General features: G+C 60.5%; 45 protein-coding genes, 3 pseudogenes and 1 riboswitch. Of the genes and pseudogenes, 26 read left to right on the forward strand and 22 right to left on the reverse strand.

Annotation, left to right across the window (positions count from 1 at the left end; genetic code table 11):
• Positions 1 to 236: 236 nt before the first annotated feature.
• Together CAI21_RS19050 and CAI21_RS19055 are read right to left on the reverse strand one after the other, a co-directional pair.
• Positions 237 to 890 carry a lysoplasmalogenase gene (locus tag CAI21_RS19050; RefSeq protein ID WP_181919538.1) on the reverse strand — a complete coding sequence of 218 codons (654 nt, stop codon included), beginning with the start codon at positions 888 to 890 and terminating at the stop codon, positions 237 to 239.
• A gap of 522 nt (positions 891 to 1,412) precedes the next feature.
• On the reverse strand, positions 1,413 to 2,600 hold the full coding sequence (locus CAI21_RS19055) for an iron-containing alcohol dehydrogenase (protein ID WP_258868229.1): 1,188 nt from the start codon (positions 2,598 to 2,600) through the stop codon (positions 1,413 to 1,415).
• A gap of 295 nt (positions 2,601 to 2,895) precedes the next feature.
• On the opposite strand from CAI21_RS19055, the gene CAI21_RS19060 reads away from it, so the two are divergent.
• The 7 genes from CAI21_RS19060 to CAI21_RS19090 all read left to right on the forward strand — a co-directional run bounded on the left by CAI21_RS19060 (position 2,896) and on the right by CAI21_RS19090 (position 11,194).
• Positions 2,896 to 4,047, forward strand: a complete 1,152-nt coding sequence (locus CAI21_RS19060) for an iron-containing alcohol dehydrogenase (RefSeq protein ID WP_116303753.1) — start codon at positions 2,896 to 2,898, stop codon at positions 4,045 to 4,047.
• Between the two features lie 41 nt (positions 4,048 to 4,088).
• Positions 4,089 to 5,756 (forward strand): ATP-binding protein, encoded by a 1,668-nt coding sequence (locus CAI21_RS19065; protein WP_116303754.1) that lies wholly within the window; start codon positions 4,089 to 4,091, stop codon positions 5,754 to 5,756.
• Positions 5,753 to 7,285, forward strand: coding sequence for a sigma-54-dependent transcriptional regulator (locus tag CAI21_RS19070; RefSeq protein ID WP_116303755.1), 1,533 nt, complete (start codon positions 5,753 to 5,755; stop codon positions 7,283 to 7,285). Before CAI21_RS19065 ends, CAI21_RS19070 begins: the two co-directional genes overlap by 4 nt.
• Before the next feature lie 115 nt (positions 7,286 to 7,400).
• Positions 7,401 to 8,375 carry a hypothetical protein gene (locus CAI21_RS19075; protein WP_116303756.1) on the forward strand — a complete coding sequence of 325 codons (975 nt, stop codon included), beginning with the start codon at positions 7,401 to 7,403 and terminating at the stop codon, positions 8,373 to 8,375.
• 295 nt (positions 8,376 to 8,670) lie between these two features.
• The gene (locus CAI21_RS19080) at positions 8,671 to 9,420 is read left to right on the forward strand and encodes an SDR family NAD(P)-dependent oxidoreductase (RefSeq protein ID WP_116303757.1); all 750 of its coding nucleotides are present in this window, start codon (positions 8,671 to 8,673) and stop codon (positions 9,418 to 9,420) included.
• 43 nt (positions 9,421 to 9,463) lie between these two features.
• The gene (locus tag CAI21_RS19085) at positions 9,464 to 10,267 is read left to right on the forward strand and encodes an AraC family transcriptional regulator (protein ID WP_116303758.1); all 804 of its coding nucleotides are present in this window, start codon (positions 9,464 to 9,466) and stop codon (positions 10,265 to 10,267) included.
• A gap of 81 nt (positions 10,268 to 10,348) precedes the next feature.
• Positions 10,349 to 11,194 (forward strand): NAD(P)H-binding protein, encoded by an 846-nt coding sequence (locus tag CAI21_RS19090; protein ID WP_116303759.1) that lies wholly within the window; start codon positions 10,349 to 10,351, stop codon positions 11,192 to 11,194.
• A gap of 120 nt (positions 11,195 to 11,314) precedes the next feature.
• On the opposite strand, the gene CAI21_RS19095 is transcribed toward CAI21_RS19090, so the two are convergent.
• Both CAI21_RS19095 and CAI21_RS19100 read right to left on the reverse strand, forming a co-directional pair.
• The gene (locus CAI21_RS19095; RefSeq protein ID WP_116303760.1) at positions 11,315 to 12,751 is read right to left on the reverse strand and encodes a histidine phosphatase family protein; all 1,437 of its coding nucleotides are present in this window, start codon (positions 12,749 to 12,751) and stop codon (positions 11,315 to 11,317) included.
• A 91-nt stretch (positions 12,752 to 12,842) separates the two neighbouring features.
• The gene (locus tag CAI21_RS19100) at positions 12,843 to 15,248 is read right to left on the reverse strand and encodes a TonB-dependent receptor plug domain-containing protein (protein WP_116303761.1); all 2,406 of its coding nucleotides are present in this window, start codon (positions 15,246 to 15,248) and stop codon (positions 12,843 to 12,845) included.
• Positions 15,249 to 15,518: 270 nt separating this feature from the next.
• Here CAI21_RS19100 and CAI21_RS19105 point away from each other — a divergent pair, with 270 nt between their 5' ends.
• The 3 genes from CAI21_RS19105 to CAI21_RS23385 all read left to right on the forward strand — a co-directional run bounded on the left by CAI21_RS19105 (position 15,519) and on the right by CAI21_RS23385 (position 16,857).
• Entirely contained in the window at positions 15,519 to 16,235 is a 717-nt protein-coding gene (locus tag CAI21_RS19105; protein ID WP_116303762.1) for a hypothetical protein, read from the forward strand.
• Between the two features lie 29 nt (positions 16,236 to 16,264).
• Complete coding sequence (locus CAI21_RS19110; protein ID WP_147305177.1) at positions 16,265 to 16,540, forward strand: hypothetical protein; 276 nt, start codon at positions 16,265 to 16,267, stop codon at positions 16,538 to 16,540.
• Positions 16,541 to 16,716: 176 nt separating this feature from the next.
• The gene (locus CAI21_RS23385) at positions 16,717 to 16,857 is read left to right on the forward strand and encodes a hypothetical protein (RefSeq protein WP_181919539.1); all 141 of its coding nucleotides are present in this window, start codon (positions 16,717 to 16,719) and stop codon (positions 16,855 to 16,857) included.
• A 133-nt stretch (positions 16,858 to 16,990) separates the two neighbouring features.
• Here CAI21_RS23385 and uca read toward each other — a convergent pair.
• From uca to CAI21_RS19140, 6 genes and pseudogenes are all read right to left on the reverse strand, one after another.
• Positions 16,991 to 20,577: pseudogene (gene uca, locus CAI21_RS19115) on the reverse strand (urea carboxylase).
• A gap of 156 nt (positions 20,578 to 20,733) precedes the next feature.
• The gene (locus tag CAI21_RS19120) at positions 20,734 to 21,384 is read right to left on the reverse strand and encodes an urea amidolyase associated protein UAAP2 (RefSeq protein WP_116303764.1); all 651 of its coding nucleotides are present in this window, start codon (positions 21,382 to 21,384) and stop codon (positions 20,734 to 20,736) included.
• A gap of 5 nt (positions 21,385 to 21,389) precedes the next feature.
• A complete protein-coding gene (locus CAI21_RS19125) occupies positions 21,390 to 22,112 on the reverse strand; it encodes an urea amidolyase associated protein UAAP1 (protein ID WP_116303765.1) in 723 nt (240 codons plus the stop codon).
• On the reverse strand, positions 22,109 to 22,927 hold the full coding sequence (locus CAI21_RS19130) for an ABC transporter ATP-binding protein (RefSeq protein ID WP_116303766.1): 819 nt from the start codon (positions 22,925 to 22,927) through the stop codon (positions 22,109 to 22,111). The genes CAI21_RS19125 and CAI21_RS19130 overlap by 4 nt, the downstream gene beginning before the upstream one ends.
• Positions 22,924 to 23,745 (reverse strand): ABC transporter permease, encoded by an 822-nt coding sequence (locus tag CAI21_RS19135; protein WP_116303767.1) that lies wholly within the window; start codon positions 23,743 to 23,745, stop codon positions 22,924 to 22,926. Before CAI21_RS19135 ends, CAI21_RS19130 begins: the two co-directional genes overlap by 4 nt.
• Positions 23,746 to 23,805: 60 nt before the next feature.
• Complete coding sequence (locus CAI21_RS19140) at positions 23,806 to 24,888, reverse strand: putative urea ABC transporter substrate-binding protein (protein ID WP_116303768.1); 1,083 nt, start codon at positions 24,886 to 24,888, stop codon at positions 23,806 to 23,808.
• Positions 24,889 to 24,939: 51 nt separating this feature from the next.
• Positions 24,940 to 25,037: riboswitch (guanidine-I (ykkC/yxkD leader) on the reverse strand.
• Positions 25,038 to 25,533: 496 nt separating this feature from the next.
• Between CAI21_RS19140 and CAI21_RS19145 the strand changes: the two genes are divergently transcribed.
• The 5 genes from CAI21_RS19145 (at position 25,534) to CAI21_RS19165 (ending at position 32,126) form a co-directional block, all read left to right on the forward strand.
• A complete protein-coding gene (locus CAI21_RS19145) occupies positions 25,534 to 27,222 on the forward strand; it encodes a methyl-accepting chemotaxis protein (protein ID WP_116303769.1) in 1,689 nt (562 codons plus the stop codon).
• Between the two features lie 289 nt (positions 27,223 to 27,511).
• Positions 27,512 to 28,669, forward strand: a complete 1,158-nt coding sequence (locus tag CAI21_RS19150) for an ABC transporter substrate-binding protein (protein WP_116303770.1) — start codon at positions 27,512 to 27,514, stop codon at positions 28,667 to 28,669.
• Between the two features lie 216 nt (positions 28,670 to 28,885).
• The gene (locus CAI21_RS19155) at positions 28,886 to 30,112 is read left to right on the forward strand and encodes a HAMP domain-containing protein (protein WP_116303771.1); all 1,227 of its coding nucleotides are present in this window, start codon (positions 28,886 to 28,888) and stop codon (positions 30,110 to 30,112) included.
• Entirely contained in the window at positions 30,109 to 30,822 is a 714-nt protein-coding gene (locus tag CAI21_RS19160) for a methyl-accepting chemotaxis protein (protein WP_116303772.1), read from the forward strand. Before CAI21_RS19155 ends, CAI21_RS19160 begins: the two co-directional genes overlap by 4 nt.
• A gap of 209 nt (positions 30,823 to 31,031) precedes the next feature.
• Positions 31,032 to 32,126: a GGDEF domain-containing protein gene (locus CAI21_RS19165; protein ID WP_116303773.1), complete on the forward strand. Its 1,095-nt coding sequence runs from the start codon at positions 31,032 to 31,034 to the stop codon at positions 32,124 to 32,126.
• A gap of 36 nt (positions 32,127 to 32,162) precedes the next feature.
• On the opposite strand, the gene CAI21_RS19170 is transcribed toward CAI21_RS19165, so the two are convergent.
• The 3 genes from CAI21_RS19170 to CAI21_RS22965 form a co-directional block, all read right to left on the reverse strand.
• A complete protein-coding gene (locus CAI21_RS19170) occupies positions 32,163 to 32,564 on the reverse strand; it encodes a HEPN domain-containing protein (RefSeq protein ID WP_116303774.1) in 402 nt (133 codons plus the stop codon).
• On the reverse strand, positions 32,530 to 33,090 hold the full coding sequence (locus CAI21_RS19175; protein ID WP_116303775.1) for a nucleotidyltransferase domain-containing protein: 561 nt from the start codon (positions 33,088 to 33,090) through the stop codon (positions 32,530 to 32,532). The genes CAI21_RS19170 and CAI21_RS19175 overlap by 35 nt, the downstream gene beginning before the upstream one ends.
• Positions 33,091 to 33,224: 134 nt before the next feature.
• Complete coding sequence (locus CAI21_RS22965; RefSeq protein WP_116348414.1) at positions 33,225 to 33,404, reverse strand: hypothetical protein; 180 nt, start codon at positions 33,402 to 33,404, stop codon at positions 33,225 to 33,227.
• An 869-nt stretch (positions 33,405 to 34,273) separates the two neighbouring features.
• On the opposite strand from CAI21_RS22965, the gene CAI21_RS19185 reads away from it, so the two are divergent.
• Both CAI21_RS19185 and CAI21_RS19190 read left to right on the forward strand, forming a co-directional pair.
• A complete protein-coding gene (locus CAI21_RS19185) occupies positions 34,274 to 34,939 on the forward strand; it encodes an OmpW/AlkL family protein (protein WP_116303777.1) in 666 nt (221 codons plus the stop codon).
• Between the two features lie 504 nt (positions 34,940 to 35,443).
• The gene (locus CAI21_RS19190; RefSeq protein WP_116303778.1) at positions 35,444 to 35,845 is read left to right on the forward strand and encodes a DUF1294 domain-containing protein; all 402 of its coding nucleotides are present in this window, start codon (positions 35,444 to 35,446) and stop codon (positions 35,843 to 35,845) included.
• Here CAI21_RS19190 and CAI21_RS19195 read toward each other — a convergent pair.
• Positions 35,838 to 37,469 (reverse strand): methyl-accepting chemotaxis protein, encoded by a 1,632-nt coding sequence (locus tag CAI21_RS19195; protein WP_116303779.1) that lies wholly within the window; start codon positions 37,467 to 37,469, stop codon positions 35,838 to 35,840. The two genes, CAI21_RS19190 and CAI21_RS19195, sit on opposite strands and share 8 nt — an antisense overlap.
• Before the next feature lie 254 nt (positions 37,470 to 37,723).
• Here CAI21_RS19195 and CAI21_RS19200 point away from each other — a divergent pair, with 254 nt between their 5' ends.
• From CAI21_RS19200 to CAI21_RS19210, 3 genes are all read left to right on the forward strand, one after another.
• A complete protein-coding gene (locus tag CAI21_RS19200) occupies positions 37,724 to 38,095 on the forward strand; it encodes a PadR family transcriptional regulator (RefSeq protein ID WP_220348866.1) in 372 nt (123 codons plus the stop codon).
• Positions 38,096 to 38,218: 123 nt separating this feature from the next.
• Entirely contained in the window at positions 38,219 to 38,971 is a 753-nt protein-coding gene (gene arsH, locus CAI21_RS19205; protein ID WP_116303780.1) for an arsenical resistance protein ArsH, read from the forward strand.
• A 164-nt stretch (positions 38,972 to 39,135) separates the two neighbouring features.
• On the forward strand, positions 39,136 to 40,803 hold the full coding sequence (locus CAI21_RS19210) for a tetratricopeptide repeat protein (protein WP_181919540.1): 1,668 nt from the start codon (positions 39,136 to 39,138) through the stop codon (positions 40,801 to 40,803).
• Positions 40,804 to 40,805: 2 nt separating this feature from the next.
• On the opposite strand, the gene CAI21_RS19215 is transcribed toward CAI21_RS19210, so the two are convergent.
• On the reverse strand, positions 40,806 to 41,294 hold the full coding sequence (locus CAI21_RS19215; protein ID WP_116303781.1) for a winged helix-turn-helix transcriptional regulator: 489 nt from the start codon (positions 41,292 to 41,294) through the stop codon (positions 40,806 to 40,808).
• Positions 41,295 to 41,447: 153 nt separating this feature from the next.
• Between CAI21_RS19215 and CAI21_RS19220 the strand changes: the two genes are divergently transcribed.
• The 4 genes from CAI21_RS19220 (at position 41,448) to bluB (ending at position 46,239) form a co-directional block, all read left to right on the forward strand.
• Positions 41,448 to 42,182 carry an SDR family oxidoreductase gene (locus CAI21_RS19220; protein WP_116303782.1) on the forward strand — a complete coding sequence of 245 codons (735 nt, stop codon included), beginning with the start codon at positions 41,448 to 41,450 and terminating at the stop codon, positions 42,180 to 42,182.
• Between the two features lie 22 nt (positions 42,183 to 42,204).
• Positions 42,205 to 42,882 (forward strand): 2-hydroxychromene-2-carboxylate isomerase, encoded by a 678-nt coding sequence (locus CAI21_RS19225; protein ID WP_220348868.1) that lies wholly within the window; start codon positions 42,205 to 42,207, stop codon positions 42,880 to 42,882.
• A 269-nt stretch (positions 42,883 to 43,151) separates the two neighbouring features.
• The gene (locus CAI21_RS19230) at positions 43,152 to 45,431 is read left to right on the forward strand and encodes an IgaA/UmoB family intracellular growth attenuator (RefSeq protein ID WP_116303783.1); all 2,280 of its coding nucleotides are present in this window, start codon (positions 43,152 to 43,154) and stop codon (positions 45,429 to 45,431) included.
• A gap of 85 nt (positions 45,432 to 45,516) precedes the next feature.
• On the forward strand, positions 45,517 to 46,239 hold the full coding sequence (gene bluB / locus CAI21_RS19235) for a 5,6-dimethylbenzimidazole synthase (protein ID WP_116303784.1): 723 nt from the start codon (positions 45,517 to 45,519) through the stop codon (positions 46,237 to 46,239).
• Between the two features lie 68 nt (positions 46,240 to 46,307).
• Here the strand turns inward: bluB and glpK are convergent, their stop codons facing one another.
• From glpK to CAI21_RS26300, 6 genes and pseudogenes are all read right to left on the reverse strand, one after another.
• Entirely contained in the window at positions 46,308 to 47,810 is a 1,503-nt protein-coding gene (gene glpK, locus CAI21_RS19240) for a glycerol kinase GlpK (protein WP_116303785.1), read from the reverse strand.
• Between the two features lie 111 nt (positions 47,811 to 47,921).
• Entirely contained in the window at positions 47,922 to 48,764 is an 843-nt protein-coding gene (locus CAI21_RS19245) for an MIP/aquaporin family protein (protein WP_116303786.1), read from the reverse strand.
• A 46-nt stretch (positions 48,765 to 48,810) separates the two neighbouring features.
• Positions 48,811 to 49,206, reverse strand: a complete 396-nt coding sequence (locus CAI21_RS25285; RefSeq protein WP_258868230.1) for a glycerol-3-phosphate dehydrogenase C-terminal domain-containing protein — start codon at positions 49,204 to 49,206, stop codon at positions 48,811 to 48,813.
• Between the two features lie 95 nt (positions 49,207 to 49,301).
• Positions 49,302 to 50,660, reverse strand: a pseudogene (gene glpD, locus CAI21_RS19250) (glycerol-3-phosphate dehydrogenase); the annotation flags it as partial.
• Positions 50,572 to 50,907, reverse strand: a complete 336-nt coding sequence (locus CAI21_RS26295) for a hypothetical protein (protein ID WP_472974028.1) — start codon at positions 50,905 to 50,907, stop codon at positions 50,572 to 50,574. The gene CAI21_RS26295 and the pseudogene glpD, both read right to left, overlap by 89 nt.
• A gap of 62 nt (positions 50,908 to 50,969) precedes the next feature.
• Positions 50,970 to 51,410 (reverse strand): annotated as a pseudogene (locus CAI21_RS26300) (DeoR/GlpR family DNA-binding transcription regulator); the annotation flags it as partial.
• Positions 51,411 to 51,719: 309 nt separating this feature from the next.
• On the opposite strand from CAI21_RS26300, the gene CAI21_RS19260 reads away from it, so the two are divergent.
• Positions 51,720 to 52,316, forward strand: a complete 597-nt coding sequence (locus tag CAI21_RS19260) for a flavin reductase family protein (RefSeq protein ID WP_116303787.1) — start codon at positions 51,720 to 51,722, stop codon at positions 52,314 to 52,316.
• 9 nt (positions 52,317 to 52,325) lie between these two features.
• Here the strand turns inward: CAI21_RS19260 and CAI21_RS19265 are convergent, their stop codons facing one another.
• Positions 52,326 to 52,997, reverse strand: a complete 672-nt coding sequence (locus CAI21_RS19265) for a helix-turn-helix transcriptional regulator (RefSeq protein WP_116303788.1) — start codon at positions 52,995 to 52,997, stop codon at positions 52,326 to 52,328.
• 118 nt (positions 52,998 to 53,115) lie between these two features.
• Here CAI21_RS19265 and CAI21_RS19270 point away from each other — a divergent pair, with 118 nt between their 5' ends.
• On the forward strand, positions 53,116 to 53,694 hold the full coding sequence (locus tag CAI21_RS19270; RefSeq protein WP_116303789.1) for a superoxide dismutase: 579 nt from the start codon (positions 53,116 to 53,118) through the stop codon (positions 53,692 to 53,694).
• The last annotated feature ends 166 nt before the right edge of the window (positions 53,695 to 53,860 follow it).

Here is a 53,860-nt window from a genome sequence, read left to right on the forward strand (position 1 = left end):
CTAAGGGTGGCGCGGTTTCCGCCGGGCTTTCATGATTCGGGATGGGGTGATTGCCTCTGCTGCCCGTGTGAGTTACGAAAGCCGTCGCAATTCCGTCGCGAACTCAAGCGATTCTTTGGCCGGCCACCTGGTGAGGAAGTGCGTGAAATGAAAAACACCCTGGAGCTGCTACCGTCTACTCCAGGGGCGGGGTTGGCTCAGTCATACTGACTCGGATTCGGCTCTCGCCCTGACATTCACGACACCGTGGTAGAAACGGTATAAGCAATCAGAAGCTGCGACGCAAAGTACAATGGCAAACCCCACAAACGGTTGACGAAACCCGGCGCCAGGAAGCGATTTCTGGCTACCGCTAGATCCGATGCGGCGAATCCCAAAGCGCCGACCGCCAACGCCCAATGCGCCCCGCCGGCCACCGCCGCGACGGCCATGACCACCATTGCCGAGATCACGGCAATGTAAGCCATGACGGGGATTCTGAGCCGGCCCTCGACCGAGGGCAGCAGCCAATGCAGTATGCCCCAGGCAACCGCGGCCATGATCGCCGCAGCGATCAAACCGGCCGGCAGGGCCAAAGGCAAAGTCGAAAACGCGATTACGTAAGCGACGTGTCCTAGCAGGAATGCGCTAATGCCGGCTAGAAACCACCGGCTCTTGCCCTTGGGAATTAGCAACACATCGCCCGTTGCACTCAAGGCCAAGCCGACCAGTACCCACTGGCCGTAATCGCTCTCCAGCGCTCCCCAACTCCATGCTGCCCAAAGAAATCCAGCAGCGGCAACGGGCTTGGAAATCCATTCCCATCCGCGTCTGCCAGTACGATCGCCAACCAACAGAAAGGCAACCGCTAGCAGGGTCAGCCACACGGGTGCTAACGAAATTTCTTCCACCGCTACTCTCCATGCCCGGTCGCCGAAAAGCCTCTGAACAATGGGCTATCCAATTAGCCGTTTGCAGTACTATAGCCCAGTGGTCCAATAATTCCGGATACTATCAACCTCCTGTGTCCCTGGTGGTAAACGCAGATTTGTTGGTTGATCTTTTGCTTTGGAGTGGTTTCGGTACCCTAGAAGCAGCTTTGACGAGGGCTCGGTAACACCACCAATTGTGCCGAGCTGATGATGCTGGGTTAGCCTCCCGTACTCAGGTGGATGGCACCGTTCCTGCGGCCCTCGAAACTAACTGTCAGTGTAGGATTGCCGGATAGTTGCTGTTGGTAGCGATTAGAGTGCTGTTCGCGAGGGAGCGAGGCCGACGGGGGTATCCCGCTAGTCGACACGCGGCGAGATTTTGCGCGTTTTCTCCGTACCGCTTACCGGCCCGGCCTCGGTGGTGCGGTTTCTGGCGAAATTTTGTGCTGCCTAGCGGGCTGCCGGAGGATGGGGTTTTGGCAGCCCGCTAGCGCAGGGGCCTTACATCGCTGCCTTGAACATGTCGATTACGTTATTCAGGGTCGCGATGCGCGGGTTGGTCAGCATACAGGCGTCTTTCATGGCGTTCTCGGCCATAACGGGTAAGTCGACCTCCTTCACGTCCAGCTCCGTGAGACCGGCAGGGATGCCGATATCTCGGGACAGTTGGCGGATGGTTTGCACGCCTTTTGCCGCCGCGTCCACATCGTTCAAGCCCTCGATATTAGCACCCATGGCCACAGCAATATCGGCATACCGCTTGGGGTTGGCGATGGTGTTGAACTCGCACACGACGGGGAGCAGGATCGCGTTGCAGACGCCATGGGGCAGGTTGTAGAAGCCGCCTAACTGGTGTGCCATGGCATGCACATAGCCCAGGCTGGCGTTATTAAAGGCCATGCCGGCGAGGTATTCGGCGTAGGCCATCTTGTCCCGCGCTTCCAGGTTGTTGCCGTTGGCGACAGCCGGGCGCAGCCATTGCGCGATCAGCTCTATGGCCTTGAGTGCGCAGGCGTCGGTGATCGGCGTGGCGATGGTGGAGACATAAGCCTCAATGGCGTGCGTCAGGGCATCCATGCCGGTTGCGGCGGTCAGTGCGGCCGGCTTGCCCACCATCAGTAGCGGGTCGTTGATGGCGATGTTGGGAGTGCAGCGCCAGTCGACGATAGCCATTTTCACTTTGGTGTCGGTGTTGGTGATGATGCAGAATCGGGTCATCTCGCTGGCGGTGCCGGCGGTGGTGTTGATGGCGATGAACGGCGGCATGGGGCGGCTGGATTGGTTGACCCCTTCCAGGTCGCGGATGTGGCATTCGTTGGTCGCCACCATCCCGATCCCCTTGGCACAGTCGTGGGCGCTACCGCCGCCCAGGGAGATAATGGAGTCACAGGAATTGTCCCGATAGACCGTCAAGCCGTCATGTACGTTCTTGTCGGTAGGGTTGGGCTCGGCGCCGTCGAATATCACCACTTCGACGTCTGCCTCTTCCACCTGTTGTTTAATCCGTTCGGCCATGCCGCTAGCGGCAATCCCCTTGTCGGTTACCAGCAGCGCCTTCCGGGCGCCGAGCTGCTTGACCTGCTCGCCCGCCTCCTTCGATGAACCCAGGCCCATTAGGGAAACGGTGGGAATGTAAAAACCAAAGGTTTGATCTGCTAATGCCATGAGTTCGTTCTCCTCATTGATCATTCTAGTTTTGTCGCCTTGGCGGCCCGCGCACGGCCAAGCCTTGGTAAGGGGGATAGGGCAAAAACGATGCCAGCTGCCATGGCCAACCTGCGAAATGCTCGCAGACCCATGATTGCATTGTGTTCGCCACGGCCAAAGCCCGACTCCGGCCGTATCGGTGCCGGCAGCGGCTGCAACGTTCTGGCTCGAATAGCACCATTTTGGCACACCCCGCCTGTAACGAACTGGCTCACATGACGAACGGCATGGCATGCGTCGATAAGATCGGATAACTTGCTAGGATCACGGAGGCAATATGAACATCAGCAAGTTTGTTTCGCCGGAAATCATCTTCGGCCGAGGCTCTCTGAGCCAGATTGGCGAAAGTGCGGCGCGGCTAGGTGCATCCCGTGTCTTTCTGGTCAGCGACCCTGGTGTGATCGCCGCCGGCTGGGTTGATCGGGCCTTGCATTACTTGAACGCCGCTGGCCTGGCGACCGAAACCTTCTCGGCTATTACTACCAATCCCAAGGACATCGAGGTCACGGAGGGGGTTGAACGCTACCTAGCTTCCGGGTGCGATGCTCTGGTGGCCGTTGGCGGCGGCAGCCCCACGGACGTTGCCAAGGCCGTCGCCATCCTTGCCAGCAACGGCGGCAGGCTTACGGACTACGAGGGGATCAACAAGATCACTCGTCCGCTGCCGCCTATGGTTATTGCACCGACGACGGCGGGGGCCGGTTCTGAAGTGAGTCAGTTTACCGTCGTTGTCGACACGCGACGTAAGCTGAAGATGTCCATCATTTCCAGGTCCTTGGTGCCCGATATCGCCATCGTCGATCCAGAGTTGTTGCAGACCAAGGATCCCCAGCTTGCCGCCGCTACCGGCATTGACGTGCTGACGCACGGTATCGAGTCCTACGTTTCTCTGGCAGCGACCCCGCTGACCGACATCCATGCGCTGCAGGCGATCCGCCTATGCGCGCAGAATCTGCGACGGGTGGTCGTCAACCGCAGCGACATGGAGGCCAACACTCATATGGCCATGGCGAGCATGAGCGCCGGGCTTGCGTTCTCGAATGCAATTCTCGGTGCCACCCACGCTATGACGCACCAGGTAGACGGCCTGCTCCTCGATCAGCATCATGGGGAAACCAACGCCTCGATCCTGCCTCACGTGATGGCGTTTAACATGGCTGCCTGCCCGCAGCGCTTCCGGGAGGTCGCCGCTGCGCTGGGCGAGGAGGTGTCCGGTCTGAGTGCCGAGGAGGCTGCCCTGTTGGCCATTGCAGCAACCCGGCGACTGATCGCAGACATCGGCCTGGACTTGGGGCTGGCGGAGCTGGGCCTGCGGAGTACGGATATTCCGCTTTTGAGCCGCAATGCAATGAAAGACGCCTGCCTGGTGACCAACCCGCGCGACGCCACGCTGGCTGAAATCGAGGATCTGTTCCGGCAAGCTATGTAGGGTCCACCGAGCGGGCGAATACCGTTGACTGGGAAATAAGGGTGAATAGCAAAGAAAAATTGCTGGAGCAGCTGACAGGCGTCGATTCCTCCAAACTCAACTATTACGTCGAGCTGAAGCAGCGCAACCAGGAGGTGCTCAAGCAGAACAGCCGGCTGGAGATTCTGCAGCAGCTGACCCGCGACCTCAATATCGATATGTCTTTCGAGGACATCGTGGAGCGTGCCTTCAGACGCTTGCCCGCCGCTCTTCCCTGCGACTTTCTTGGTCTGGCGAATCTGAGTGGCGAAACCCTGACCCTGACGTCGGTGGCGCCCAAGGACTTTCCCGTCAGCTACCGGATTGCCAGCGACTCCCTGCTCTGGTCCGTGCTGACCGCCGGCAAGGCCACCACCTGCGATCCGTGCCGCGATCCCGCGTTCGCCACCCCACATGCTCCGGATAGTTCCTGCCTGCTGCGCTCGCTGGCAGTCGCCCCTTTGTCCGAGCGGGGCAACCTAACCGGCCTGCTCCTGCTGGGCAGCCGGCAAGCAGGGGCCTATACCCCCGCCGAGCTCAACTTCGTGCAGCACCTGGCCGACCAGTTGGCCATCAGCATGCAGAACGCGCGTCTCTACGAGCAGGTATCCCGTGCTCAGAAGCAGTGGGAGGCGACGTTCAAGGCGGTAACCGATCCGATCTTCCTGATCGACACCGATTATCACGTCTTGCAGCATAACGACCGGTTGCCGGTGGAACTTAGCGATGTTTGGCGCGAGGCGCTGGCGGAGCGTTGCTTTGCCCGGCTGCACGGCGGCGGCGACTGCCCGCTGCAGGCGCTCAAGCGTCATGGTCAACCGCTGTGCAGGCGTTGGCAAACCGACTCCGGGCGTCTGCTGGACCTGTATTACTACCCGGTGCTCGACCGGGAGGGGCAGTTGAACGCGGCCACCATCCTCATGAAAGACGTAACCGAGAGGACTAAGCTACAAGCGCAACTGGTGCAGTCGGCCAAACTGGCGGCCCTGGGCGAGATGGCCGCCGGGGTAGCCCACGAGCTGAACAGCCCCATGACGGTGATCCTAGGAACGGCTCAGCTTCTGGCTCGGGAGCTCGCGCCGGAAGAGGCCGAGCCGCTGGAGGATATCGTCAACTGTAGCCGGCGCTGCAAGGAAATCGTCCAGAATCTGCTCACCTTTTCCCGCCAGGACCGACAACCGGCGGTGGCGATAGATCTCAACGCCGAAGTGGCGCGAGTTCTGAGCCTGATCCGCTATCAGATCAACCGCAGCCAGATCCGCATCGTCGAGCGTTTGCAGCCCGGGTTGCCGACGGTTACTGCCAACGGCTCCCAGATCCAGCAGGTTCTGACCAATCTGCTGGTGAACGCCCGCGACGCGTTGGCCTCGGTCACGCGTGAGGAGAAGTGTATTGAGGTCAGCACAGTCTTGCGAGGCGAGGGCGCTGCAAGTAGCGTGGTGCTCAGCGTGCTGGACAACGGCTGCGGCATTGCCAGCGAAGAGCTGACGAAGATTTTCGCCCCGTTCTACACCAGCAAGGAGGCCGCGAAGGGAACCGGGTTGGGCCTGTCGGTCAGCCTTGGTATCGCTGAGTCCCACGGCGGCACCTTGGAAGTGGAAAGCCGGCTGGGGCGAGGTAGCCGCTTTTCCCTGATCCTGCCGCTGACCGCCGAGGTAGCACCGCGGCGAGACGAGGACAGCCGCCCATGAGCAATGCAGCGCAGCAAGTACTGGTCGTCGACGACGAACCGGAAGTATGCACCTTCTTTCGCCGCCTGCTGTCGCGCAACGGTTACGACGTGACAACGGCGCTCAACCAGATCGAGGCCGAGGAAGCCCTGGAACGCGGCGCTTTCAGCGCTGCCCTAGTCGATCTGAAGCTGCCCGATACCGACGGCATCACCCTGCTGCGCCTGATCAAGGCCCGCCAACCCGATTGCGAAGTGATCCTCATGACGGGTTATAGCACGGTGCGTACCGCCGTCCAGGCGGTCCGGCTGGGCGCCTATGAGTACCTGGAGAAGCCCTTCGACGACATTGGCGAGATCGAAGCACTGGTTGCCAAGGCCGTCCGCCAGACGCAACGCCAGGGTCAGGCGCCCGGCGCCGAGGAGGAATGGGCCGAGGTGGCGCGCTCGGTGGGCTTTCAGGTCGGCGGCGCGCCGGTCATGCGGCGGTTGGCCTCTCTCGCCTACAAGGTCGCCGATAAGAAGATCAACGTACTGATCCAGGGCCAGACCGGGACCGGCAAGGAAGTGCTAGCCCGCTTTGTACACGCCGCCTCCAATCGCAGCGGGCAACCCTTTATTTCGGTGAACTGCGGCGCCTTGCCGGAAACACTGATGGAAAGCGAGCTGTTCGGCCACGAAAAAGGCGCCTTCACCGGCGCCGGACAGGCACGTCGGGGCATCTTCGAATTGGCCGATGGCGGCACCCTGTTTCTGGACGAGATAGGCGATGCCAGCCCGCAGATACAGGTCAAGCTATTACGCGCGCTGGAAACCGGCGAGTTTATCCGGGTCGGGGGCGAGCGGTCGGTGCGCACTGACGTGCGGGTGATCGCCGCTACCAACGTGGACCTTGAAGAAGCCGTCAAAGAGAAAAGCTTTCGCGAGGATCTCTACTACCGGCTCAACGTCGTTCGCCTGGAAATTCCTCCGCTGAGTTCGCGCACGGAAGACATCCCGCAGCTGGGGGAACATTTCCTGCGCCAGTACAACCCCGAGCTGCGCTTCTCCGAAGCTGCCCTGCGGGTTCTGCAGGGCAGCTCATGGCCCGGTAACATCCGCGAGTTGGCGAACGTTATTCGCCGGGCGGCGGTCCTTTGCCCGGATACCACCATTCTGCCAGAGCACCTGGGGCAGCGGCCGCTGGCGCCATCGGGTGCGAGCGGCGAAACGCTAAGTGAGGCCACGGCCGGCAGCGGGTCGGATGCCTCCGCGTGCGATGTCTGGACACGCTACGCGCAGGAAGGGGCGCTGGAGGAAATGAGCGTCGGCGAGCTTAATCAACTGCTGCACGCCCTGCGTGGGTTTGAGACCCGCCTGCTCGAAACCCTGCGGAGCAAGAACGCCGTGCCGCCCGCGCAGGCGAGCCTGAAGGAGCGCGAGGCCGATAATATCCGCCATGCCCTGGAGGCGCATCACTGGAACATCACCCAGGCCGCTAAGGCGCTGGGCATCGCGCGCAACACGCTGCACCGGAAAATCAATAAAATGAAGCTACGCGCATCTCGTTAATCGCGAGACCTGATCGGCCGCTGGCCGGGAATAACAAAAGTTGAAGCAAGGCGGCGAAGACGACTTGGAAGTGGGTTTTCTACAGTCTCGTTATATATCAAAAAAGGAGTGAATTGTGCTCGTGGAGTTGCCCGCAAAATTACCCATTAAACTGGCAAAAGCCGACCGCGAACTCGTGGTGAAAGAGTTATGCGATATCGGTTACACGACGCCCGAGCAATGCAAAAGCTCCTTGTTGCTCGAGTATCATAGATTGAGAGCGTTTTATGCAGAGGAAGAGGGTAGGCGAGGGCGCCCTCCAATGCAGGCGCGTGATTTTTTCGTTCACTTTCAAGCTCGCGGTTTTTTATGTTTTGGTTACATTTATGCACTGATTAAGAACGATCCGAAAATCTTGCTCGATACCATTTATTCTTATAACCGATATAATCAGGTTGTTTATTGGGATACGGGTTATGACCATGGCGGATTCGCCTGGAAAGTATTAATCGGGTACGCGGGAAACGACGATACTTACATCGACTTCATGCTGCCACGGTCTTTGCCCCTAAGCGACGGGCGAGTCGTTTGCCATATCGCGACGGACTGCATACTTGCGCTACGTAACCCTGAGTTACGCGACCGTGCAATTGATTCGGCGGAACGCTTTTTAGGGAACAAGCGAACTAATAATGACCGTGCCACCGTCAGTACGCTGCTCAGCGTGCTAAAAGACGATGGTGCAGCTTTTTCAGAAGGGCTACAGAAAGCGGTGGCGACCCACCGGCAAGCGAAAGGCAGCTACCAGCGTGGCATTGGAAAGCTTATGCCTTTGTTTGGCTATGGCATGTTGGCAGTTGCACAGCGCTACCTGTCGGCCGCTGAGTACGCGCGGGTGGATCAACCCAAACACGCGCTGTGGTGGCCGGATTTTGTTGCCTACAATGAAGCGCAAGGCTATCGGCCCGGCCAGCACTTAATAGAGTTTGCCGGCGAGCTTAGTTTTATGAATGATGCCGAAGCAATGATGGAAGTCAAACATGAGTCGGCAGCCGAGATGCGGGCCGAGGCCAGACGAGCCTATTATGCCTCGCTAAAGAATAGTTCATAAAGAAACATAATAAGGTAAGGCGGCGGCTGCAAGAAACCGCCGCCGCACGCAGCGTGTGCGCCGAGTATGGAATGACGGGCGCGCGCGAGCGGCCGATCGCCTTTCGCTTTGCCGGGTTAGCTCCTCCGTTGCTAGAACCGGTTTTCCGCTCTGGACGGTTTTTGCACGGGCTCGATGCGGGTCCGGCACTCCTATCGCTTGGCTCAAGCGCTGACGACGCTTGTCTGCTACTGACATGATTGGGTCAGCACCATCTTTATACTCTGCGTAAATTGTCAGCCTCGAAGGGGACGGTATGGAGTTCAGAGATAAAGTCGCTTTGGTAACGGGTGCCGGCACTGGCAACGGAGAGGCAATTGCGGAAAGGCTCTGCGCGGGCGGGGCGGCGGTTGCACTGGTTAGTCGTCGCCTTGAGCAGGTGGAATCGGTTGGCAGAAGAATTGACCCGAAGGGCGAGCGGACATTGGCTCTTGAGGCCGACGTGCGTGATCCCGTAGCCCTGGAAGCCGCAGTGACGCAAACCGTTAAGCGATTCGGAAAGCTCGATTTGGCGGTGAACAATGCCGGTGTCACTGGCCCGGCCGGCGTGCCGGTCCAGGACGTGGCAGCAGAGATATGGCGCGAGGTCATCGAGACGGACCTAACCGGTATCTTCTTTTCCATGAAGTATGAGATACCTGCCATGCTTGCTAACGGCGCTGGCGCGATCGTGAATATCTCATCTGCCAACGGTCTAGTCGGCTTACCGGGCATGGCGGCATACACCGCGGCTAAGCATGGGGTCATCGGCTTGACTCGCTCGGCGGCCCTAGAGTTGGCTGCGTCGAATGTCCGCGTATGCGCCGTCGCCCCAGGTTATGTCGCTACCCCGCGGATAATGGATGCGGGTAAAGAGGTCACGGACTGGATGGCTAGCGTACATCCCATGCAGCGGCTTGCCACACGACAAGAAGTTGCTGATTTGGTCGCCTATCTATTAAGCGATCGAGCGGCCTTCATTACCGGGAGCGTTCATTCTATCGACGGCGGCTATACGGCACAGTAACCCATTCGTTGCACGCATCGGCCAAGACAAATCAGAGGCGTTTATGGACTACCAGGTGGCAGCGCCGCCCCAACACTTAAAGGGCTTTGTCCACTCCTTCTGGATGTATCAAGAGAACACGGAGCAGGAAACCCCGGCCGTTGCGTTTCGTATTATTCCGGATGGCCGCCCCGGAATCATAATCGATTGCTCGGATCGGGGAGCGATCCATCGCGACGCCGACGGAACCCGCTTGCCGGACGCTTTCATCTATGGTCAATCTACACGCTCTCTAAACAACTACTCGCAGGGCCGCATAAACACCTTCGGCGTTTGCTTATCGCCGCTTGCTCTGCCTGCTCTTCTCGCAGCACCCGCAGCGGAATTGACCGACCGCCAGATCGACCTAAAGCTTGTTCAACCCGGCATAGCGGAACAAGTACGCTGTGCACCGAACTTTAACAAGCGCATGGAGATCGTCTCGAGCTACTTAAGTCGCCGTTTGTGCTTTGGCGGGGTGAGAGCCGAGCTGATGGCGTTGGTATCGCAGATTCTTGCAGAGCGCGGCCGGTTAGCCCTCTCCTTGGAGTACCGGCGCTTTCATGTTTCCGAGCGGCAACTGGTTCGCAGGTTCATACATCAGGTTGGGTTAACGCCGAAGCACTTTGCTCGGATCGTCAGGTTCCAAGCGGCCTTGGATAGGCTTCGCAATGGCTCGTACACCCTGCTTTCCGACATCGCATTCGATCTTTCCTATTCGGACCAATCTCACTTCATCCGGGACTTCAAGCGGTTCTGCGGTCTCACGCCGGCCGAATACGCTGTGCGTTGCCGAGAAGTGATACAAAACTACCCGAAGCTGCTTTAGCTTGTCGTTTTTGTTCTATTGCTCATCGTAGCCGCCTGTTAGCTTGACCGGCAACTAAGGCGTCGAACAGGAGAGGCGGCTATGATTGGCATAACGGGCGCAAGCGGAAAGCTTGGCAAGGCGACTATCCACCACCTTCTACGGCGTGTACCTCCGGAGAGCGTCGTTGCCATCGTACGCGATCCCGGCCGGCTCGGAGCGCTGGCAGAGAGCGGGATACACGTCCGCGTAGCCGATTATGACGATAAGGCCTCGCTCGCCAAGGCATTGCCGTCGGTCAAAACGCTGCTGCAGATTTCGGCAACGGCGCCCGGCGAGGAGGGCATGCTGCAAGAGCAGGCGGTGGTGGAGGCGGCCGTTTCGAACGGTGTCCGTCGTATCCTTTATACAAGCTCGCTGCTTGCCCGCCCGGATGCCCGTTTCATGGGAACATGCCAAGCCGCGCATACCGAGGCGGCGATTATAAAGTCCGGTCTCGAGTACACCTTCTTCAGAAATAGCCTTTATCTTGAGCTGATACCGGAGCTGGCCGGAGATGCTGATCGTACGGGTGTTCTTCAGTATCCGGCGGGCGATGGCAAGGTCAGCTTCGTATCCAGGCAGGACATCGCCGAGGCGATGGCAATATGCTTGCTCCAGCCCATAAGTGGCCGCCGCGTGCTTGAGATCACCGGCTCGCAGGCCGTTGGGTTTGCGGAAGTCGCGGCCGCCATGTCGAGCAACAGAGGCGTCGTTTTTGCCGACATGGATTCCAATGCCTACCGAGCTATGATTGCCGAGCGGTGGATTCCGGATGCCGTGATTGACTTCCTCGTGAGCATGGCGGAAGCGGTTCGGGCTGGCGAATTTGCCCTAGTCGACGGCACATTGGAATCTTTGCTTGGAAGACCGCTGGTAAGCCTGGATGATTACTTGCGTATGGCATAGCGATAGCGCCGGTGGCCGACGAGCCCTTTCGATTTGCCGGTTTCTGGCTAGGCGCGGCCCGCCGGCCACAATGGCCCTGTTGCCTTTGGCCAGGGCAGGCGCGCGTTCGCCGGTGTAGGTTTATTTTATGAAAACGCGGCAGTGCTCAAGTACCACGGTATTGAGCAGCCTACCTTGTAGGGTGGTAGCGCCTAATATATTGCGCTGAGTGTAGTCGCGGAAGCCGTTATCCGAGGCTCGGATCAGCGCGAGAATATATCGATCTATCTCTTCCTCGGAGGCTGTTTCGAGGTTCGGCTGAGGAAGGTCCAGTTCCAGATCTTGTACGTCGTCCCGGGTGCATAGTACTTCCCCAAACAGGCCGTGCTCGGCGCGATGGGCGCTCATTAGATAGAAGCCGTGGTCGTAGCCGCGCTGTTGGGCACGCTTAATGAAACTGAAATCGAGTAATCCCGTCACTTCCACGACGTTGCCCCAGAGTTCGTTGTCGCCGTCGTCGCTGCTGACCAGGATTTCGTGGATGGTCGGGTGTGGAAAGCGGCCCTCCGCATGAACCGTCTTATTGCCATGAATCCAACGTTTCTCGAATAGCAATTGCTTGGCGTCATCCGCAATGGTCAACGGTGTGGGCGGTCGGGTATCGGTAAGTTCCGCGAGCTGCCGGTGTACCTCGGTGTCGCCGGCGTAGTTAGCCAGGAACTGATAATAATCCTTGAGCGAAAGGCGTACTTGGCTGTCGTCGCGGATGCGTTGTTCCAAGGCTAGACGGCCTTGGTCCCGCACTCGGTTCCTTGCCTCGTTGTTTGCCGCCGCTTGCCAGGCACCCGCGAACTCGCCTTCGACCGCTTGCATGTGCTCATAGATGCGCGCCACCTGCTCGATGGCGTCCGGCTCTTGCCAGCCCCCGGACTCGGGCATTAACGGGGCCGATAAGGCTCGCAGGTCCGCTTTGCCGAAGACCGCGAGGAGTTCGTAACCGCCGGCGTTCGGCTTAAATAAGGCCATTTCGCCTTCCAATATGCGCAAGTCGGTGGCGTACTGTAGATTGACGTTATGCCCGATAAGTAGGCGGTTGCCTCGTGTTGGCGGTGTCGATAGCAGGGTGCGAAGTTCTTGAGTGACACGTTCGCTGAGCTGATGCCCGCCTATTGCCGGCTGATTGAAGAGGGCGCTATCCCGCTCTATAGCGCGGTGTTCGGGGAAGGCGAGCTCAGCGGTTTCCCGGTTGCGGCAGAAGCTACTGGTGTAGACCGTGCCGACCGCAAATTGCAAGGCGTGGAGTAGTTGCCCTATTTCCTCGGCTTGTTTCCTGCCTCGCTCCGATAGATTGCGTTGCCGGCTGCACTCCCTCATCGTGGCGGGTTCGGGTAGCTCGTCGACGATATTAAGTAAGCTGATGCCTCGGTCGTTTTGATCGCGTTCGGTGTGGGCGTGTCGCAAATAGAGCACCAAACCGGTTTGCTGTAGGAGCGAAGTATCAAGGCGAACCTCGGCGCTAACGGGCGCTACTGCCAGCGTGAGCGTCAGAAAAACAAGAGCGATTTGTATCAGCCGCATGGATTCCTCGGATGGAGCGAGTCCCGCAGCCTCAAAGCGGCTGCGGGAGGTTTAAGGAAATAGGGATGGGTTTTCTTAATCCGGCCGCAAGCTAAAAGTGCAGAGTGCTGCTCAGCCAGTACTGCCGGCCAAGCTCGAACGGCGAGTACTGGTCTTCCGGCGCTTGGCGGTTGTTGAATAGGCTGAGCACTTCGGCATCGATCTGTAAGTTGATGCGCTCGCCGAGCGGAGGCCGCCAGGAAACGGCAAGATCGACGGTCGCGACGTCGTTGACGCGTTCCTCTGTGAATACGTCGAGCCCGGTTTCGGGGTCGGCCCCCCACTGACTCACCACGCGGTCGTAACCGGCAACATACTGGAGCACGACGCTGCCGTGCAGATGCAGACTCGGCCAGCGGTGGAGGTAAGCTAAGTTAGCTTCCCAGGGGCGGTTATAGTCCTGGCGCGGCAGTTCGGAGCGATGGATCACGTCGCCGTCGAACACGACGTTCTCGGTTTGCTCGCCGAAGTTGGGGTCGTAGCTGACATCGCCGCTGCGCGTGTCTTGCCAGGTAACGTTGGCCAGAACCGAACGGTTGCCCCAATGTCCGCGCCAGTTCAGACGTACCGATTGGTAGTCGGTTTGACCGTTATTGGTGATTGGGCTGTCCAGACGGTTGTCTTCGCCGATGGAGTCGTCGCGGAGGAATTCGTCGCGATAGCGTCGCGCGACGTACTGGAGGTCGATAAGGCCTGCCCGACCAAGGCGCTGCTCGACCCCGAGCGTGTACTCATCGGAGTAAGGTGTGCGCAAGTTACTGTCGAAACGAAAGTTGGGGAAGGCCTCGCCGGTTCGCGTCCATTCGCCCGGCGTCCCGTTTTCCAGCTCCCGCTCTTCATTATAGATGGGGTTGCGGCCTTCCCGGAGTTTAAAGCCGAGAAAGCTGCGGCCGTAGTAGCGCGCTGCGCCGGCTTTGAGCGTGGTGCGGCGATCGCCAAAGAGGTCGTAGCGCCCGTATAGGCGAGGCGCGAAGTCGTGGTTATCGAGCAGCCCGTTGTAGTCATAACGCAAACCGGCACGAAGTAACCACCGGCCAACGGCTATCTCGTCTTCAAGGAACAGCGCCACGTGCGCTTGCGAAGCGGTGGTGCTGCTGTCCGGCGTGAAAGTGCGTCCTTCTATGAATTGTTCGCCCTCGATACAGGCCGGGTCGTTCGCCGCGCATGCGTCGGGAATATCGCCCGAGCCAACGCTGCTGCGACTGGAGCGGGTGTAGTTGACGGATTCTTCGACGTCGAATCGCGCCTGTGTATAGCCGAGTTCGCTGCCGATGGTTAAGGCGTGATGGGTGTTGCCCCACTCTATGGGGTTCAAGGTGAACGCGCTATGGGATTCGATGCCCTGCTCGTACTTGTCGATGTTGCCGAAGCCGCCTTCCGTACAGAAGCTTCCGGCGGTGCAGTCTGCCTTGCTGTCGACGGCCGCCCAGTTGAAGCGGTTGGAGTCGGAGCGGCGCCTGTTCTCGGAGCGATGAACGCCCACCCGTAACTCTAGTACGCCTTCCGTTGTCGGTAACGTGAGGCGACTGTTGAGCCCGGTACTGATGTTCTGATGGTGCAGTGTGACGTCCGAAGGGTCGTAGTTGTTGGGGGCGGCAAAGTCGGTCGCCTCATACGGCGCGTGTATGGTCGAGAGTTCCAGTAGGCCGTTGTTCGCGAGATCGTACTCGAGCTTGCCGAACAGGCTATCGCTTTGGTTCCGCTCGGTCGCGGTGCGACCGTCTTCCTGGTTGGACGCATAGTCGACGCGCGACTCAAGCCGGCTTAAGGAGATCAGACCGCGCGCGTTATCGCTAAGCGGGCCGGAGTAGAGAAAACTCCCTTCCCACTTGCTGAAACTCGGCTCGTTGGCCGCGGGGCCGGCTTGATTACGGGAAAACTCCGACCAGTCCGGGCGTTGCCCCCCAAAACTAATACGGCCGGTCGGCTCGGCCGCCGCCGGAATCGTTTCCGCGTCCACCACACCGCCGCTAAAGCCGCCCTCGGTGACGCGAATGTTGCTGTCGCGGACAGTGACCGAGTCGATCAGGTGGCTTGGCAGAAATTGCCTGTTTTGGTGGCCCGGCGTGTCATACGGTACCGTCACCCGATCCCAGCCCGGGTCCAGCAGGCTGTCGTTGGCGAAGCCGTCGATTTGGAACCGGTTTTGATAAAAACGGCTACCGGAAATGGAAATCCGCTCCGGATCGATCTCGCCGGCACGATCGGCGCTACCTGCGCGCTGGCCCGTTTGAACGCCGGGCGCTAGCCGGAGCACGCGGCTAAGGCCGCCGTCGCCTCGGGGCAGTCCTTCCAGGTCCGTGCTCGAAAAAATGGTTTCTCCGTCCTTGGCGAGAAAGGGCGTGACCAATATACGCTCAAGCGGTAACGCGGTATCGTTGCCGATCTCTTCGGCCAAGGCCCCAGGGTATGGAAGCGCCAAGGAGGTTGCGGCGACCATAAAGAACCGTCTTATCATTATTCTCACCTGTTATGATATAACATATCGTTTTTCGATTATACATGGACTGTCAAGCGTTGCCTGGGGTTAGCGAAACGGTACCGAAAGCGCAACGCCGGTGTCGGTATGCCTGCCAGGGAGGCGACAGCCGGCGCCTAAGCAGATCTTCCTAGAAGGGCTAGCCCATCCGGGGCATCGTCTCTCACCCGATCAATAATCTAAGGTGTTTCTCACGCTCGATGCGCCCGGGCGGATGCCATAAAAGAAAACTCAATTAGGGAGAGCCTGATGTCAAAAGCAACCATCGCCGCGAGCGGGCTGGTGGCCGTTACGCTGGCAGCCAGCCCGGCGCTCTGGGCGGATAGCGCTGTTCCTCATCATTTTCAGGCAGGCAATACTGCTGTGGCCGCAGAGGTAAATGAGAATTTCGAGGCACTGATCGGCCACATACAGGCCCTGGAGCAGCGTATCGACGAACTGGAAAGCGAACTGAAGCAAGTTCAGAACAGCGATGCCATGGCGCTCAATGACGTCATGGCGATCATTCCCGACCCCCATGCCGCTCAGGGGCAGACGGTGCGTTTTAGCGGCGTCAATCTGCAACTGGTCAATGGCCAAGGCAGTACGGCAACCGCCAATGGGCTCGGCAACTTGATTCTTGGCTACAACGAAGCGCGGCAAGGCGAGCCAACCTGCTCGCTGGGGCGGCGCTTCAATAGCGCGGAAGCGGATGCAGAAAGCCTCTGCATCGGAGCGGGGGGAACCTGGGCGGTTAGCTTCAAGCAGGGGTCGCATAACCTAGTGGGGGGGCAAGGAAATGCCTATTCCGGGTACGGAGGCTTAGTGCTGGGGCAAAACAATGCGGCTACCGGGGCTTTCTCCGCCGTGGCTGGGGGGCGGAATAATATCGTTGCCGCGGAGCACAGCGTCATCGTGGGGGGGGCGATAATAAGATCTCGGGGAAGGCGCGGGGCACGTCCCATACTACCGGCAGCCGGGCGGTGATTGTAGGTGGCTATCACAATGCTGTGCTCGTGGGTAATCGCGTTGCAATTGTGGGGGGCAACCGTAACCGCATCGAGGCCGATACCGGCGGGGGGAGTGCGCGCGGTGCGACAGTACTGGGCGGTGCTTCCAATACAGCTTCGGAGCAGTTCAGCGTAGCGGTTGGCGGCTGGAATAATAGGGCCAGCGGCGACCACTCGGTGGTTGTCGGGGGTGGGCAACATAATGAGGCCAGTGGCCCCCGCAGCGTGGTTCTTGGCGGTGGCGGCACCCACGCCACGGATGCGCAGGAGATCGCACCCTAGCGGCCGATCGATAACACAGCCGTGGGCGCACACAAGCCCGCTCAAACGGAGTGCCCCTTCCGGCCGTGGCCATTGCCGGTCCGCCGTACCTTGCCAGGAACCGGAAGCAGGGCTCTGTACAGGCAAGTCTAAGCGGGAGGGCGTGCCCCTAGCGGCAAGAAAGCAAGGAGACGACCATGTACTTCAAATTGGCGGTTACTCTGCTGTGTCTGTTACTGCTGGTCGGCTGCGATAGAGGCGGCAGTTCCGGCGGCAATACGCCGGAAGCCGGGTCGAACTGGGACGAAATGGAATGGGACCGCGGCGAATGGCAATAACGAGCGTCCGCTTGGTTTTACACTTGATCTATCGACCAGCCGACGGCTTCGCTCAAGCCGATCTCTAACGAGATCGGCTCCAAAGCGGGTAATACTGGGCCGGCCGGTACACGCTACCGCCACTGTTCTCGCTTCACGGCTCGCCGATGACCAGCAAGGTCTGGCCCGGCGTGACCTGGCCGCCCTCGCTGCATAGCACACGCTTGACGATGCCGTCGCGGTCGGCGACTACGCTGATCTCCATCTTCATCGACTCGATAACGATGAGCGGCTGGCCCGCCGTTACCGCCGTGCCCTCTTGCAGCGGAATCTGCCAGACGCTGCCATGGACGTGACTTTCCACCGCGCTCTCCCCAGCGCCGAGCGCCACCGCATCGGCGGCCTCGGGAGCGGCATCGGCCTCGGCGATGTAGTTGGCCTGCCCGGTGGCGATCCAGCGCTGGCGCTCGGCCTCGAACGCGGCCTGCTGGGTTTGCTTGAACTCGCCGATGCTGGCGGCGTTGTCGGCGAGGAACCGGTTGTAACGCTTGAGCGAGAAGGTGGTCTCTTCGATTTCGATGTGGGCGCGGCCGCGCGGGAAGTCCTCGCGCAGGGCGAGCAGCTCCTCTTCGCTCACCTCATAGAAGCGGATTTGGTCGAAGAAGCGCAGCAGCCAGGGCTGTTGGAACTCGGGCGTGGTGTGGTAGCGGCTCCATACTTGTAGCGTGCGGCCGACGAACTGATAACCGCCCGGTCCTTCCATACCGTAGATGCACATGTACGAGCCGCCGATACCCACCGCGTTCTCCGGCGTCCAGGTGCGCGCGGGGTTGTACTTGGTGGTGACCAGGCGGTGGCGCGGGTCCACCGGCGTGGCGAGCGGCGCCGACAGGTAAACATCGCCCAGGCCCATCACCAGATAAGAGGCGTCATAGACGATACGTTTGACTTCCTCCTCGCTCTGCAAGCCGTTAATGCGGCGGATGAACTCGATATTGCGCGGGCACCAGGGGGCGTCCTTGCGCACCGACTGCATGTACTTCTCGGTGGCCAGCCGCGTTTGGCTGTCGTCCCAGGCCAGTGGCAAGTGGACGATGCGGGAGGGCACCTCGGCGTCGGACAGGTCCTTCAGCTCGGCCTCGGCCTGCTCCAGGATGTCGAGCAGCCGCGTCAGCGGCAGCCGGCGCGGCTCGTAGTGGATCTGTAGCGAGCGCACGCCCGGCGTCATCTCGACGATGCCGGCGATGCCTTGCTCGGCCAGCCACTCAAGCAGCGCCTGGACGCGGAAACGCAGGTTCAGATCGAGCACGAGGGGGCCGTACTCGACCAGCAGGTACTTATCGCCCGAGGGGCGATAAGTCACGCCCACCGGATGCTCGCCGGCGGGTTTTTCCTTCAGTACCGGAGTGACGATCTCGACCGGCTCGACGGCGGTGGCGGCCGGGGCCAGCTCGGCGACGGCGCGATCCTGCGCACGCTCAAGCCGGTTGGCGTCGGCCATGCTCACCGGCACGAAGCGCACCATATCGCCCGGGCGCAGCTGGCCGAGTTTCCACAGATCGGCGCTGACGACGGTGGCCGGGCAGACGAAGCCGCCCAGGCTCGGACCGTCGGGGCCGAGGATCACCGGCATATCGCCGGTGAAGTCGATGGTGCCGATGGCGTAGGCATTGTCGTGGATGTTGGAGGGATGTAGCCCCGCCTCGCCGCCGTCCTCGCGCGCCCACTCGGGTTTGGGGCCGATCAGGCGCACGCCGGTGCGGCTGGAGTTGTAGTGAACCTCCCAGTCGGTATCGAAGAAGGTCGCGATGTCCTGCGGCGTGAAGAAATCCGGCGCCCCGTGAGGGCCGTAGAGGGTGCGCAATTCCCAGTGGCTGCCGTAGTCGGGCACGAGCCCCGGCGCCGGCCGTGGCTCGCCGCCGAGTTGCTGCTCGCTCACGTGCAGCACATCGCCGGGGCGCAATACGCGGCCGCCGTGGCCGCCGAACTGGCCGAGGGTGAAGGTCGAGCGGCTGCCCAGATACAGCGGCGCCTCGATGCCGCCTTTTACCAATAGATAGGCGCGGGCGCCGGCGCCGTCGATGGCACCTATCTTCAGCGTCTGCCCGCGCCGCACGGGCACTGGTTGCCAGTAGGGCAGCGGCTCGCCGTCGAGGGTGGCCGGCATAGCGGCACCGGCGAGCGCAATCACGCTGTCGCAGTTGAACTTCAGGGTCGGGCCGTTGACGGTAAGCTCCAGCCCCGCGGCGCCCGCCTCGTTGCCGAGCAGACGGTTGCCGATGCGGAAGGCCAGGCTGTCCATCGGCCCGGACGGCGGCACGCCGATGTCCCAGTAACCGACACGGCCGGGCCAGTCCTGGAGGGTGGTCTGGGTGCCGGCACTGAGCACCTCGACGGTGGCGGCGCGGTAAGAAAAGCCGTTCAGGTAACGGGTGGTCTGGCGGCCGTCGGCGAACACCGAATCGCGGGTGACCTGGCGCAGATAGTCGAGGTTGGTCTCCAACCCCGCGAGGCGGGTGGCGGCCAACGCCTCGTTAAGGCGCGCGATGGCGGCCGCGCGGTTGTCAGCGTGGACGATGAGCTTGGCGATCATCGGGTCGTAGTATGGCGAGATCTCGCTGCCGCGCTCGACCCAGGTGTCGACCCGTACGCCCACGGGGAAGGCGACCTCGGTGAGGGTGCCGGTGGAAGGTTGGAAGTGCTTGCCCGGGTCCTCGGCGTAGAGGCGCACCTGGATCGAGTGCCCGTTCGGCGCCCCCGGGCGTAGGGTGTCGAGATCCGGCAGATCGCCGGCGGCGCCGCGCACCATCCACTCGACCAGATCCACGCCGGTCACCGCTTCCGTCACCCCGTGCTCGACTTGCAGCCGGGTGTTTACCTCAAGAAAGTAGAACGCGCCGCTGGCAGCGTCGAAGATGAACTCGACCGTGCCGGCGGAGCGGTAATTCACGCGCCGCCCGAGCCGCTCGGCGGTGGCTAGCAGCTCAGCGCGAACGCCGTCCGGGATGTTGGGCGCCGGGGTCTCTTCGACTACTTTTTGATTGCGCCGCTGCAGCGAGCAGTCGCGCTCGCCGAGCGCGATCACCTTGCCCGCGCCGTCGCCGAACAACTGCACCTCAATGTGCCGCGCCTGTTCGACGTATTTTTCGAGGAAGATGCCGTTATTGGAGAAGTTGTTCTGCGACAAGCGCTTGACCGAACCGTAGGCATCCTTCAGCGCCCCGGCGTCGTAGCACAGCTGCATGCCGATGCCGCCGCCGCCCGCGGTGCTCTTGAGCATGACCGGGTAGCCGATCGCCGCCGCCGCGGCAAGTGCGGCCTCCACCGAGTCGAGCAACCCGGTGCCCGGCAGCAGCGGCACGCCGCTGTGCTCGGCGAGTTCGCGCGCGGTGTGCTTGAGACCGAAATCGAGCATCTGCTCCGGCGTGGGGCCGATGAAGGCGATGCCGGCGGCCTCGCAGGCGCGGGCGAAGTCGGCATTCTCGGACAGAAAGCCGTAGCCGGGGTGGATGGCATCGGCGCCGGTGGCCTTGGCCGCCTCAAGGATGCGTTCGGCAACAAGGTAAGACTCGCTGGCAGCGGCCTCGCCGATGCAGACCGCCTCGTCGGCTTGAGCGACGTGCAGCGAGTGTTGGTCGGCTTTGGAGTAGACGGCCACCGAGCCGACGCCAAGTTTTTTAACGTGCGGATGATTCGGCAGGCGATGGCGCCGCGGTTGGCGATCAGTACCTTCTTGAACATTCGGCTGTCTCGCGAAATCGGGTGGCGGGTCGTCCCGCCGAAATACGGAGTACGCACGGGGCCGTCCCCGGCGTGGGTTCGTTTCGGGCCGCTGGGCGGCGGCCGTTCGCGGCTTGTGAGGGTGTTCGCAAAGCCCGGTTGGGTGGGCCGTGCGCATCAATCCCAGATCAGCATCTCGACCGGGGTCGGGTTGTAGGCGTTGCAGGGGTTGTTCAGCTGCGGGCAGTTGGAGACCAGCACCAGCACATCCATCTCGGCGCGCAGCTCGACGTACTTACCCGCGCCCGAGATGCCGTCCTCGAAGGTCAGCCCGCCTTCGGGGGTGAGCGGGACATTCATGAAGAAATTGATGTTGCTGGTGAGGTCGCGCTTGCTGATCCCGTAGCGATCGCACTCGCCGATGATGGAAAGAAAATTGTCGCGGCAGCTGTGCATCGATTTCTTGTCCAGCGCGTAGCGCACTTGGTTGGACTCGGCTGCGCAGGCGCCGCCCAGCGTGTCGTGGCGACCGCAGGTGTCGGCAACGATGGTGAGCATTACCCGCCCTTCGTTCGACATGAGCTTGCTGCCAGCAGTGAGGTAGACGTTGCCCTGGGCGTTGATGGTGTCGATTGCCGAGTAGCGCTCCTTCGGGTCGGCTAGGCTGAAGAACAGCGTGTCCACCGCCTGATTGCCCTCCAGGTCGAGGATGCGCAGCGTCTGGCCGGTCTTGAGTTCCTTGAGCCACGGGTCGCCGCCGAGCACGATCTCGCGGCTGACGGCGTTCTTCGGGTCGCGCTTGCTCTCGGTGAGGTTCTGTCCGCTCATGCTGTTTACCCCTGACAGTTGTAGATCGCGGCGTTTTGGTAGGCGCGCTCGTTTTCCGGCCGGAAGTTGCGGCAGTAGTCGTCCTCGGCGACGGGCGCGGCGCGGAGGATGTCGAGCTGCACGGATCGGGGTGCATACTCAGGGCTCGGGTCGAGCGGATGCTGTGCGGTGTTGAGCACCACCAGGGTGTCCATCTCGGCGCGCAGCTCGATCATCGCGCCGGCCTTGGCGTGCGCGGGGTCGAACGTGAGGTTGCCGGCGGCGTCGACGTACACTTTGCTGAAGAGGTTGAGGTTCGGCACCAGATCCCGCTTGCCCAGCCCCCACTTGCCGAGTTCGATCAGAAACAGTTCGCGCCCATTGCGGTAGAAGTCGTTGCGCGCCGTTTGATAGGTGTTCCGGCCCCATTTGCGTGCCACCAGGGCGGCATCGCTCATGCCGCCGATGGTGTCGTGCCAGCCGGCGGTGTCCTCGACGATCGAGAGCATCGCGCGCCCCATGTCCGAGTACAGCATGTTGCCGCGGCCGAGCTTGGCGGTATGCTGCCCCTTTAGGGTGTCGGACATGTTGTAGCGTTCGAGGTGGTTGTGCGGGTTGAACAGCAACATGCCGACGTTCGCGCCGCCGCTGGGGTCGGTCAAGCGCAGGGAAAAACCGCGCTTTATGACCTGCGACCAATAGCGCCCGCCGGGCACCGTCTCGCTATGCACGCATTCGCGCGTCGTCATGGTTTATCTCCTTCGTTCTTAGCCTGCACGGTCTGCGGGCCGGGCTCCGGCGGCAGACCGATGTTGTTGCGAATCTCCCGGTACAGCCGCGGGTCGGTCTGACCGATGGGGATGTCGTAGGTGATGTTGGCGCCGTAGGCGCCGGGGGCCTGCGGGTCGTGGCGGACCTTGTCGAACACCAGCAGGCGGGTGCCCAGATAAAACCCTTCCTTTAGGTCGTGGGTGATCATGAAGATGGTCAGCCCGGTGCGCTCCCACAGCGTTAGGATCAGCGCGTGCATGTCCTTGCGGATGCCCGGGTCGAGGGCGCCGAAGGGCTCGTCGAGCAAGAGGATGCGTGGCTTTTTCATCAATGCCTGGGCGATAGCGAGCCGCTGCTGCATGCCGCCGGAGAGTTCGGCAGGGTATTTGTTGGCCGCGGGCGCCAAACCCACCGCGTCCAGCATCTCCAGCGCCTGCGCGCGCGCTTGGCGCCGCGCCTTGCCGAACAGCTTCCCAAGCAGCGGCGAGCGTTCCAGTTCGGTGCCGAGCATGACGTTGCCGAGCGCGGTCAAGTGCGGCATCACCGAGTAGCGCTGGAACACCACGCCGCGGTCCGGCCCCGGCTCTGCGGCTAGCGGCTCGCCGTCGAGCAACAGTTCGCCGCGGCTGGGGGATTCCTCGCCGAGCAGCATGCGCAGAAAGGTCGTCTTGCCGCAGCCGGAGGCGCCGACGATGGTGACGAACTCGCCCTCCTTGACGTCCAGGTTGATGTTCTCCAGTACCACCTGGTCGTCGTACTGTTTCCACACGTGTTTGAGGCGGATAGCGCTCATCGGGACCTCCCGCTCTGGTACCAGGGGAAGAGTAGGCGCGAGGCCAGCCGCAGCATCAGGTCGAACAGAAACGCGAGCAGGGTGATCCAGAGCACGTACGGCAGGATGGTCTCCATGTCGAGGTAACGCCGGACCAGGAAGATGCGATACCCCAGCCCTTCGGTGGCGGCGATCGCCTCGGAAGCGATCAAAAACAGCCAAGCCGCGCCCAGCGACAGCCGCACCGCATCGAGCAGGCGCGGCAACACCTGCGGTAGCACCACACGCAGCGCGATCTGCCAACTCGATGCGCCCAATGTTTGAGCCTTAGTGAATTGCTCGCGGGGCAGCTCCTCCACCCGCTGCTGCAAATCGCGCATGATGAAGGGAGCGGTGCCGAACACGATCAACACCACCTTGGAGAGTTCGCCGACGCCGAAGGCGATGAACAGAACCGGCAACACAGCAAGCGGCGGGATCATGGAGAGCACGGCGACGAATGGCGAGAAGCTGTGCCGGGCGTAGGGAAGCATGCCGTTGACCATGCCGACCGCTAACCCCAACAAGGCGCTGATCAGCACCCCAAGGCCCAGCCGATAGAGGCTGGCCTGGGTGTCCAGCCAAAGTACGATGTCGCCGGTACGACGATTTTCCTCGGTGGCAAGGCGTTGGAAGTTATCGACCATGGCTGCCAACGAAGGCAGCAGCGGATCGTTGGGATTGTCCGCCAGCCGGGCCGCCGAGGCGGCCATGTAGACCAGCACGACGACCACGAAGGGCAGCAGTCCCAGCACGAAACCCAGCGGTTTGCCTGGCTGAAGGTTGATCAATCGTTTCATCGGGCACTCTCAGCTTGCGCGCGGGATGAGGCCGGGCGAGCGCTGCCGCCCGGGCGTGGCTCAAAGCTCGCCGTCGGCGGCCATGCGCATGTAGCGGTCGGTAAAGCGCAGGCGAACGTTCTGCTCGCTGCCCAGTACCGAACCGTCGGCGAACTCGATGCCGACGAAGTCCGCGCTGCGCGCCCGCTCCCCGAACAGCCCGTTCTCGAAAGCGAACCGGCGCACGCGCTCCATGGTGGTGCGGGGTTGGTCGCTGGCGGCGAAGTCGGCCGCCTCGCTGGCGCTGTAGAACATGTGCGTGCTGTCGAGCTGAGTCTGGAAGCCTGCCAGGTCGGTGCCGGCGGCCTCTGCCATGTGCTCGCGAGCCCGCTCGCCGGCGGTGTCGTCGCCGCTCATCACGCCCATGATTTCGTACCAGGCGCCGGCGAGCGCCTTGCCCAGTTCAGGGTGGGCCTGGAGCGTTTCGCTGTTGACTACGAGCAAGTCCATGATCTCGCCCGGAATCTGCGAGGAATCGAAGACGACGTTAGCGCCAGGCTGGCGGCGGATCTCGTTAAGCTGCGGGTTCCAGGCAACGGCGGCCTGAACGTCGCGCGAGGCAAACGCGGCGACCAAGTCGGCGTCGGCCGTGTTTACCACGCGTAGGTCGCGCTCGCGTAGGCCCACGCTTTCAAGCCCGCGGGCGAGCAGGTAGTGCGAAACCGACAGCTCGACCAGGTGGACCCGACGGCCCTCGATGGCCGCCAGATCGCTGCTGCCTTTGAGGACGATGCCGTCGTTACCGTTGGAGAAGTCGCCGACGATCAGGGCGGTGGTATCGACGCCACCGGCGGCAGGAATGGCCAGCGCGTCCATGTTGGTGACGGTGACGCCGTCGAAGCTGCCCGCCGTGTAGAGGTTGATCGATTCGATGTAGTCGTTGATCTGCACCAACTCGATGTCGATGTCGTACTTATCCGCCCACTTTTGGACAATGCCCTCTTGATCGCCGTAGCTCCATGGCATCCAGCCGACATAGATCGACCAGGCGATGCGGAAGCTCTCCCGCTCTTGAGCGGGGGCAGGGGAGGCGACAATGAGCGTCAGGGCGAGCAGAGCGCCGAACAGGCGGGTGGGGCTGAAGCGTCGATGTTGTCGAGTCATGGTGCCCTCCTGGGGTTACCGGAAAAACAAGCACGCGGAGAATCACTGTCGATCTCCCGGGCTTTTGTCCCTCCGTGTAACCTCCGAGGAGGTCGGCGGCTCTCGGACCAGCACCCGCGTCGCGGATCGGAACCCTAGCCACCCATTTACCGAATTGTCAGAAGCAAGCGCGGCCTTCCGCCAATGATTCTCCTGCTTCCGGTTCGACAGGAAGCAAGATAGGGGCCAGGATTTGAAATGTCTGGGATTACGGGAGGTTATTGTGCTTTTGGGTGGGCTGAGGTAAAGCTGGCGCGCACTGTTGTGGTGCGTTTGGCTGTTGAGGCGCACTGGTGTGGTGCCTTGAGCGGGTGTTGCGGCGGCGATCCCGGCTAAAGTTTCCGTGCTCTATGTCGATAGCTCTGGTGAGCATAGAGGCGCCCGTTACTCTTCGTTTTTTACGGGGGGAGGGCGCTTCTAAAATTATTATAAAGGGCAGTGCGGGCGATGATCGCGGCGTGTCGAGGCGGACCTTGGATCGACAACGCTGTTTGCTGATAGGGCTTGCAGGACGTGGCTTGTAGCTGATCGAGAAGCAATGGGTGCGCTGCGCATGCATAGCGCATGCTTTTACCTTATTCCCATCACGTTCTTTGCGGGGGTAGGATGAGAGTCACCATTCGCACGCGTATCTTACTTCTGGCCTTGGTTCCCCTCATCGTCGTCGCGACATTGCTCACGACCTACAACTTGCTGCAATCTCGTGCCACCGGTCAGCAGGCAGTCGATCGATTTGCCGAGCAGATGATGTCCGATCGGCGTCACGAATTACGCAATTACCTCCAGCTCGCTTTCACCTCGATCGAACACCTGCGCGAGCGGCCCGATGCGCTCACGAATCCGGAAGTGCAGGAGGAGGCCAAACAAATCCTGCGTCGGTTGCGCTTCGACGACGCGGGCGACATTGGCTACATTTTCGTCTACGACCGAAACGGGGTGAACATCGCGCACGGCGTAAACCCCGCGCTTGAGGGGCGCAACCTCATCGGATTTCAAGACCCTAACGGCGTGTACCTCATTCGGGAGTTGCTTGCGGCGGCGAACCGCGGTGGCGGCTTCGTCGAGTACGCGTGGGAGAATCCGGACCGTGCGGTGGGGCCGAAGCTAGCTTACGCCGCCATGCTCGAAGAATGGGGCTGGGCGATTGGTACCGGCTTTTGGGTCGAGGGATTGCACGAGCAGATCGAGGGGATCGAGAGCGGCGTGCATGAGGCACTCGGGGCTGCGTTCGTGCGCTCGCTCCTCGCCGCTTTGGGTTCGGTGCTCGGCATTGCCGCGCTGGCGGTGGTGGTGGCGCGTAGTATCAATGCTCCCCTGAGGCGTAGCTTGACGGCGATGCACGATGTTGCCCGAGGCGATGGCGATCTGACCCGGCGCCTGAATATCGATACACGGGACGAATTCAGAGAACTTGCCGGAGCGTTCAATGCTTTCGCCGATCAGGTCGGTGGGCTGGTGCGCGGTATTCGCGAATCGGCCTCGTCCATTACCGGCTCTACGCGCGAACTCAATCGCATCATGGAAGAGGTCGAGCGGGGCGTTAATCGGCAGCAAGACGAGAGCGCTCAGGCGGCGTCCGCTATCCATCAGCTTACCGCAGCTTCGCATCAGGTGGCGGAGAGTGCCCAGTATGCCGCTGTGGCTACCGATAAGGCCGAGCGTCAGGTCGAGGCAGCGCAAGCTCTCCTTGAGCGGGCGATTACGGTGATCAACGGTTTGGCGGATCGGGTGGAAACCGGGGTGAGCGTTGTCGACAAGCTCGGCGAGGAGTCCGAGAACATCGGCGGCGTGCTGGATGTTATTCGCGGCATCGCCGAGCAGACCAATCTGCTGGCCCTGAACGCGGCGATCGAAGCCGCGCGCGCCGGCGACGCCGGACGTGGGTTCGCAGTAGTGGCCGACGAGGTGCGCACACTGGCGAGCAGAACCCAGACGAGCACACAGGAAATCCAAGGCATGATCGAGCGCTTACAGGCAGGCGCACAAGAAGTAACGCAGGTTATCGAAGGCGTTCGCGATCGTAGTCGATCGACGGTCGAGGAAGCCCGCCAGGTGGAAGACGCCTTGGCGACCGTGCTCGATGCGGTGAACACGATCAACACCCAGAATGCTCAGATCGCCAGCGCGGCGGAAGAGCAAACGGCTATGTCCGACGCAGTCAACCAAAATATGCAGCAGATCGTCGCGATCATTGAACAAACGGGCAACGGCACGCGCCGCGTGGGGGAACATACCCGCTCGCTGGCTCAGACCAACAGCGAGCTGGCAGCGAAGGTAAGCCGTTACCGAATTTGACGCGGCTAACCGCCGCGGCGTGGGTTTCTCAGCGTCCTTTGACAAGGGTCAAGGCGCCGCTGGAGCAGTGTAAATTAGCGTTAACTTATGCAAAAGGTAACGCTCGCTCGGTTTCCAGCCGATGCTGGGTCTCAGCGCAAGGAGACTGGCCACGGTATTGCCACGCCAAGGCTGACAGAGCGTGCCTTCGGGTACGCGGGGTTCGTACGCAGTGTGCCTGTAGTAGGCCAGTTGCCCACGAATAGTCTGGATAACGACAAAAGCACCGATAGAGTGTTGGAGAGAAACTATGCGGCCTTTCCTTGTTCTCGTGGGAGCCCTTATCTGGCTATTACCGTTGCCAGCCCTGGCGGAAATTCGAGTGGGTATGGTGGCTCCTTTAAGCGGACCGGCCGCTTCGTTAGGGGTGGGCATGAAGCAAGGGATCGAGGCCCACTTCGCCGAAGTTAACCGAGCGGGCGGCATCAATGGTAAGCGGCTCCGCCTGGTGGCGCGGGACGATCAGTACGAACCGCAACGATCGGCCCCCGCGACCCGGGAATTGATCGAGCAAGAAGGCGTCGTCGCGATGATAGGCAATGTGGGCACGCCCACGGCCATTGTCACCATACCGCTACATAACCAGTACGAGACCTTACTATACGGCGCGTTTACCGGGGCTGGCGTGCTTAGACGCAATCCGCCGGACCGGTACGTCATTAACTACCGCGCAAGCTACTTTCAGGAAACCGCCGCTATGATCGACGGCTTGCTGGAGGCTGGCGTCAGACCTGACGAAATCGCTTTTTTCACGCAGAACGACGGCTTCGGCGATGCCGGTTATAACGGCGGCATGGCGGCTTTGCGCGAGCGTGGAATGGCCCATCCCGAACGCTTGGCTCATGGCCGCTTTACGCGCAACACGGTGAATATTCACCAAGGTTTGGCGACGATCCTGGAGGCTCCGGTGGAGCCGCGGGCGATCGTCATGGTGGGTACGTATGCTCCCATGGCCGAGTTTATTCGCGAGGCGCGCAAGGACCTTCCTAACGCCTTGTTTCTGAACGTCTCCTTTGTCGGTAGCCATGCACTTATGACAGCGCTGGGAAGCGCTGCCGAAGATGTTATCGTCACGCAGGTGGTGCCGCCCTACGATGCCGATTTACCCGCCGTTGCCGCTTACCGCGATGCGTTGCACCGCTATGACAGCGGCGCGAGCTTCGATTTTGTCTCGCTGGAGGGGTATCTGGCCGCCAAGCTTTTTACTGAGGCCTTGCGTAGAGCAAAGACCGAGCCGGACCGAGAGGCGATTGTCGAGGCCATGCTAAGCATGGGCGAGGTGGATTTGGGGGTGGGGGAATTACTCCACTTAGGGCCTGGAGATCACCAGGCCAGCAATGCGGTGTGGCCAACCCAGATTCGCAATGGCCGATTCGAACCCGTGAACTGGTCCAATCTGCTCGATTGAGCGCTGCGAGCGAGGAGCGAACATGCTATTGCAACTCAATGTACGGGGCATGCTGATCGGACTGTTCTGCGCCGCAGTGGGCGGGGCGTTGATCATGGCCTTCACCGGCTTGGCTTCCAACGCCCGGTTAGTCACGGCTCAATCTTACCTGCTTGAAGACATCCTGCCGCAGCAGACAGCAGGCCGGATCATGGCTAACGTCATGGGGGGTATGGGGTGCGCCACGCTCAACTCCTTGCCGTGGATACGCCGGAGGCGTTGGCGCAGGTTGCCGGAACTGCTTCTCTGGTCAGCGAGTTCGAGGCGGCCAGGAAACTCTTAGCGGGATACGACGGCGGTGGTAATGACGCTTTGTTGCGGGACTTGGACGAAGGTTATCGGGTGCTTACCACTGCCGACGCTTCGTTAGCGTCCATCCGCCACCGCTTGTTAGAACTCGATCAGGCGCTGGACAATCAAATAGCGGCTATGGAACGCCTGAGCGGGCAGGTTCTGACGAGTGCCGAGAACATGGCGGGGCGGGCAACCTTAGAGAGAGTCCGCGAGCGGCGCGAGCTGCGCTCGCAGTTGGCGCTTGTGGGGGACGATCCGGCTCGGTTACCGCCCGAGGTGATAGCCCGTCTAATGGAAGGACGGCTGGACGTGCCCCGCATCAGCGGCGAGGTACAAACGGTGGTGGTCCTGCTTGCCGACCTGGGGCGGCAGCTGCAATTGGCGGACAGTGCCGATCTGCTGGTCAGCATTCGCTACAATGAGATAGTGCAGGAGATTAACCGCGTACGCCAAGCGCTTGCGTCGATCTACAACTCGAATGAGGCAACATCCCAGCAGGCAGATTTGGCGCGAGAATTGGATACCGTGATCGAAAATTTGGCCGGCATCATGGTGTCGCGAGAAGACTCGGTCTACCACCTGCGCGAGCAATACCTTGCAGAGCAGAAAGCGCAGCAAAACGTACTGGCGGACGTAGTCTTGGCTATGGGTCAGATGCGCGATGCTCTGCGAGCGGTGGAAACATATAGCATGGCCGAAGCGGATCGGGCCGTACGGGAGGCGCAGGCGGTAGCCAGTGCCGGACGCGTGACGCTGATAGCCGTTACTTTGGTTGTAATCGCGGTTTTGGGGGTGTTTGGTTTCCGTACCATGCAGCGGGTCATCAAGCCCCTGGCAGAAATGCGGGATCAGATGAAAGCCATCAGCGACGAGGCGAGCCAAGCCGGCGATCTCTCCGTGCGCATCCACACCGGCCGTAACGATGAGATCGGGCAAACGGCGGAAGCCTTCAACAGCATGATGGCCACCTTCCAGGAAACCATTCGAGCGATTGTTCAGGCGGCCGAGGAGCTTAGCGGCGCCTCCAGCCGCTTGCAGGATCTTAGCAAATCCAGCCGTAGCGTTTCGGACAGCCAGCAGAACGAAGCCGAGCAAGTGGCCGCGGCATGAATCAGATGGTTGCCACGGTGCAGGAGGTGGCAAGAAACACACAGTCGGCGGCGGACTTGGCCGTCGAGGGGCTAACGGCCGTGAAAGACGGTAAGGCCGTGGTCACCGAAACCGCGCGCGCCATCGGATCGATGGCCGACGCGGTGACGCAGGCAGAGGCGGTAATCGCCCGGCTCAAGGAGCAGAGCGACAATGTGAGCGAGGTTCTGACCGTGATTCAGGCCGTGTCCGAGCAGACTAATTTGCTGGCGCTGAATGCGGCCATCGAGGCCGCGCGGGCGGGCGATCATGGCAGTGGCTTCGCCGTGGTAGCTGACGAGGTTCGTATTCTGGCGCAACGGACAGGGGCTTCTGCAAAGGAGATCGAGCAGCTTATTAGCCGCCTACAGGAAGGTGCGGACGAGAGCGTCAGCGTCATGCAGAGCAGTCGCAGTCAGGCGGAAAGCAGTGTGGAGCATGCCAAGCAGACTCGCGCTGCGCTGGATGTTATTAACAGAACGGTGACGCAGATCAGCGATATGAACACGCAGGTCGCCGGCGCTACCGAAGAGCAATCCGCGGTAGCCGACAAAATCAACGAAAGCGTCAACAATCTGAGCGATATTGCGCGGCAGACGGCTGCTGCTAACCGCCAACTTCTGGATGCCGGTAATGAACTGACTCGGCTAGCCACCCGTTTACGGGACATGTCGGGCCGTTTCCGAGTATAAGCCGCTTTCCCGAAGCCGGCGGCGGCAGCTTCGGGGCGTCGCGAGCTGTGCCAGCGGCTCGATAAGCGGTCTCCCTGGCTCTGCGAGCGGTTGTGATCTATCAAGCAAGAAACAAGTAAACCAGCTGTGCAGTCTTGATATACATCAATATATGGCTGCCTCAATGGCAGTAGCTTGGCGGTAAATCACGAAGAAGCAACAGCGCCGCCATGATCAACGACACGTCCGCTCCGAACGCCTTCGCCGCACTTGTATGGCCGCATCGGCATGCCGCCGATTTTACTGCCTCCCGGGCCAGCTATATTACCGACCGAGTCCGCACGCTGGCACTGGCGCTGGCGATTCTGCTTCCACTCTGGATACCGGTGGATTATCTACTGCTATCGTTCCCGGATTTTGTCGTCCTAGCCGGGTTGCGTCTGGGTATGGCCGGGCTGGCACTGCTGCTTTACTTCCTGTCGCCCTCGCGCGGAGGACGTCTAGCGGGCGCTTGGGGGCGGTTGGCTTTGTTGATGCTCATCCCGTTTTCGCTCTACGTCGCGGCAAGGCTACAACTTGGTCCGGCCGATGGCGACATGCTTTATGGCTATGCGTTTTTCCCCGTTCTGGTTGCGGCAATGTTGGCCGTATTTCCGCTAACCTTGCTCGAAGGCGTGCTCGTCGGGTTCCCTCTGCTGATGGGGTATGCGGTGGTGGAGGGGGTGTTCGGCGCGCCGGCCGAGCCTCACTGGCTCGGCATGTTGTGGTTGCTGGCATTAATTGTAGCGATCGGCGTTTGGACGCAGCTCAGCCAACTGCGCATGCTGCTCGACCTCTCCTGGCGGGCCACGCGAGACCCGCTTACCGGCGCGCTTAACCAGCGTAGCCTTGCCGAACGCCTACAAGCCGAACACGCGCGTTGGGAGCGGTACGGCCGGCCGTTGTCGGTTCTGGCGGTGGAACTGCGCTCGCTGGACACCGTTTTCCGGCAGCACGGTGCCGATATCGCTAACCGGCTGGTCGCAGAGGTAACCGAAGCGGTCGACAGGGCGCTACGCCCGACCGACCTCATCGGACGCTGGGACGACAACACCCTGATCGCCGTTCTGCCGGAAACGGAGGAAGCGGCGGCCCGACAGTTGGCCGCACGGGTTCGGGAGGTTTCGGAGCTGGCGAGTATCCGTCTCTCCGCAGGCGTTACCGTCCGCGGCGAGCAAAGAGTTGCCGTCGCGGTGCCTGTTGCGCAGGAAAACCTGACGGCATTTATGGCTCGCGTAGTCCTTACCTCCGGTGCTGGAAAAGCCGCCTCAACGAGCGCTGCCTGAGCGGCCCGAACGTTGTTGTTGTCGGCTGACGCGGCGTCAGGCTCGAGATTGATCGTCCGCCGCTTTCGCGGCGAGGGTCTCGATCTCCCGTCGGCATAGCTTCTCGGCGACCGCCAGCAGTTGCTTTACTCGCGGAGCGAGATAGCCCAGGTGCTCGTGGTCGACGTTGAAACCCATACGGTAGCGGCCGGCGATGTAGGCGTTGTCCAGCAGCTCGAAGAGATCGTGCTGTTGCTTGGTTTCCTGCGGGAAGATGTCGTGGAACACCGGGCCGTAGTCGGCCGCTTCTTCGGCGAGATACGCAAGTCGGTGTTCTTGCGGGCAGTACAGAGTGTGGACCAGCAGGATGCACTTGTAGGCGGCTTCGGTCGCCTGGTTGAGGTGAAACGATGCATGCCGGTAATTACCCTTCGCCGAAGCTGAACTCGAACGTCTTATAAAAGCCGCGAGCGTTTTTTAACCACTCGTCGCAGTAAGCCTCGGCGATCCGCCTCCGATCTTCCGCCGCCAACTCTCGTGGCTCGGCCAGCTCGACGCCGCGATTGTACAGGCTGCGGCCCTCGCGCTTGATTTCCAGAAAGAAGTACTGCCCCTCGCTGAGCATCTCGTTTACGTGCGAGAGGCGGTGGACGATGGGCTGGACGCGGGCGGAGAAATTCTCGGCGTTGCAGATCCGCCCGAGGCGATTACCGAGGCTGGCGTCGGATTCGGTCGTGCCGTCGTGGACGATGATAAGAAGATCGTAATCGGAAGCATGCCCCGACCAGCGGCCGGGCTTGAGGTCTTTTTCTTCTTTGTAATCGCCGCGGGCGTAGCTGCCGAACAGAATAATCATCAGCGGGTCGACGGCTTCGGCAATCAGTTCGACGATACGGTCAAGCTCTTTGCGCTTGGTTTCGGGTAAGTAGCCGAGGCCGTAGCGTATTTCCTTATGGTCCTCGCGGCCGTAATCCAGTGGCTTCATGTCCCGGCTCCCCCTGACACTTTCCACGCATAATGCCATGATCGGAAAACGAATTGTAGCGCCGGCTCGGCGGCTTGCGGGCAGGGCCTCTGCCGGTAGGACACGGCGCCCCGCTTGACGGGGCGCCGCATGACTTAGGTTCCGGTAACGATCAGCTCGTGGATTTGGACGTTATGAGCGTTTCGTTTGATGACGACACGCGCGTGGCTTGCTTGGCGTTCCTGATAGAACGTGCAAGCAATGCGACCGCTTCCGAGTTGCGATGAAAGGCAGTCGCTACTACCGATCCAAACGTTGATGGAGTCGAAGTTCACACCATCGCTGGAGAACTGGATTGATGTATCCAGGTTATTCGTCGCGTTGGTGTAGAGTTCAAAACCAGAGACGTTGTAAGCTTTGTCGAACTGAATGGTAATGTGATCGTCGACAACATTGCCGGACCAGAACCCCCCTCGGTTTCCCCATCGTTAACCAAGTAAGCATTGTCCGAATCGTAGGTCGCGGTCGCTTGCCCACCGTTTATTGCGGCTGCCACATTACGAGGCTCGGGCGGGGTTTGTTGCTTGCTTGGCTTAGAGGAGGACGAGTCCCCGTCGCAGCCGGCAATAGCCAAGGCGAAAGCTAAAAGGAAACCTATTTTTATCGTTTTCATCGTGATTTATACACACACAGATTGTTAGGTAGTGCCGGTGCTAAGCGCAGCGGCGTACGTGTTGTTTCGTACAAGCAAGCGAATAAAAGAACTTTTCCGATACCCCCCAAAGTGCTTTCGGCCAGCTCTTAATCGATCGTTCCCCATGGAGATAGGCGTTGCCGTGGCCGATGCACGAGCATGCCGGTCAGCGCCACGCGGCCGTAGGCCGCTTGCTGTATCGGCAGGTTTCTCGATAACTGAAGGCTTTTTTAATGTCGAGTCGGTAAGGCGACGACTACGGCGTCTGCCAAGCCAGCGTTTGCGGGGCTGTATACTTGGCTCCATACATCCACCGGCTTTTACTAGGATTGATAATCCAACACTTATTTGTTGATGAATATTATTTTTAATTACATCATTTTTGTATGTGATATTGATGTATATCAATGCCGCAGCGCAGCATACTCGTTAGCATCTTCTTCAACACGACTCGCCCGGCGCCGGCGACGAAACGACGGATTCTTTCACGTCAATAATGAGGTAGATGCCATGAAGAACTGGCAAAAGCAGATCGTCGCCGTCGCCTGTGCCGCCCTGGCAAGCACCCCGGCGTTAGCGCTGGAGCAGGGTGACTGGCTGGTTCGCGTCGGTCCGACCTGGGTGATCCCCAACGACGATAGCGGCGCCGTTAAGCCGCTGGGGCAAAAGGGTGTAGAGGTCGATAGCAGTGTGGCGCTCGGGGCCAGCCTCACCTACATGATCACCAACAACCTCGGCGTGGAAATTCTGGCGGCTACTCCCTTTAGCCACGACGTAAGCGGCAGCAAGGATCTTAGTGGCTTGGGCACCATTGCCGAAGTGACGCACTTGCCGCCGACCGTTACCCTGCAATATTACTTCAACGTTAGCGATGTTGTGCGCCCCTACCTCGGTGCCGGTATTAACTACACCGCGTTCTTCGACGAGAAGCTGCGGGCCAGCCCGCTTCGCGACGATATGGGCTACCGGAAAATCAGTCTGGACGACTCCTTTGGCTGGGCGGTTCAGGCAGGCGTCGACGTGCCGCTGCAGAATGGCTGGTTTGTGAATGCTGCGGTCTGGTACCTCTCCATCGATACCACGGCCAAGATTACCGGACCCGGCAACGATACTTTGAAAGTCGATGTCGATATTGACCCCTGGACGGTTATGGTAGGAGGCGGGAAACACTTCTAATAAGAATAAAAATAAATGCTCGCCCTCTTGCTTTTGGCTGCCTACGGCCTCCGTAGGCAGCCTTTTCTTTGCTTAAAATTGTATCCTCTCGTGCGAGGCTGTCTGATGCTTGCGGCGACTCGGCTGCTACATCCGCCGGTTCGAGCCGGGCCCGTCGTGTGAAGTATATGAGCGGACATTGAAAGAGAGTGCGCTCCGAGCGTCGAGCGCAAAACTGAATTAAGATGCCGCCGCGGTAGCGCATGAAGTTGATGTTTGCATTACGACTAGGGACGGTGGCCGGCCATAAAAGGGGGCGGCGAGCAATGGGAGCGCGAGCTCAATGCGTAACAAGACAAGGGCGTACCGGTGCCAGCATTACGGCTTGGCCGCCGTTTAAGTCGATTCGGTCGCCTCATAAAAAACGGCGCGACGACTCATCGCCCGTGCGGCGATTGTACGGCGGAGTATAGGCCGAGGCGGTGGGTGGGTAATCAGGTAACCTCTTGGGAGGAAGGTAAATACATGCCTAAGCAAAAGCGGGCGCCACGGTCCGGCCGCTCCGTTACCGTGCGACGCTCGAAAGGGTTGGGCCTGCGCTGTGCGATTGTGGCCGCTTTCTTTGCCTCGTTGGTGGCGCTAAGTGCGGTCGGGCTTGTGCCGCCGGCGCTTATCGGTGTCTATTTCGCGATGAGTATCGTTTCGCTGGCTATGTACGGCCTCGACAAAGCCGCGGCAGAGCAGGGGCGCTGGCGCACTGCGGAGGCAAAGCTTCATCTTGTGGCGGTGGCCGGCGGCTGGCCGGGCGCCTTGCTGGCACAGCGGATGTTCCGCCATAAGACAAGAAAACGGTCGTTTCAGACCGTCTTCTGGTGCGCGGTCATCGGCAACTGTGCAGCGTTTGTTTGGCTCCTATCCGCTAGCTAATCTTAAAGCGGCTCACCAGCTGACTGAGTTGCTCGGCGAGCCCCGCCAGTTCCTCGCTGGAACGCGACGTTTGGCCGGCGCCCTCGGCGCTGCGTTCGGCTACGTCGTTGATTGCAATTATATTGCGATCCATTTCTGCGGCTACCGCGCCTTGTTCTTCCGACGCGCTGGCTATGTGCGTGCTCATCTCCTTGATGGTGCTAACGGCGCGGGTGATGGCGGATAGTGCCTTATAGGCGTGCTCTGCCTGGTCGACCGTTTCTCGAGCGCGATCGCGACCGGCCGCCATTGCTTCAACGGTTTTCTTGGTCCCCGTTTGCAGGCGTTCGATCATGTCGTTGATCTCCTGCGTCGATTCCTGGGTACGCTGCGCAAGTGCCCGCACTTCGTCGGCTACGACGGCAAAACCCCGCCCTTGGTCGCCGGCCCTGGCGGCTTCGATGGCGGCATTCAGCGCCAGCAAATTGGTTTGGTCGGCAACGCCATGAATGACGCTAAGCACCGTGCCGATGTCGCTGCTGTCTTGCTCCAAGCGCTGTATAGCTTCGGCGGCCTTTTCGACCTCTTCGGCCAGGACGGTAATGCCGTCTACCGTTGCTTCGACGACCCGCCGGCCATCTTGTGCTTCTCGGTCCGCTTCTTCCGCGGCCTGGGCGGCATCGGCCGTGTTACGAGCAACCTCCTGCACGGTGGTGCTTAGCTGGTTCATGGCAGCCGCGGCTTGGCTCGTCTCGCGCTGCTGAATGCTCATGCCCTCGCTGGTTTGCTCCGAGACGGTGGCCATTTCTTCCGCTGCCGACGCCATTTGCGCGACCGCGCTACCTATCTCGCTCAGCATTCCCCCAAGCTTTGTCTGTAGTTGTTCCGCACTCTCTGCGATCTGGCCTAGCTCGTCATGGGTCGTCCGCGCTACCGGTTGCGAGAAATCGCCGCCGGCGAGCCGGCGCAGATCGCCGACTAAGGCCTGGGTAGGGCGGAGAATGCTTCGCTGTACCATCGTAATGAAGACGAAGAACCCGACGGTTACGGCAAGGGCAACAAAGAGGATGCTCTGCATGCTGGCGCGACCGGCGCGCGCGGTTGCTGCCGCCGAATCGTGCGCTATCTGGTCGGCAATCGTCTGCTCGATCGGAAACAGGATGCCGCTGAGTTCCTCGTGCTGCTCGGCCAGGACTTGATAGCCGACGTGGGCGCGATAGCCGCTTTGGCGGAAGGCTTCGAGGGCCGCGCGATAGCCTTCGCGAAGTTCCGTGTGTCCGCTCGCGAACGTTTCAAGCTGTACGCGTAGCTGCGGATCCTCCAGCCCTTGGGTAGCGTCCGCTAGGGCGTTGCGGACGGCTTCGTGCTCGTTTTGCAAGCGGCGCCAGGCGGTTGCTAGTCCTGTCTCGTCTTCGGCGGTTATGAGTAGGACGTTCCAGGCCGCAAGCTGAGCGTTGAAGCTGTCGTCAAGGTCGGCAATCAGGCTAAGGGTGTGTAAGTCCCTGTCAACCAACTGGCCGTAATGATTCAGGCTGCCGCGCAGTTCTAGAAACCCGAATGCTACGGCTACTAAAACTAGGGCCGTTCCTCCGCCCGTGATGAGTAGTAATTTGTTGCGGATACTGGAGCTGATGATATGGAACATGGCGCGGCGACCTCGGAGTCGAGTGTGAGCGTGGTCTCTCTTCTAAGGTCGGCCGGTTGTGGAGAAATATTAACCGGGTTTTGGGAGGCGGGCGTTTATCGCCGCCGTGATACCGCTCGCTTGCGCCGTTGCGGCAGGTTCTATCGCGGTGAGCATGGCCTTTGTAGTAGGGGCGAGCCTTAACGTTTGACGCCTCGACCATCGAGGCGTATACTTTCGATGTTACCATTACGTTTTGTAAGCTGAATGGCATAATGGCTCGACGAATACCGGATTACAGCGATCCTGCCTATTGGCGCGGCACCATCAAGATGTCGCTCTCTAAGTTTTTTGTGCTTAGCGTGTTGCACCGAAAGCCCATGCACGGTTACGAGGTGGTGAAGGCCGTCGAGACGACCACCAAAGGCTGTTGCAGCCCTTCGGAAGGTACGGTTTACCCCGTTCTTAATGAGTTTGAAGCGGGAGGGTATTTGGTGTCTTCGATGGAGGTCGTGCAAGGGCGGGAGCGCAAGGTCTACGCCGTCACGGATAAAGGCCGCCACGCCTTTCAGATCGCTGTGGATGCCTGGTTGGAGGCGACGGACTGCATCCTCGCCAGTAAGGCTGCCGCTCAGGCGCAGCGTTAAGGTCACGACGGCGAGAGAGTGGCCTTATTTTTCGTCTTTATGCATCGATCATCGAGGCATCGGTGGGGGATGCTTTTCAGTTCTCGCTGTATTTCATTGTCACCTTGAGAAGAGGGTATTGCTATGAGGATTCGCCTGCTTTCCGACCCCGATGATTTGCCTGCGTTGGATACGCGTTTTGCGACTAAGCGTCCGGCGGCGGAACTAATGGACCCGGTTGGCCATCCGCCGAGGATTCTGCTGCTGTACGGCTCGTTACGCGAGCGTTCTTACTCGCGGCTGGCGGTTGAAGAGGCGGCCCGCCTGTTGCGCTACTTCGGTGCCGAGCCGCGTATTTTCGATCCCAGCGATCTGCCCTTGCCCGATCAGGTAAAGGGGGACGATCATCCCGCCGTACAGGAGCTGCGGCAGCTTGCGCTGTGGTCCGAAGGGCAAGTCTGGTGCAGTCCCGAACGCCACGGACAGATTACGGGGGTGATGAAAACGCAAATCGATCATCTGCCGCTGAATATGGGCGGTATTCGTCCGACTCAGGGTAGGACGTTGGCGGTGATGCAGGTCTGCGGAGGTTCGCAGTCGTTCAATGCCGTCAATACGTTACGGTTGTTAGGGCGATGGATGCGCATGGTTACGATTCCGAACCAGTCCAGTGTGCCGAAGGCGTTTCAGGAATTCGACGCCGGCGGGCGGATGCGCCCCTCGTCGTTCTATGAGCGAATCGTCGATGTGATGGAGGAACTGGTACGTTTTACCGTCCTTTTACGCCCGCACACGGCGAGGTTGACCGACCGCTATTCCGAACGTAAGGAAACTGCCGGTCCGGCCGTGGACGCGGCGAACGATCTGTCGGCCATTGCCACGACCCCAGGCCGCTAACGTGGACGACATCTCGCAACGCGGTGCGGTTGGTAACCGCATCGCCTCAATCCCAACGCGTTGAAGTTGTGGGGCAGGGCTGTGGCGGTTCTATGGCTGCGGCTTGGCTTGCAGAGCGTTAGATAAACCCTATCTCGCGGGACTATAGCGAGGGAGGTAGGGCTATGAATGGCGGTTATGCAGCGAAGCTAACGGGTGCCGTCCGGGCAACCGGCAGATCTATGCAGCGGCGGGCGATTAGAGTTGGCCTCGCCCTTGCGGTAGCGGTGATGCCGGTTGCGCTTGTGGCGCAAGAAGGAGGCGACGAGGGAAACAGTATCGGCACGGTGGATTTCGGCGTCGACTGCCAGGAGGCGGTGCAGGAGGATTTCGATCGGGCTTTGGCACTGTTGCATCATATGATGTATTCGGAGGCGCAAGAGGCTTTCGCGTCGATTGCCGAGGCGGACCCGAATTGCGGCATGGCCTATTGGGGTGTTGCGAGCACGTTATTTCAGCCCTTATGGCCGACTCGACCGAGCGAAGCGGAGCTGGAACAGGGGCTTAGCGCCGTCGAGACGGCGGAAGGTCTGGTGCAGGACGAGCGGGAGCGCAATTTGGTTGCCGCCACCAAAGCGTTCTTCGAGCACCCGGAAGACGACGATTACTGGGCTCGCCTCGAACGCTGGGCCGATGGCATGGAAAACGCTTACCAAGCCAATCCGGACGACCTGGATACGGCGGCTTTGTATGGCCTAGCGTTGGTTACCGTCGCGCCGAGGGCGGACGATCGGCATGCGCTGCACGATGAGGCCGAAGCTATTCTGCGGGCGGTTTTCGAGGAGGAGCCGACGCACCCCGGCGCTATTCACTACAGCATTCATTCCACCGATGTCGACGGCCGCGCCGAAAATGCGTTGGATATGGTGGAAGTTTATGGCGCTATTGCCCCTAATGTAGCGCACGCGCTGCATATGCCTTCGCATATTTACGTACGCTTGGGGGATTGGCCCGAGGTGATCGATTGGAACCGCCGCTCGGCCGACGCCGCATTGCGCGAGCCCGTCGACGGTGCAGCCTCGCATCATTATATTCACGCGCTGGACTACCTCCTCTACGCTTACTTGCAACGGGGCGAGGACGCGCAGGCGTGGATGCTGTTCGAGGAAGTGTTGGCGGTAGAGAGGCACCAGCCGACTTTTATTAGTGCCTTTCATGCGGCGGCTATGCCGGCGCGCTTTACCGTGGAGCGACGGCGGTGGGAAGAGGCGGCCATGCTGCCGCCGCGGACTCCCGAGTACCTGCCTTGGGAAGAAGCGCAGTGGGCGGAAGGCTTGACGTGGTATGCGCGCGGTTTAGGCGGCGTTCACATCGGCGATATCGACCGTGCGGAGGAGGCCGCGCAAAGGCTTGAGGCCTTGCGGGACGATGCGTTGGCCGCCGGCGAGGAAGGGTTTGCAACCTATATCGAGATTGACCGCCGCATCCTGGCAGGCTGGTTGGCGCGTACGGCCGGTCGTTATGAAGAAGCCGTCGCCTCGATGCGCTCTGCTGTCGAGCTGGAGGCCAGCGTGGAGAAAGACCCGACCACCCCAGGGGCCTTGTTGCCTCCCAATGAGGCTTTGGGCGATCTCTTGATGGATTTGGGGCGCCCCAATGAGGCGTTGGAGGCTTATCGGGCTGCCGAGGAGGTTTGGCCGGGTCGTTATAACACTCTGCTGGGGGCCGCTCGTGCCGCCGTTGCCGTTGGCGACGAGGAGGCGGCACGAACCTACTACCGCGGACTGTTGGAGATTGCCCCTGAGTCGACGCGCCTTGGCGCGAACGAAGCCAGAGCGTTTCTCGAACGCTGAGGTTAGCGGTCGATCGCCTTTTTCGGCGGCAGCAGTTGGCCTGTCCAAGCTGGCGATTCCTCGACCTCCACATCGTGCGGGTGCAGTTCTTCTCCGCATTCGGCGCAAGTGAGTATGCCGCGCGTATAAGCGCCGCATGCCCGGTGCCGGTGCCGAATGGGCGGCCCGGCTTCGTCCGCCATGTGGCGATCTCCCCAGTGTACGAGCGACAGGATGACCGGATACAGGTCTCGCCCTTTCTCGGTTAGGCGATATTCCTCGCGCCGCGGCCGTTCTTGGTACGGTCGTTTCTCCAGAACGCCGGCGTTGACGAGTTTTTTCAGGCGGTCGGCCAAAACATGACGGGTGACGCCCAGCCGCGCTTCGAAATCGTCAAAGCGCCGGACGCCCAGAAAACAGTCGCGAAGAACGATCAGCGTCCACCGATCGCCGACCACGGATAGCGTTCGCGATAGCGAGCATGGCTCTTGATCCAGGTTTTCCCAACGCATGACGACTCCTATTGGCTAGACCTTTCGCTTGCCCGGCGCGCTGAACTGGCAACTCTATGCGTGAAGGCGTCCTAAACCAGTATAGCTTGACAGGTTCTGAAACAGAACTGTACTTTGACAGGTAAGTTCCGAAACAGAACCTAGGGGTTTGCTATGAGTCCAGCGGTCTTGGTGATAGGGGCGGGCGATGCCACCGGCAGCGCAATTGCTAAGCGTTTTGCGCGGGAGGGTTATGTCGCCTGCGTAGCGCGGCGAAACGAAGCCAAGCTTGCGCCGTTAGTGACGGCGATAGAGGGCGAAGGCGGGCAGGCGCGGGCATTCGGCTGCGATGCGCGGCAGGAAGATCAGGTGGTCGATACGGTGCAGACCATCGAGCAAGAGGTCGGGCCGATCGAGGTGGTGGTTTTCAACATCGGCGCGAACGTTTACTTCCCCCTGCTCGAAACCACGGCGAGGGTGTATCGCAAGGTCTGGGAAATGGCGGCCTATGCGGGCTTTCTGACCGGGCGGGAAGCCGCCCGAGTGATGCTGCCCCGGCAACGGGGGACGATTATTTTTACCGGCGCCACCGCCGGCGTCCGCGGCCGTGCCGGCTTTTCGGCGTTTTCGGGGGCGAAGCATGCGTTGCGCTCCTTGGCCGAGAGTATGGCTCGCGAGCTTGGGCCGCAGGGTATTCACGTAGCGCACCCGATCGTGGACGGCGCCATCGATACCGATTTTATTCGCGAAAACTTTCCCGAACGTTACGCCACGAAAGCGCAGGCTGGAATCGTTAACCCGGATCATATCGCCGACGTGTATTGGCAGCTGCATACCCAACCGCGCGACTGCTGGACGTTTGAGCTAGATCTACGGCCGTGGAGCGAGAGCGTTTTCGGCATCCGCTAAAACCAACGACGGAGTTTGGACGATGACTAAACAAATAGCGTTTTTCTTCGATGTCGGCAGCCCCGCGAGCTATCTGGCATGGACGCAGCTACCCGCTATTGCGGAGGCAGCGGGCGCCGAGATTGTCTGGAAACCGATGCTTCTCGGCGGCGTTTTTAAAGCTACCGGCAATCGGTCGCCGGCGGAAGTGGCGGCAAAGAGTCGCTATACCCGGCAGGACTTTAGCCGTTATGCGGAGCGTTACGGGGTACCGTTTCAGCACAACCCCTACTTTCCCATCAATACCCTGTTGCTGATGCGCGGTGCGGAAGCGTTTCGCGAAACGCCGCAGTTTCAACCCTATCTGCGTGCCGTTTTCGAGGCGATTTGGGTTGAGCCACGCAATCTTAACGAGCCTGAAGAACTCGCGCAGGTGTTGGCCCAGGCCGGTTTCGACCCCGCGCAGGTGTTGGCGCGGGCGCAGGCGCCGGAGGTTAAGGCGCGGTTGAAGGTAACGACTGAGGAGGCTGTCGCGCGCGGCGTGTTTGGGGCGCCGACGTTTTTGTCGGCGATGATATGTGGTTCGGCCAGGATCGCTTGGATTGGGTCGCGGCGGCGTTACGCAAACGCTGACTGTTGCTTCACCCTCAGGCGTCTGGCCTCGGTTTGTCGGATTATCTGTGATAAATTTCCGCCCGATTGCAATGCTTCGTTAAATTAAGATAGAAGAAACGGGTAATAAAAACGCTTAGCCTGGTCGACCCGAAGGGGGCATTGACGCGCTTTTGTCGCGACGCGAGGCAGTCGCTCCCCCTTAGCTACGTTTACCTTTGCGCCGCAAACTATCTTTACTAACGCTTAGGGGGCGGCTCGGTAGCCGGTGTGTTACCGATTAGCCGGATTGGGGGGCGATGGGCACGCGGGTCGTGGCGCGTATGGCCGCGAAGACGTAACGACGCTGCGTGCCCATCGGGTAATACGAGTCCGTTTATGTTTTCCATTCAGCTGCTTATTTCTATTCTCGTTCTGATCTTTTCGATAATAAGCGCCATCGTTTACTACTCTCAGCGCGCCGATACGAAAGCCGCTTTACAGCGCCTGCGGGAGCGCGCGCGGCCGATCCGCTCGCTCAAGCTTGACGAGCGGGCACCGGTCGAGCAGTTTCAAGTCGATCCGCACAAACGTACTCGAAGGGTCGAACGGCTCGGCGAGTCGGTGTACCGGATCGAAGGGGCGTTTGCCCGCCATGGTATCTCGGTGAGCGGCGCCGAAACGGTGCACGACACCATCGGCGGCGTCGAGGTGGTGTTGCCTTACGATGCCGCGACGTTTCTTGAGGCTCATAACGTCGCCGAGGTGGTGCTCACGCCTAAGTTCGCCATTGTGCTGCGGCTTAACGATGCGTTCGATATTCGCGACGGCTATACGCGGACCGAAGCGGAACGCGAGCAAAAGGAGCAGTGGGAAAAAGGCGCAGCGGGCGAATTGCCTGAGCTTGAAACGCCGGTCGGCAGCGCTACGGAACAGGAGCAGGCCGCCAATCTGGGGGCTGCCCATATTATGGGGCGTCGGGATGAGACGGCGCCGGAAGCTGCTACACGCCGGCAGTTAGATAGCTGCTGGTTCGCCGCCTTGGCGGCGGTAGCGGCATTCGGCTTGCTGTTGGTTGCGGCGAATGGGAGCTATGCCTGGCTGTGGTTATTGGCAAGTGCGGCGCTGTTTGCCCTCGGCCATTGGCTTTTTTGGCGCTGGCGTTTGCCGATGCGGTTGCAACCGGTGAACCGGGTCCGCGGCCACGTCGTCCGAGTGGAATGGCGTAATCCGCATAGCCAATATAAGCAGGTGCAGCTCTATGCCGGGGCTAACTTGCCGATTAATGTGCCCAAACATTGGCAGCCTTGGATCAAGGGCAGTGGCGACTCGACGATCGATTTCGACGTGCGCGTTAAAGACCGGATGCTGCTGCGCTATGGCGATGCCTTTTCCCTCGCTGACGAGACGACGCGCTTTCCCCGCGTTAAGTGGGGAGGGCACTTACTGCTTGCGTTGATCGGGGCGGGGATGCTGGCGACGGCTTGGGTTACGAATGACCGGATCGAGCTTGATCTGGCCCATGTCCGTGCCGCCTTTTCGATGAGCGGTCCGCAGCTGTTGACCGATGTCGACGCGGTCAGAGCGCAGCCGCCGGCCCTGGGCAGCCTGGTGAATGTGCAGGCCGAAGTGCGTTGCCGGCTTCCCGAGGCTGAGGGTTACGCGCTGGCGCCGGTGGACTGCCGGCGCGCGGCGTGGGGGAGTTCGGCGCCCGAAGTGGCCGAGGTGGCGCTCGACCAAAGCCTTATCGGGCTATACGACGGCGAGTTGGTGAAGGCCGAGCGGGATCGTGCGTTGGAGAATAATATTCAGATACAGCACCGCCTGGCCGAGCTTGCTGCCGCGGTCGGTCAACCTCGCCACGCTCCCCCAATGCGGTCGTACGAGGTTCGTCGGCTTTGGAACGTGAGTGAGTTGATTCTAGCCATCGACGAGGCGTGCCTAGATAAGGGGCAGGAATCCGCTGCTGTCTGCCGCCAGTTGAAGGATACGTTTCGGTCTGGGGTGGAGCTGTCGAGTATACCGACTTCTCGCGGCTGGGGTAGTACGGTGGACGCCGCCCGTAGCGGGGAGTTTAGGCGCTACGGCAATAATGCCGTGACCAGCGCGAGGACTGCGCAGCGTCTTACTTCCGGTGCCAGAGAGCTTGCCGAGATGCGGATCTATGCGCAGTATGAGATGCCGTTGCGCGCGGCGATGCGCAGCCAACGAGACGGGGTGGTGTTGTTTCTGTCCGAGGCGGAGGCGGAGAAGCTGCGGCGCGCAGTGCCTCGCCCTTATGCCAATGCGATCTTCCCGAGCGGAGAGGCGCCTGTCGAGCGGCCGGCGCGGTGGCAGACGCGATCGCAAGCTCGATGGGCAACCCCATATCAACAACAATGGGCCGCCTATCAAACGCTAGCGACCGATGCCGGGGTGTGGTCGTTGCAGCTGACAGGTATGGTAACGGGTGCCTACTTCGACGAAAACGACGCGTTGGTTATCGAGATCGCGGAGGATCGCACGCGGGGGACGGTTTTCTCGTCGGTGGCGCGTTTGACGGCGCTATTGGTGGGGTTGCTGATACTGTTGATATACGGCACCTATTGCGTGATAAACGTGTATCGGGCGACTCAGCGTAAGCAGGCGCTCAAGGACTATTACACGGAGCGGTTGGGCCAGCCTCCGGCGTCCGCTTGAGGAGGCCTCGTCGGAGCGGTTAGCCATAGCGCGAGACCTGCCAAGCGGTGAGGGTACATAACAAGGGGCGGAACGAGTCGTTACGATGAGTACATCTGATAATCGGTTTTCTGCTTCCGAGCGGCATGGGCTTTATCGTGCTATTCGCGAGCGGCGGGATGTGCGTTCGCAATTTCTGCCGGATCCTATTCCGCCCGCTGTGTTGGCAAGGCTGCTACAGGCCGCGCACCATGCGCCTTCGGTTGGCTTTATGCAGCCCTGGGATTTTGTGGTGATCGAGAGTCGCGAGGTTAGGGAGGCCGTGCGGGCGATTTTCGAACGCGAGAACGAGAAGGCGGCGGAACGCTTTAGCGGCGATAAGGGCGTGCTTTACCGCCGACTTAAGCTCGAAGGTATTCTGGAAAGTCCCGTTAATCTTTGCATTACGTGCGATCGCAGCCGTGGCGGGCCGCATGTTTTGGGGCGTAACACGATTTTGGAAACCGATCTGTTCAGCGTTTGCTTAGCGGTTCAGAACCTCTGGCTTGCCGCTCGGGCCGAAGGTGTCGGCGTCGGCTGGGTGAGCATTCTCGATCAAGGAGAGCTGGCCAAGACCTTGCAACTGCCGCAAGAGGTGTATCCGGTCGCCTATTTGTGCCTTGGCTATGTGAGCGAGTTTCTATCTCGGCCGGAGCTTGAAGCGAAAGGTTGGCGCGCGCGGCTTCCGTTACATGAGCTTGTACACAGGGACGTATGGGGGCAGCCCTTGGAGGCGGGGCCGTTAGAGACGGCGATACGCGATAAAGGCGCATTCGATAAGCCGTCGTAAGCCGCTTGCGAAGGCCGGCGGTCGCAGTGCGAGATACCCCGCCTCCGACCGCCGACTTGCCTGCTGGTTTACTCGTCGTCCTTTTCCCAGTGCATGGTGCGTTTGACGGCCTTCTTCCAGCCTTTGTAGCGCTGTGCGCGCAGCGCCGGGTCCATGTTAGGTTCGAAGGTACGTTCTAACGCGCATTTTCCAACCACATCGTTCTTGTTCCACATCCCTACCGCAATACCGGCTAAGTAAGCCGCGCCCAACGCGGTGCTCTCGGTAATCGTGGGCCGTTCGACGTTAACGCCCAACATGTCGGCTTGAAATTGCATCATCACGTTATTAACGACAGCGCCGCCGTCCACTCGCAGGGTCTTGAGCGTAATGCCGGAGTCCGCCTGCATGGCGTCGATAACGTCTTTGGTCTGGTAGGCGAGCGAATCGAGCGTTGCGCGGGTGATGTGCTCTTTGCGCGTTCCGCGAGTGAGGCCGAAAATGGCGCCGCGCGAGTACATATCCCAATAGGGGGCGCCGAGCCCGGCGAAGGCGGGCACCACATAGACACCGCCGGAGTCTTCGACTTTGCCGGCGTAGTATTCGGAGTCTTCCGCCGAATCGATCAGCTTGAGTTCGTCGCGCAGCCACTGAACCGCAGCGCCGGCAATAAAGATTGCGCCCTCAAGGGCATATTCGACGCGGCCGTCTATTCCCCAGGCGATGGTGGTCAACAGGCCCGATTTTGACGGTACCGGGGCTTCGCCGGTGTTCATGAGTAGAAAGCAGCCGGTGCCGTAAGTATTTTTCACCATGCCTTGTTCGAAACAGGTCTGGCCGAAGAGGGCGGCTTGCTGATCGCCCGCGATCCCGGCGATGGGGATTTCGGCACCGCCGAACATTTCGGTGGCGGTGGTTCCGTAGACTTCGCTGGAGGGGCGGACCTCGGGGAGTAGCGAGCGGGGAATGCCTAGCTCGTCGAGCATGCGCTCGTCCCACTCCAAGGTGCGGATGTTATACAGCATTGTGCGCGAGGCGTTGCTGTAATCGGTGACGTGGCGTGCGCCGCGGGTAAGATTCCACACCAGCCAGGCGTCCATGGTGCCGAATAGCAGTTCGCCGCGCTCGGCGCGCTCGCGTACGCCGGGCACGTTGTCCAGCAGCCAGCGTATTTTGGTGCCCGAGAAGTAAGCGTCCGCCACTAAGCCGGTGGTTTCGCGGATGACCGGTTCTAGCCCTCGTTCTTTGAGCTCGTCGCATATCGGCGCCGTGCGGCGGTCCTGCCAGACGATGGCGTTATGGACGGGTTTACCCGTTTCGCGATCCCAGATCAGGGTGGTTTCGCGTTGGTTGGTAATGCCGATGGCGGCCACCGCTGCTGGTTTAATGCCATGCGTTTCCAGCACTTCGCGCGCCACGCCCATCTGCGCGCCCCAGATTTCCATGGCGTCGTGTTCCACCCAGCCGGGCTGCGGGAAGTATTGGGCGAACTCTTTTTGCGCGATGCCTACGATGTTTGCGTCGCGGTCGAATAGGATCGCGCGGCAGCTCGTCGTGCCCTGGTCGAGGGCCATGATGTACTGCTTGTCCATAATGTCACTCCTCCGGTTCCTTGATTCTTATCCAGCAGGCGGTCTCGATCCGGCTAAGGCGGTCGTCGATGGTTAGGTCGCTTGCCGGAGCTGTTGGTACGCAATGGGTTGTCAGGAACCCGTCTCCCGTTTTTCCAGGGCGTCTTCCCCGGCGCTGACCGCGGGAGCGTGTTGCAGCCCCGTATAGGCCGCCAGAATGCATAAGGCGAGCACTGCGAGCGCAATGCCCATGGCCATAAGGCTGCCCTCGCCGAAAACAAAGGTGTAAAACAGGCCGCCACTCACACCGCCGATCAGCGGCCCAACGACGGGAATCCAGGCGTACTGCCAGTTGGATTCGCCCTTGCCGGCGATGGGAAGCACGTAATGCGCTATGCGCGGCCCCAGGTCGCGGGCAGGGTTGATAGCATAGCCGGTGGGTCCGCCGAGCGACAGGCCGATAGCGAAGACGAGCAGGCCGACGATCAACGGGTTAAGGCCTTCGGTGAAGTCGTTCGCACCGATAAACAAAATGCTTAGTACGAGGATGAAGGTACCAATGATTTCCGCGAATAAATTGCCCGGCGTATGCGGAATGGCAGGGTCGGTGCTGAATACGCCGAGTTTGGCGCCGGCGTCCTGCGTTGCCGCCCAATGCGGATAGTAGGCTAAGAAGACGATACAGGCGCCGATGAACGCGCCGATTACCTGAGCGGTGATATAGGCCGGCACATCGGCCCAGGGAAATTCGCCGATGGCGGCAAGTCCCACCGTTACTGCGGGGTTGATATGAGCGCCGCTGATATCGCCGACGGCGTAGATGGCCAGCGTGACTGCCATCCCCCAACCCGCTGTAATCACAATCCAGCCGCTGTCCTGCGCTTTCGAATGATTAAGTAGCACGCCGGCGACAACGCCGCCGCCGAAGACGATCAGGATCATCGTCCCGATGATCTCGCCGATGAAAGGTGTCATTGAGTTGTCTCCTCCTTGTTGTTTTGTGCCCCGGGCTGACAGCTTGTTATTGTCTCGACGGGGTGTACTTGCCTTCATTGATGGAATAAACGGCGGCCGTTACGGCAACCGGCCTCGCGCGGTTCGCGAACCAGGCATTAATTGCCTGCCTGGTGGCATCGGAGACGTGCAGGCCCATGCGCGAACGGCGCCAGAGGACATCGTCCGCGGTGCGAGCCCACTCGTACCGAAATAGATAATCCAGCTCGGCGGCGTAGATGTCGTCGCCGAGGTTTTCGCCGAGTGCTGCCAATGAGCGGGCGTTTCCCACCAAAGCCTGAATGCGCGTGCCGTAGTTGCGGGCGTAACGCCACAGCAGGCCGGACGGCAGGAAGGGGTAGTCGTGCGCGAGCGTGGTGAGCCAGCTCGCGAAGTCGGCGTTGGGGAGGTCGCCGCCGGGCAGCGTGGTGTTAGCCGTCCAGGGGGGGCGTCGATCGCCAGCGGTTCGGCCAGTTGCGCCAGGGCGTCTTCCGCTAAGGTTCGGTAGGTCGTGATTTTACCGCCGAATACTGACAGTAACGGCGCTTGCCCCGTTACTGCATCGAGGTCGAGCACGTAGTCGCGCGTTACCGCCGATGCGTTGGCTGCGTGGTCGTCGTAGAGCGGGCGTACGCCCGAATAGCTCCAAACGACGTCGGCTGGCGTTATTCGGCGTTGGAAGTAGCGGGCGACGGTGTCGCACAGATAGGCCGTTTCCTCGTCCGAGATGCGAATGCCCCGCGGGTCGCCGACGAAGGGCTCGTCGGTGGTGCCGATCAGGGTGTAATCGTGTTCGTAGGGAATCGCGAAGACGACGCGGCCATCCGGGTTTTGCAGGAGATAGGCGTGATCGTGCTCGAACAGCCGTGGAACGACCAGGTGGCTTCCCTTAACGAGTCGTACCTGTTTGTCTGTTTGCCGACCATGCCTGCCGTCGACGGATTCCAGGAAACAACTGACCCAGGGGCCGGTGGCATTAACTAGCCCGCGGGCGACAACGGTGCGGTTGTGGCCGCTGATCTCGTCGTGCAGCTTAACGGACCAGGTGTTGCCTTGTCGGGTCGCGCCGATGCAAGCGGTGCGCGGGCAAATCTCGGCACCGCGCTCGGCGGCGTCCAGTGCGTTGAGAACGACGAGCCGAGAGTCTTGTACCCAGCAGTCCGAATAGATATAGGCATCGGTAAAGTCTGGCCGGAGCGGGCTCCCGGCGGGGTGCTGGCCGAGATTCACCGCGCGCGAAGGCGGCAGCTTGCCGCGACCGCCCAGGTGGTCGTAGAGAAACAGCCCAGTACGAATCATCCAGCGGGGCCGCAAATCGCGGGTGTGCGGCATGACGAAGCGCATCGGCCAGATGATGTGCGGTGCGGCATGCAGTAATACCTCGCGTTCCTTAAGCGCTTTGCGCACCAGGCTGAACTCGTAGTATTCGAGGTAGCGGAGTCCGCCGTGGATGAGTTTGGTGCTGGCGGAGGAGGTGTGTGCTGCTAGGTCGTCGCGCTCGCAGAGCAGTACTCGTAGCCCGCGCCCGGCTGCATCGCGTGCGATGCCGGCGCCGTTTATGCCGCCGCCGACGACGACCAGATCGTAAAGGTCATTTTGTTTCGTCATGGCTGGTGTTCGTTTGTGTTCGGTGTGTTGTTCATACGAACATAGCATGGGTGATGTGAATTTCAAGGCGAAAATTTTCGTTAGCGATCGAAAAAGCGGTGGCGGGGAAGTTTCGTCAACCGGGGCAGTAGGCCTAATCGATGTTCGCGGTGAGGAGGGGAGCCCTGAGAGTGGGGGGCGTTTAAGCGTCGGCGACCACGACGCGTACGCCGCCTTCTTCCAAATGCGCCCGCCATTCTTCCGGCGGCCGGCGATCGGTAAACAAGGCATCGACCTGCCGCAAATGGCCGAGTTCTACCATCGCGCTGCGGCCGAACTTGCTATGGTCGGCGGCGAGCCAGAAGTGGCGGGCCTGAGACATGATGGTTTGGACGACCCGTACTTCCTGGTAGTCGAAGTCCAGCAAGGTGCCGTCGATATCGATACCGGATATCCCAGTGATACCGTAGTCGACTCGAAACTGTCGCATGAAGTCGATGGTGGCTTCTCCGGTAATCCCGCGATCGCGTGGGCGCACCACGCGCCGGCGAGGATGATCTCGAATGTAGGGTTGTTGGTGAGGATGGTTGCTACGTTTAGGTTGTTGGTGATGATGCGCAAGCCTTCGTGCCGAAGCAATGCCTGCGCGATCTCTTCGTTCGTTGTGCCGAGGGTAATGACCAGCGATGCGCGATCCGGAATTTCGGCCGCCATGGCCTTGGCAATGCGCCGCTTGGCTTCCAACTGCATGACTTTCCGCGCCCGGTAGGCCACATTCTCCACGCTTGAGGGGAGGCCAGCGCCGCCGTGGTGACGCCGCAGTAGGCCGAGGGCGCAGAGTTGGTTGATGTCGCGGCGGATGGTCTGTGGCGTTACGTCGAAGGCCTCGGCCAGTTGATCGATTGCGACAAAGCCGTCCGCGCGGACCCGTTCCATGATTTGCTCTTGTCGCGGCGTAAGATCGTCCATTGCACCCTCGAAAGCTTGTTCGCTTTGTTTTCGCTTATTTTCGTTTTCAGGAAAACAAGATATAGCAGTCATTATAATCAGGCAATCCGATGGTTCGGGATGATGGATGACGCCGCTCGCTAAGAGCAACGGCCACTGACGACGAGCTGCCCGAGCCGTATTATCGGCTATTCTTCTAAACTGGCGGTCGGCGAAGCGCAGCGCTTATATTCCGGGGTGTCGCCGAGGTGATCGCGCTTCGGTTAGTGTGATCTGATGCCGCTATTCCGGACGGAGGATTGTTCTCGGTTTCCTAATCGGATTATCCTCTCACGCTTTCTTCGTAGCGAACCGGACGAAGCGCTCCTCTAGCGAGCGTTTCGGCCAGGAGTCGAGTTGATTATGGCGTTTAAGTTTCCCTTTCGTGGCGGTTCTCGCGCCGTCAACGGCGCGACCTATAGCGATAAGGGAGTGCCTCGGGCTCGCTTGCCGGTGATGGACGAGGCCGGCGGGGCGAGCGTTGAGCAGGTAGAGTTTATCGAGGCGATGGCGCGTTGGACGTCGTCGATCTGGATCGTGACGGCCGAAGAGGGCGGTGTGCGATACGGTCGTACGGTTACCGCCATGATGCCTTTGGCACCGCAGCCGCCGACGCTGCTGGTGTCGATCATGCGCGATGCCTTGCTGGCCGAAGTGATTGAGCGAACGGAAGGGTTTTCCTTGTCGATGTTGGCGGCAGGCCAAGCGGAAGTGGCCGATGCCTTTGCGGGTAAAGTGCCGCCTCCGCAGCGTTTCGAGCGGGGCGACTGGACGCAATGGCCATCCGGCCGGCCGCGGTTGGGGCAGGCCAGCGTTGCATTGGATTGTCGCCTATCGGGCGTGATCGATACCGAAAGCCATTTGGTCTTTAGCGGTACGATAACGTGCACCGCATTGACGGAAGATTACGCGCCGCTATTGTGGGGTGCGCGTTCCTACAGGCAGGTGTCGGACGATTAATCGCCTACCCTAGTCTTTCTGTTGCTTGGGTTCGATGCGATAAGTGCAGCGGCGTTCCCCGGCCAGTATGTGTTCGGTACGGCTGACCTGTACTTCGCTCCCGAGCACTGCACGAAATACATTTAGCTCGGCGCTGCAAAAGCCTTTACAGGCTTTTGCAGCAGCGCAAATGGGGCAGTGGTTTTCGATGAAGAGAAGACTGCCGTCCTCGCTCTCCCGCCATTCAGCCATATAACCTTCGCGAGCACGCAGTTCGGCCAGGCGTGCAACGCGCTCCCGCAGGCTATTCAAGCCTTTGAGTTCCGCCCGGTAAGTGGCGAGCGTTTCTTGTTCGCGAGCATTGACTAAACGCTCGAGAGCGCTTGCGCCAAGCGTTTCGCGCACGGAGTCGATCAGTTGCACCGTTAATTCCGCATGGGCATCCGGAAAGCGTTGGTGACCGGCGTCAGTCAGCCGCCATACAGCCGTCGGTCGGCCCACGCCTTGGCGCTCTGGGCGAGCTTCCACCAAGCCCTCGGCCGCCAGTTTGATAAGCTGTTGGCGGGCGTTTTCGCTGCTGCTGCCTATATGCCGACCCAACTCGGAGGCAGATTGCGCTCCGCGGGTTTTCAGCAACGTTAGCAAACGGTCGCCGACGGGTCGGGAAGGCGGCGCCGTGTTTTCAAAGCCCTTGCTTGGCATATTCCTCATCGGGTAAATTAACGAAGTGTATACTTGGAAAATACAGTCGAGCTGATACGCTTGCAAGTGCAAGCGGTTTGCAGATTGTATTCAACCGCGAGATAAAGGAGTAGAACAAATGGCTTTTGAACTTCCTGCACTGCCGTACGAGAAGAACGCGTTGGAGCCGTACATCTCCGCAGAAACGCTCGAATACCATCACGGTAAGCACCACCAGGCTTATGTGACCAAGCTCAACGAGCTGACCGAAGGTACGGCCGACGCTGAAAAGTCGCTGGAAGAAATCGTCAAGAGCGCTTCCGGCGGCTTGTTCAACCAAGCCGCTCAGGTTTGGAACCACACTTTCTACTGGAACTGCCTGTCCCCGAACGGCGGCGGCGAGCCTGCCGGTGCGTTGGCCGAAGCCATCAATGCCAAATTCGGTTCCTTCGCCAAGTTCAAAGAAGCGTTCAACGCTAAGGCTGTCGGCAACTTCGGTTCCGGTTGGACGTGGTTGGTCAAAACCGACGATGGCGGTGTCGACATCGTAAATACCGACGATGCGGACAGCCCGATCGCGCACGGCCAGACCCCGCTGCTGACCATCGACGTTTGGGAGCATGCCTACTACATCGATTATCGCAATGCGCGGCCGAAGTATCTGGAAAACGTTTGGAACATCGTTAACTGGGACTTCGTCGCGAAGAACTTCGGCTAATCGCCGCGCGCGATGCGCGTTTAGCGAAAAGGCTCCGTTGATTGGTAATGCCCGTTCACTTTAGCAAGTGGACGGCATTTTTATTTGGTTCATCTCGGCTTGGCGGGATGGTTGTTTGGTTGGGGTGGTGGTTTGGGTGTTGGTGGTTTGGTGCGCTGCGCACCAA

It is taken from the genome of Alkalilimnicola ehrlichii (assembly GCF_003399765.1).
GTDB lineage: Bacteria > Pseudomonadota > Gammaproteobacteria > Nitrococcales > AK92 > AK92.

What these genes read in the sequence shown, in the direction of transcription:
- CAI21_RS19055 (WP_258868229.1), bottom strand. Translation starts at nt 2,600, where the DNA reads ATGATCAATGAGGAGAACGAACTCATGGCATTAGCAGATCAAACCTTT.
- CAI21_RS19060 (WP_116303753.1), top strand. Translation starts at nt 2,896, where the DNA reads ATGAACATCAGCAAGTTTGTTTCGCCGGAAATCATCTTCGGCCGAGGC.
- CAI21_RS19070 (WP_116303755.1), top strand. Translation starts at nt 5,753, where the DNA reads ATGAGCAATGCAGCGCAGCAAGTACTGGTCGTCGACGACGAACCGGAA.
- CAI21_RS19080 (WP_116303757.1), top strand. Translation starts at nt 8,671, where the DNA reads ATGGAGTTCAGAGATAAAGTCGCTTTGGTAACGGGTGCCGGCACTGGC.
- CAI21_RS19085 (WP_116303758.1), top strand. Translation starts at nt 9,464, where the DNA reads ATGGACTACCAGGTGGCAGCGCCGCCCCAACACTTAAAGGGCTTTGTC.
- CAI21_RS19090 (WP_116303759.1), top strand. Translation starts at nt 10,349, where the DNA reads ATGATTGGCATAACGGGCGCAAGCGGAAAGCTTGGCAAGGCGACTATC.
- CAI21_RS19095 (WP_116303760.1), bottom strand. Translation starts at nt 12,751, where the DNA reads ATGCGGCTGATACAAATCGCTCTTGTTTTTCTGACGCTCACGCTGGCA.
- CAI21_RS19100 (WP_116303761.1), bottom strand. Translation starts at nt 15,248, where the DNA reads ATGATAAGACGGTTCTTTATGGTCGCCGCAACCTCCTTGGCGCTTCCA.
- CAI21_RS19105 (WP_116303762.1), top strand. Translation starts at nt 15,519, where the DNA reads ATGTCAAAAGCAACCATCGCCGCGAGCGGGCTGGTGGCCGTTACGCTG.
- CAI21_RS23385 (WP_181919539.1), top strand. Translation starts at nt 16,717, where the DNA reads ATGTACTTCAAATTGGCGGTTACTCTGCTGTGTCTGTTACTGCTGGTC.
- CAI21_RS19120 (WP_116303764.1), bottom strand. Translation starts at nt 21,384, where the DNA reads ATGAGCGGACAGAACCTCACCGAGAGCAAGCGCGACCCGAAGAACGCC.
- CAI21_RS19125 (WP_116303765.1), bottom strand. Translation starts at nt 22,112, where the DNA reads ATGACGACGCGCGAATGCGTGCATAGCGAGACGGTGCCCGGCGGGCGC.
- CAI21_RS19130 (WP_116303766.1), bottom strand. Translation starts at nt 22,927, where the DNA reads ATGAGCGCTATCCGCCTCAAACACGTGTGGAAACAGTACGACGACCAG.
- CAI21_RS19135 (WP_116303767.1), bottom strand. Translation starts at nt 23,745, where the DNA reads ATGAAACGATTGATCAACCTTCAGCCAGGCAAACCGCTGGGTTTCGTG.
- CAI21_RS19140 (WP_116303768.1), bottom strand. Translation starts at nt 24,888, where the DNA reads ATGACTCGACAACATCGACGCTTCAGCCCCACCCGCCTGTTCGGCGCT.
- CAI21_RS19145 (WP_116303769.1), top strand. Translation starts at nt 25,534, where the DNA reads ATGAGAGTCACCATTCGCACGCGTATCTTACTTCTGGCCTTGGTTCCC.
- CAI21_RS19150 (WP_116303770.1), top strand. Translation starts at nt 27,512, where the DNA reads ATGCGGCCTTTCCTTGTTCTCGTGGGAGCCCTTATCTGGCTATTACCG.
- CAI21_RS19160 (WP_116303772.1), top strand. Translation starts at nt 30,109, where the DNA reads ATGAATCAGATGGTTGCCACGGTGCAGGAGGTGGCAAGAAACACACAG.
- CAI21_RS19165 (WP_116303773.1), top strand. Translation starts at nt 31,032, where the DNA reads ATGATCAACGACACGTCCGCTCCGAACGCCTTCGCCGCACTTGTATGG.
- CAI21_RS19175 (WP_116303775.1), bottom strand. Translation starts at nt 33,090, where the DNA reads ATGAAGCCACTGGATTACGGCCGCGAGGACCATAAGGAAATACGCTAC.
- CAI21_RS19185 (WP_116303777.1), top strand. Translation starts at nt 34,274, where the DNA reads ATGAAGAACTGGCAAAAGCAGATCGTCGCCGTCGCCTGTGCCGCCCTG.
- CAI21_RS19190 (WP_116303778.1), top strand. Translation starts at nt 35,444, where the DNA reads ATGCCTAAGCAAAAGCGGGCGCCACGGTCCGGCCGCTCCGTTACCGTG.
- CAI21_RS19195 (WP_116303779.1), bottom strand. Translation starts at nt 37,469, where the DNA reads ATGTTCCATATCATCAGCTCCAGTATCCGCAACAAATTACTACTCATC.
- CAI21_RS19200 (WP_220348866.1), top strand. Translation starts at nt 37,724, where the DNA reads ATGGCTCGACGAATACCGGATTACAGCGATCCTGCCTATTGGCGCGGC.
- arsH (WP_116303780.1), top strand. Translation starts at nt 38,219, where the DNA reads ATGAGGATTCGCCTGCTTTCCGACCCCGATGATTTGCCTGCGTTGGAT.
- CAI21_RS19210 (WP_181919540.1), top strand. Translation starts at nt 39,136, where the DNA reads ATGAATGGCGGTTATGCAGCGAAGCTAACGGGTGCCGTCCGGGCAACC.
- CAI21_RS19215 (WP_116303781.1), bottom strand. Translation starts at nt 41,294, where the DNA reads ATGCGTTGGGAAAACCTGGATCAAGAGCCATGCTCGCTATCGCGAACG.
- CAI21_RS19220 (WP_116303782.1), top strand. Translation starts at nt 41,448, where the DNA reads ATGAGTCCAGCGGTCTTGGTGATAGGGGCGGGCGATGCCACCGGCAGC.
- CAI21_RS19225 (WP_220348868.1), top strand. Translation starts at nt 42,205, where the DNA reads ATGACTAAACAAATAGCGTTTTTCTTCGATGTCGGCAGCCCCGCGAGC.
- CAI21_RS19230 (WP_116303783.1), top strand. Translation starts at nt 43,152, where the DNA reads ATGTTTTCCATTCAGCTGCTTATTTCTATTCTCGTTCTGATCTTTTCG.
- bluB (WP_116303784.1), top strand. Translation starts at nt 45,517, where the DNA reads ATGAGTACATCTGATAATCGGTTTTCTGCTTCCGAGCGGCATGGGCTT.
- glpK (WP_116303785.1), bottom strand. Translation starts at nt 47,810, where the DNA reads ATGGACAAGCAGTACATCATGGCCCTCGACCAGGGCACGACGAGCTGC.
- CAI21_RS19245 (WP_116303786.1), bottom strand. Translation starts at nt 48,764, where the DNA reads ATGACACCTTTCATCGGCGAGATCATCGGGACGATGATCCTGATCGTC.
- CAI21_RS19260 (WP_116303787.1), top strand. Translation starts at nt 51,720, where the DNA reads ATGGCGTTTAAGTTTCCCTTTCGTGGCGGTTCTCGCGCCGTCAACGGC.
- CAI21_RS19265 (WP_116303788.1), bottom strand. Translation starts at nt 52,997, where the DNA reads ATGCCAAGCAAGGGCTTTGAAAACACGGCGCCGCCTTCCCGACCCGTC.
- CAI21_RS19270 (WP_116303789.1), top strand. Translation starts at nt 53,116, where the DNA reads ATGGCTTTTGAACTTCCTGCACTGCCGTACGAGAAGAACGCGTTGGAG.